This window comes from Legionella worsleiensis, assembly GCF_001467535.1.
Taxonomy (GTDB): Bacteria; Pseudomonadota; Gammaproteobacteria; order Legionellales; family Legionellaceae; genus Legionella; species Legionella worsleiensis.
On the sequence record NZ_LNZC01000020.1, the window covers coordinates 417 to 58,087 of the forward strand.

The following is a 57,671-nucleotide window of genomic DNA, read 5'->3' on the forward strand; positions in this document are numbered from 1 at the left end:
TAATTCACTTGAAGGCGAACCCGGGTTACGGCCTTTCAGGCCTACACCCAGGCTACGCATATGGATGCATCAGCGAGTAACGAGTAGCCTGGGTGCAGGCTCAAAGAGCCGAAACCCGGGTTTTTATCTCATAGTATTCCAATACATACACTCTCTATGTATTAATTCAAGGCGTTTTACGAAACAAAACAATTGAACTTCTAATAGAGCTCAATATGATTTTGAGATGTTAATTCACATGAAGGTGAACCCGGGTTACGGCCTTTCAGGCCTTCACCCAGGCTACGCATATGGATGCATCAGCGAGTAGCCTGGGTGCAGGCTCAAAGAGCCGAAACCCGGGTTTTCATCTCAAATGATATCTTATTTTAATGGCATTAAAACTAGAAATTAGGTTTGGTTTTTGAAAATTAAATATTGGGTTTATTCGTTAAACTATTTTCTTCATCCCGAACTATTCTTTGCGGATGTTTTGTAAAAAAGCCAGGGTACTTTGGTAAAAGTCCTGGAGCAGTCACTAGATTGAGTAGATTTTGATGGTTTAAAAGATGACTACCATTTACATCATTCAAAATACGACATGCGGCGGATGCCATCAATGAAGGAGTGATTTCATTAATAGGTGGAAGATTTTTGGGGTGAACATCAAAACCATGGTAATAGTTATTTATCAGTTTATTATAAGCGCTGGTTATGAAGTTTGGTCCTTTATTAAAAAAGTATCTTACCTGGATTGCTCTTCGATTAATCTGTGCTAGCTGATCCAAATTAAGTCCGCTTTGTATGTTGTTATTATCAAGACGTAACGAGTCAAACTGATCCGATTGAAATGAATCATCTATCATGTGTTCAAAGGATTCCAAGCCATCTGGTTCATGAAGAAATGCATCGATAATTTGTTTTTTACAAGGAGCAATTGCATATTCTCGAAATAGTTCAAAATACAATACTTCCATAAGTTGTCTAACGTACATTTCGTGTTTAGCAATTTGTTTATCACAAAAAGTTGTTGGTTTAACAATGTTCTCTACAAATTGATTGAATTGTTCATATGCCTCATCTGCTGTGCATTGTTCATCCTGAATAAATAGATCGTTATATGATTTGATGCGGCGATTATGATTACTGTCATGATGGTACAATTCCAGAGGTGATAAATAATACGCATCGGCAAAAGTTGCCGGTATTGATACTCCCATAAATCCTATGGGTACCTGCCGTGTTTTTGTAAAGTGTTCAAGCGATAATGGTTCAATTGTGGGGAAATAAATTATTGAGCTATCCAAATTGCAGTTGTATGAACTGAACATTTGGTAGCCATATCGTTTTACATGATAAAAATCCGGTATGTCTGTATACGTAAGTCGTACACAATTATCTATAAATTCCAGTCCTCTTTCAATACCCAGAATAGTTGGTAAGTAAGGGTATGGGGATTTAACCGGTGGAATATGTGGATAATTATCACCAACAGTCTTATAGTTCAGCGTCAAATGAAACAGGGTATTTTGCGTAAGATAATAAAGACTTGATAATGAAGGGTTAGTTTTGACTATTTGTTTTACCTCACTGGAGCATAAGGTTTCTTGAAGTGTTTCCACGGATTCCTTAAATTCCGGAAAACCAGCCAGCGCACCATCACGTTTTATTCTTCTGCGCAATTCGCTGTAGTAGTCCATTGGATTATTCATAATCTGTGTTGCAATGTTCGAATAACCCCTCTTTGCTTGTTCTACCAAGGGTTTGATAACATTTAATCGGGTAAGAAAAGGAAACGCCACAGAGTACTCCATTTAACATAATTGTTATTCATTACCAAACCGTCCCTGTTTTAAAAGAGAGTAAGTATCTGGTTTTGAACTGTTAATAAAATAAACAACATTTTAGTGGGTATAGTAAGTGTTTTACCAAAGACGTTCAATAACAGTAATCTGCTGTTTTATTGCTGATTAAACTTTAGATAGTGGATTTTGCTTGTGTACTCTATGCGTGTTGCCTGTGCTAAATTGACAGGCTCAATGTAAAGATAGAGAATTTATTGAGTGTAATAGCTGCAATAAATGTCTGCGAAATAATCCTGACTTTTCTGCTGGACTTCAGGAAAGTCACTGCTTTCGCAAACTGCGCACGCACGTCGGTCAAATTATTGGTGTAGGATGCGAGTGGTTTCTGGGTATGCCAGAGAAGGTTTTCACAAGGCAAACTGGCATGGTAGCCATCCGGCCGTGCAAGCACGGTCAGACTACGTACAGCTGAATTTCAAATTCTTTTAGCGCAGCGAGTAGCCTGGGTGCAAGCTCAAAGAGCCGAAACCCGGGTTTTCATCTCATAATATTCCATTGCAAACACTCTCTATGAGCTAATTAAATGCGTTTGACCAATCAATTGAACTTCTAATAGAGCTCAATGTGATTTTGAGATGTTAATTCACATGAAGGTGAACCCGGGTTACGGCCTTTCAGGCCTTCACCCAGGCTACGCATATGAATTCATTAGCGAGTAGCGAGTAGCCTGGGTGCAGGCTCAAAGAGCCGAAACCCGGGTTTTCATCTCATAGGATTCCATCGTATACACTCTCTACGAGCTAATTAAATGCGTTTGACCAATCAATTGAAATTCTAATAGAGCTCAATGTGATTTTGAGATGTTAATTCATATGAAGGTGAACCCGGGTTACGGCCTTTCAGGCCTACACCCAGGCTACGCATATGGATTTCATATTCATGCACTCTCCAAATGCGCCTTGAATCCCCTCATACCCCCAATTTACTTGCAATACTCCATTCTGAACATAACGATGAAAACTGGAATATGGCCATTCTTTAGTTGAGAATATATATCCATGTTTAACAGGGTTAAAGTGGATGTAATCGATATGTGCTTATAAGCCTGTTTCATCACGTATTCGATGCTCCCAAAACCGACGTTGCCAAAGTTGATACTCTCCTCATTTATCTTTTGGTATTTTTATTCCTTCCTTAATTAAACTTTTTGTAAAAGACGATTTGATCTGATGCCAGCGTAACCGGGAATTCTGCTCTATGGGCCTAATCCCAAGCTACGCTGGCTAAAAAAACTACTTTTATGGATTATAGTGCCAACTATTTTAAGCAAAAGAGAACTAAGTTGGCACAAAACAGCCTCGACGCACACACCAGACCTTTATCTGCACAATCTGCACACATAAAATTGACGACACACCGTCTCTGATATATTATTGGCAATTAATAAATGCACAAACAAGTTAATTATGCTTATAGACGATACTTTGTACATGCGAATTAGTAGTAATGATCCCACGTTAACCGAATTAAATTTGAGCGGTAAGTGGCAGGGAATTGAAACCGATAAGTTATCCAAAATTGCTGAAGCCCTAAAATATAACCATACGATTACATCCATCAATTTCGATAATGTACCTCTCTATGATGCTGGATTAGCTATCTTAATGAATGCATTATCCAACAACCAGACGATTCAAGTACTCAGTCTTAAACAAATTGGAATGAATTCAAGTTATGCGCGCTCACGCGGCGAAGGACAAGAAAAATTAATAGAATTTCTTAAAAAAAGCACATCGATAAGAGAAATTCATCTGAGCAATAATCACAGCCCAACTTCCCGCAACAAAATCATTCCAGGACTCTTTGCGGAAGCATTAGAACATAACTCTTCACTCGTCACACTGTCACTGGAAAATATCGATATTTCTTGGTCTGGGATCGATGATCACGTATTCGATACAATTCTTACTCGATTAAACATTAATAGAAAAGCTTTAAATATAGAACCCATTACGAGTCTAAGCTTAGAATCGCCACGCCCTATCCAAACTGAAGTGTATAGCGATAATGAACTGCCTGTTATGGTGTCAGATTCAGATGACGAATTTGATGATGCGTTATCAACAGATACAACACCTTCCGCTAAGCCAGCTCCAACTCCTCACACTTATACATCAACTTATCAAAGACATGGTTTGTTTGGTGGATTCGTTGCGACGCTTGTAGAAGGGCTATTCCAAGCTGTTGCAAATGATATACAGAATAATATGTAGTCCTATTTGAGGTTGATTCAGAATATGGAAATTAAAGCACGCTAAGCCGGCTAATACTCATACTCGCAATATTTGATTTAAACAGCAGGCGTAGCCTGGGACTGAGGGATCGGCGCAAATTAAGCATGATTGAGTTTTTCAAACAGGGTTTGAAGACAATTCAAAGATCGAGTTAAAGCCCTTTTTGAAAAATGGATACCACGCCTAACAATTTGACATGCTAAATAATTATTAGATAAGACATCACGATCTTTAATCGAGTTAGCGAGTAGCCTGGGTGTAGGCTCAAAGAGCCGAAACCCGGGTTTTCATCTCATAGTATTCCATTGCAAACACTCTCTACGGGCTAATTAAAAGCGTTTGACCAATCAATCGAAGTTCTAATCGAGCTCAATGTGATTTTGAGATGTTAATTCATATGAAGGTGAACCCGGGTTACGGCCTTACAGGTCTTCACCCAGGCTACGACCATCAACGAGTAGCCTGGGTTTAGGCTCAAAGAGCCGAAACCCGGGTTTTCATCTCATAGGATTCCATTACACACACTCTATGAGTTAATTAAGGGCGAAATAGTCGTACTTTAAAGAATATGCAGTTGCTGTTGGATTGCAAAGGCTTAATCCTTTATAAAGCAGTCAGGATCATTGATGTATTTTTCTTTTAAACGAACATAATGCTGGGCAGAATATTCTATGTGTTCTATTTCACTGCTCGTTAATGCCCTTACGGCCTTTACTGGTGATCCCATGTAGAGATAGCCGCTTTCTAATACTTTTCCAGGCGGTACCAAACTTCCTGCTGCCACGACAACATGCCGCTTAATATGAGCTGCGTCAAGAATAATTGCCCCCATTCCAATCAGACAGTAATCTTCTATGGTACAACCGTGGAGCATGGCATGATGACCTATGGTAACACTGTTTCCGATAATTAAAGGTTTTCCGCCAGAAGTGTAGGGACCATCATGAGTGACGTGGAGTATTGCTCCGTCCTGAATGCTGCATGAATGGCCAATTCTAATGGTGTTCACGTCACCACGAATTACCGCCATGGGCCAAACAGAAACATCATCGCCTAAGGTTACATCGCCGATTATCGCTGATTGGGGATCAATATACACCCGTTGCCCTAAAGAAGGACTTTTATTGTCAAAGCGTCGTATTGTTTTCGTCATTTTTTATACCATAGTTACAAATTCTTCTGCACTGGTAGGATGGATGGCAACAGTATTATCAAAATCTTTTTTACATGCCCCCATTTTGATTGCAACACCAAAACCTTGCAGCATTTCATCTGCATTATACCCTATTACATGCAGACCTATAATTTTTTCTTTTTTTCCCAGAGTGACTAATTTCATTGCAGTAGGTGTTTTGGGATCACTCAAGGCATCATACATGGGATTAAATCGTGTTTTATATATTTTAATTTGCTCTTTACCATACTTGTTAAGTGCCTCTTCCTCGCTGTAGCCTACTGTGCCAACGGGTGGATGGCTGAATACGACGGAACAAATCTGTTGGTAATTAAGTTTTGCTTCTGGTTGACCACCAAACAATCTGTCGGCAAGTTTTCTTCCTGCTGCTATCGCTACAGGAGTAAGTGCAGGGCCATGAGTGACATCACCTATGGCGTAAACGCCTTTTACAGTTGAATTTTGCAAGCTGTCTACGCAGATAAATCCTTGTTTATCTGTTTTGATGTTTAATTTATCAAGGTTTAAATGAGTTGTTCTTGGTGCTCTGCCAACGGCGCAGATAATCACATCAAGTTCCTTAATGACAGAACCACTGTGACAAACGATGCTTTTTTTACCGTCGCTGTGCAGATTAATGCTTTGGGCTTTGTGATTGGGATGTATCTTGATATCTTTTTGCTGCATTATTTCTTGCAACGTAGTACCGAGCATGCTGTCAAATTTACTTAACAACCGGTTACCTCGCATTAAAAGATGCGTTTCACTGCCCAAGGCATTGAGAATGCCGGCCAGTTCAACACCGATATACCCACTACCAATAATGGCTACCTTTTGCGGTTGTTTGGTGAGACTAAAGAAACCGTCTGAATCTATGGCATGTTGAATTCCCTTGATATTCGGTAAGGCAGGTGTTCCGCCTGTTGAAATAATGATATGTTCGGCTTTGTATAAGGAATTATTAACACGAATTTCATGCTGGTTTTCAAAAACGCCTTCACCGTTGATGTGAGTAATGGCGTATTGCTTAAAGCGATTTGCATAATGTTCCCGCAAGCGTTCTATGTATTCGTTGCGTTGTGTTATCAGTTTATACCAATCGAATTTGGGCATGATTGGGCTAAAACCGTAATCATGGGCTTTTAACAATGTTTCAGCGATAGAAGAAGCATTAAACATGACTTTTTTGGGGACGCAGCCTAAATTAACACAGGTTCCGCCTAAATGTGATTTTTCGATTACAGCTACTTTGGCACCGTATTGTGCGGCTCTTACAGCACTGGCAATACCACCGCTACCGCCTCCTAAAACAATCAGATCAAAGGTGTGTTTTTTCATAAAAATTCTTAACGAAAATAAGTTAATAGTAGCAGTAAGTTGATTTACTACCAAACTATTTGTCACGAGCCTGAACTTGCACAAAAAGAGAAAACAGCTCACTATTAACCTATCAATAATTAAAATATTGAATGATTATGTATCTCAAGTTTCTATTCATTCTGATGATAGTGCTCCTTAATGGATGCAGTGGTAATGAACATAAGCAGTTCTCGGGATATGTAGAGGGAGAAAATATTTATCTTGCCTCCCCATTTTATGGTGTTTTAAACTTTTTAAAAGTACAACGTGGACAACACGTGAAGAGAGGAGAGCTTTTATACCGTCTGGATCCTAATCCACAGCAGATGAATATTTCTTCGATAGAAGGTGAATTAGCACAAGCACAAAGCCAACTTGCTGATTTAAAAAAGCCAAGACGTCTCCAGGAAATTGAGGCAATAGAAGCACAAATCCAACAAACCAATGCGCAAATCACTCTGGCAGACATCAGGGTTTCCCGATATCAGAAACTGGTGGATAAACAAGCATCAGACATAGACAGTCTTGATGCTGCTTTGGCCTATTTACAGCAACAAAAAGAATTAAAAGCTCAATATGAAGCAAATTTGGCATTAGCTAAGTTAGGCAGTCGAGAGGATTTGATTAAGGGACAACAAGGCGTAGTGGATTCATTAATGGCCAAACTTCACGTCGCTCAATGGGAATTGGCGCAAAAAACAATTTATGCTCCAGCAGAGGGTATTATTTTTGATACTTATTACTTACAAGGCGAGTACGTTGCCGCTCAGCAACCGGTCTTGTCTTTGTTAACGCCTGAAAACATCCGTATTGAATTTTTTGTGCCTTTGGCTTTTTTAAATCAATTAAGAGTTGGACAACAGATTAGTTTTGCCTGTGAAGGATGCCAAAAACGCAATTCTGCAATAATCAGTTATATTTCACCTGATGCGGAATATCTCCCCCCTCTGGTTTACAGCAGAGATAACAATTCAAAATTAGTTTTCCGGATTAAAGCACATATTACAAATCCCACTTTATTTAAACCAGGTCAACCAGTTATGGTGACTTTGTGATGAATGCGCTCAAGTCCTCTATCATTATTGATGTGCAGGGGTTGCGTAAATGTTTTGGCCAGCGGATTGTAGTGGATAATGTTAATTTAAAGGTAGAACGAGGCGAGGTTTTTGGTTTTTTAGGTCCGAATGGTAGCGGAAAAACAACTACTATCAGGATGTTGTGTGGATTATTGAAAGCAGATGGAGGTCAGGGTACTTGTTTGGGTTTTGATATTTTAACGCAATCCGCTCAGATCAAGGAGCGGGTAGGTTATATGACGCAAAAATTCAGTTTGTATACTGAGTTATCCATTGAGGAAAATCTGAATTTCATTGCCCAGGTTTACGGCGTGACCCATCGAAGAATAAAAGTGACCAAAGCATTGGAACAATTGGGTTTAACTGACAGACGCAAACAACTTACGGGTGAATTATCCGGAGGATGGAAGCAACGCGTGGCGCTTGCAGCCTGTCTTATTCATGAGCCTGATTTGTTGTTGCTTGATGAACCAACTGCGGGAGTTGATCCTGTTGCGCGCCGTGAATTTTGGGATCACATTCATTTTTTAAGTCAGGAGGGGATTACAACTTTTGTGTCTACTCACTATATGGATGAGGCAGAGCGTTGCACCCGTATTGCCTATTTGGCCTATGGTAAATTATTGATTACTGGTACTGTATCTGAAGTCATTGCGGAAACTCATTTAAAAACATGGGAAATCACAGGGCATGTCACGACTGCTTTATTACAACATGCCAAAAAAATACCTGGTGTCGTTCAAGCTGCCTTGTTTGGGAATTTAATTCATGTCTGTGGTTACAATACTGAATTGATAGAGGAAGGTTTAAACCACTTTTGTGCAGAACATGTACTCAAATGGTATGCAATAGAGCCAACTTTGGAAGATGCATTTATCAGTCTGGTAAACAAATCACCGGAGCCTGTCATTGATTAATACTAGCCTGAATCGTTTGTTAGCGGTAATGATGAAAGAGTTTATCCAAATGGCTCGCGATAGAGTGACCCTGGCGATGATAATCGGCATCCCTTTGATGCAGTTAATTTTATTTGGTTTTGCGATTAATACCAATCCACGCAATCTCCCAACAGCGGTTGTCAATTCAGATAATACCTCTTTTAGCAGGCGAATTCTGACCGGTATGGAAAATTCTACTTATTTCAAATTTATCAATACGGTATCTGATGATAAGGAAGCAAGCTGGATGTTGAAAACTGGTAAAGTGCAATTTGTAGTCAGTTTTCCACCTAATTTTACCCGGGATGTTGTCAGAGGTTTGCATCCTCCTTTATTACTTGAAGCGGATGCAACGGATCCTGCGGCTACAGGTCGTGCTGTTTCTGTGTTTAATGAATTAGCAAGTCTCAGCTTGAACGAGGATCTTAAAGGCCCGCTTGCATCATTAAAACCAAAACCATTGCCTTATCAGCCAGAGGTTCATTCTATTTATAATCCTCTGGCCATCACTGCCTTTAATATTGTTCCTGGGCTTTTAGGGGTTGTGTTAACCATGACTATGGTTATCGTGACTGCACTGGTAATCACCAGAGAAAATGAACGGGGCACTATGGAAACACTGCTTTCAACCCCCTTAAAACCTCTGGAAGTGATGGCGGGAAAATTAATTCCTTTTGTGTTGGTCGGTTTTATTCAAGTGATATTAATCTTGTTTATGGCGAAATTACTGTTTTCTATACCAATACAGGGCAGTATTCTGTTGTTATTGCTGTTAAGTTTGCCATTTATTGCGGCCAATTTATCCGTTGGACTTACTTTTTCAACGCTGGCATCCAATCAGCTGCAAGCGATGCAGGGAGCTATGTTTTTTTTCCTACCCTCTATCTTATTGTCTGGATTCATGTTTCCTTTTAGAGGAATGCCTGAGTGGGCACAGTGGGTTGGCAGTGTTTTGCCTTTATCCCATTATCTTATTATTGTTCGGGGGATACTGTTAAAAGGGAATGGATTTGCAGAAGTGTGGCACGAGGTAATCCCTATTATTCTGTTTACTTTTGTGGTTTTATTTATAGGGTTTAAGCGTTATCGAAAAACACTGGATTAACGATACTAAAGCAAAACCCGTATTACATTAGTGCAATACGGGAATAATGTTCAGCTATGATAATGACTTTAAATTTGTTCTAAAAGCTCTTTTCGAGTTTTCTCATCTACAAACGCAGCATTAATGGCCATTTTGGTTATTTCATTCATGGTGTCATCGCTGTACTGATAGGATTCTTGAACACGCTGGTATTCTTGGGCAAGTGTGGTACTCATGAACGGAGGATCGTCCGAGTTGATACTAACCTTAATTCCCGCATCATAAAGCTTGGGAAAGGGGTGACTGCTCATGTCTTTAAATAAGCCTAAAAAGATATTGCTGGTGGGACACACTTCCAAAGCAATCCCTTTGTCTTTGACCATAGCCATAGTTTCGGGAGAGTGAATTGCATTGACGCCATGGCCAATTCGTTTAATGGGTAGGTATTCCATGGCTTCAACCATGCCTCTGGCAGTATCAAATTCTCCGGCATGAACGGTACATTCCAACCCCGCATCCGCAGCGATTTGATAGGCTCGGGTAAATAATTTGGGCGGAAATTTGGCTTCATCGCCACCTAATCCAAATCCTGTGACACAAGGGAAACGGTCAATGCCTGCTTGATGCGCTACTCGTTCGCATGCTTCAACACCAAAATGACGCACGGCAGTGCTTATTATACGGCCAACAATATTAAACTGTTCTTTCGCATCATCAATGGCTTGCTGGATTGCCGCTAGATGTTCTTTTGATGGAATACCACTGGATTGCTCTGCATGATCTGGTGAATACATCATTTCGATATAAATAGCATTTTCCAGGGCGTTGGTTCTGAGATAATCAAAAGTAATGTCATAATAGTCCTGAGGAACTTTTATAACGGCGGCCAATGTATCGTAAACCTTCAGAAAATCGAGAAAATCTTTTGATAAATAACTCACACCATCAGGGGCAATGAGCCCAGAAGGTAACGTTAATCTATTTCTTTTGGCAATTTTTATTGCTAAGTCTGGTGAAATGGTTCCTTCTAAATGCACATGCAATTCCGCTTTTTTTAATTTCATCATCTAGCCTTATTACTTTTGAAGTAGCTTAATGGTAACTTAGTTAAAAAAACGATAAAATACCAGTTATAAATAAAGTTTTTTGGGGAATGACATGACTGAACACGATCTGGATAAGGCTTATGTAAGTCCTTATGATAAATTTTTATACGAGTTCGATGCAACTCACAAGAAATCAGCATCGCAAATAAAAGAAATTCAAAAACACCAGAAAATTGCCCAAATGCGCGATGACAAAGATTATAAAGATAATAAAGGAGAGATTTGGGAAGCGTTTTAATTTCCAATATCCAAGCAATTGCAGAGCCTGTAGTGTACAGGCTCTTGACCTTTCTTTTTAAAACCCCAAAATAGGGGGGTTAATCCGCATTATATAACGCTTCTAAAAGTTCATCGAACGAATTTGAAACACAATAAGTTTCTGGCTCATCTAAATCCTGATATACTAAATGCCAAACTTGAGGGATATTATTAACCCATTTCATGTAATAGACTTGATCAATGCCATCATCAGCAAATGGAAGAGTATTTGGCCCTAAGTATTCGGAAAAATTTTGAATCACCCACCAAATATTCGATGGTTTATTTCTATTCTCATCAACAATATAGAAATCACCTAATTCATATTCAAGCGGAATACCATCTTTTTCATCAATTACATCAAAGTACTTAAAATTGGGTCTACTGCCGTTATAGTTTTTTAGAATATACTTATAATTTTCAGGCAAGGGATGACCACAATGTTTTTCTAGCTCTATAATTTGTTCATCAGATGTCCCTGGACGGAAATCTTTCGAATAAATAGGTGTCATCTCTAGTTTGTTAAAATCAAACATATTTTTTCCTTTATTTTTAAAATCAATTCAGTTTAAATACCTATCTTCAGATAGGTTGTTCCCGTTTTAACGTACGCTCAACTCCCCGCACTGCAGACGGTATCATTACTTTTTAGCCACATTTTATAACTCATAGATAATTCAATATTGTCTGCATGAGAAAATAAACAATTTAACCATATCAATATCACTTATATTGAGTAGCAAATAATTGTACATGTTTTTTAAGCAACAGATAGGCGGGAGAGAATGTTAAAGCAATTTCACTGGAAATTTGCCCTTAAAAACTCTTTATTAATGGATTGGTTTCTTCGTTCAACAAAAAATTAACTAAAAATTCGTCCTCGATCTCCACAGCAATCATTAATTGTTGGGGCTCGCAATCACAAACCGTTTGGCCTGCAATTATCTCATTTTTCTGGTAAAAGTGGAAATAGATAATGGATTGGTTGATGACTATGAATTTGACCATTAGGCAATCTAACTCATTTAAGAAAACTATAAAAAAAATTACTGTATAAAAAATATGCGATTAGTGTATGCCTCAAGGAGTTATAAAGACTTTGTTTATGGGATAAGTTTTCAATAAACCAAGACCCAGTATTTATGCTGCCTTATAAAACTTTTCCCGTAATGGCGGCTTTAGCTGCATATGCAATTGAACCATTAAAATGTTCAGCATTTAAGTTGCTGACAAAACAACCAGAGCTTTTACCCGTTTTTTAGGTTAAAACTCTAAACTGGCTTTTTTAAAACAAGGTTGTTTTATCCAAGAAATGCATGCAACAATTTATAAGAAATGATGGTTAAAATTGATGCCGCAGGTAATGTTAAAACCCAAGACATGAAAATATTGCGGATTACAATAAGATTCAACGCACCGATACCTCTGGCCAGGCCAACACCAAGAACCGCACCCACCAGCGTTTGAGTTGCTGATACCGGAATTCCGGTACTTGTTGCGACAACAACTGTGGTCGCTGCTGATAGGGTAGCCGCAAAGGCACGGCTTGGGGTTAATGCAGTGATTGCGCTACCTACTGTTTCAATTACTTTTCTGCCATACATTAATAATCCAGAAATGACTCCGGTGCAGCCTAAGAGTATGATCCATGAAGGATAATTATTGGCATCAAAAACTTGATTGGCGTTCATGACCAGACTGTACACTATAGTCAATGGACCGACTGCAAGGGCAACATCATTGGAACCATGGGCAAAAACCATAGCGCATGCCGTCATTGCCATTAAAACGGCAAAATATTTTTCAACCTGGACAAAACGTTCTCTGCGTTTAATTTTAGGGCTTTCAGGAATACGTTTAATAAAAATCATTCCCACTATGGTGATGAGGATACTGGTAGCCAAGGTAACGGCTAAATCCTGTTTGAAATTTAAATGAATGTCGAAATGGTTTAAGCCTTTAAATACTGTAATAAAAGACAGAATTGAGCCTATAAGAAAGAGATAAATGGGGATGTACATTTTGGCTTTGGTTAACGGATTGCGCTTAACAAAAATGGTCTGTTGAATACTGATGAACAACGCATAGGCGGTAATTCCTGAAATCATGGGGGAAGTAACCCAGCCAACCGCAATTCGGGTCACCTGGTTCCAGTGGATGGCATCTGGGCCAAGAACTACTGCTCCAAAACCGACCATAGAACCCACTAGAGCATTGGTGATGGAAACAGGCACTCCCAGATAGCTGGCTAAATTCATCCATATGGTACAGGCAAGTAAAACCCCTAACATGCCTTGAATCAGGATTAAAGGTTCATTGGAGAGTTGGCTGGTGTTGATGATCCCGTCTCGCATGGTTTCGGTGACGCCATTTCCACCCAGGAATGCTCCGGCAAATTCGAAGATTATGGCGATGAGCATGGCTTGGCGAACAGTTACTGCTTTTGAGCCCATGGTAGTACTCATCACATTGGCTAAATCGTTGGCGCCAACACCCCACGTCATTAAAAAGCAAAGTACAACAGCTACTAAAAGGAACAATATTGAATAATCCATAGGAATTTACTACCTGGCTATAAGAATTTGAAGTCGACCGCCAACTGTTTGGGCATTGTCGGCTAATTCACCAATCCATTGGACTAATTTATAAAGAAACATAATATCAATTGCTGATAATTCCTTTTCCAGCTCGAAGATACGATGGCGAATATCAGCAAGTTTTTCATCACTGTCGTGTTCTATTTCATCCAGTTTAAGGATCATTTCTTCAACAATTTTTACTTCGCTGCCTCTAAATCCTGTCTCGAGTAGTTCATCAAGCTCGTTTATTGCTTTACAGGCTTGCTTTGAGGCATCCAGACAACGGTGTAAAAAGGGCATAAATGCGGGGATCAAATGCTCAGGAATAGTCATTTGTCTGCTGGTAATTAAACTGGCAATATCCTCGGCCTTATTGGCAATTCTGTCCTGGGCACTAAGCAGTTCGAGTAAATCGGTGCGAGAAACGGGTAAAAAAAGCCCGGTAGGCAAGTGCAGACGTAAATCACGTTTGATTAAATCAGCTTCTTTTTCCAGGGTAATGATTTTTTCTTTAATTTTATTCGCTGCTTTCCAGTCTTTTTTCAATACAGCTTCAAAAAATGGGTACAGCTGTTTTGCGCATTGATGTGCCTTGCGTATGTGCTGTTCAATTGGCCTTATTGGTGATGGCCCAAACATATTAAAAATGCTACCCATGATGTGCATATCCCTGAAGACAGATTGAAGCGATTATACCCAAACTTTTACAGGAACAAAACCATTCATTTATTCTTGGGTAAACAACCTGGATACTTCAATGCTACAATCAATACTAAAGGATGTCTTTTTGTTTTACCGATAGGGAGTATTGCCATTATGAATCGATGGATACTTGTATTCTTTTTGTTTGCCAGTAATGCGTTTTCTCAGCCCATGATAACCAAAGTGATAGAACTGAATTATGTGCAGGCAGATAAAGTTATTCAATTAATACAGCCCCTCATCCAGTCGGAAGATGGAGAAAAAATAAGCGGTTCTGGACAAACATTAATTGTTGCTGTGAGCCCGGAAACGTTGACAAAAATCAGAGATGTTTTGCACAAACTCGATGTTCCCCCAGTGACGTTTAATATCACCATATATCAAGGCGATCCTAATTGGCTTAACCGGCGTAAAAATAATGATGTGATTTACAGTAGTAATTCCCGTTGGCAAGTGCAACGTAGTCAATCTGTTCAGGTTATCAGCGGTGAATCGGCTTTTGTTGCAACGGGTGAAGAAGTTCCTATTGTTAGTGCGGTAGGTGCCGGATTTTTTACTGGAATTGCATACCAACAGCGCCCTGTTCAAAATGGATTATTGGTTCAGCCTGTTTTGCAAGGAAATCAAGTTAAATTATCAGTTAAGCGAGTTAGGGAACAACAAAATGTTGCAGGCGGCCAGCAATTTGATACGCAACAGATTAATACCACCATTATGGCTCCTTTAAATAAATGGGTACCCTTAGGCAGCGCCGAGGGCGCACAGAACACGAATCCCAATTCTGTCTCTTATACTGCGGGCAGGCCTTTTTCTCTTAATTCAACGCTGTACATCAAAGTTTCCATAGTGAATTCCATGCCACCTGGAGAAGTAAAGTAACGCAGATATTTTGCTGATTATTTATTCAGTTTGCATTTTTAGGGCATTGGAATTCTGAATAATTTGGGAACTTACATCCACTTAATTTTGTGATCAAATTCTTCTCATAAAGAAACATAAATTATCTTTTTGGTATATAATTAGATTAAATAGAGGCGATATTTCGGGGGAATCCATGGCAATCATCAACACGTTGGCGAATCATTTGTTGATCGCTATGCCCTCGCTAACTGATCCAAATTTTGAGCGTTCGGTGATTTATTTGTGTGAAAATCACGAGCAAGGCTCAGTGGGTTTAATTATTAACCGCCCTATGGAGTATCCTCTTTCTCTTGTTTTTGAACAACTGCAAATTGAGCCCATTCGTGTGGAACAAAACCGTCTGCCCCTCTTGTTTGGAGGCCCAGTACAGCCCGAAAGAGGTTTTGTGATTCACAAACAAATGGGAGGATGGCGGTCGAGTTTGTTTTTGCAAGATGAAGTGACTGTAACGACCTCAAATGATATCATTCGGGCTATTGCGGTTGATAAAGGCCCCAAAGATGTTTTGGTTACTCTAGGTTATGTTGGTTGGAGCGACAATCAGCTGGAACGAGAAGTAATGAATAATCTTTGGTTAGTGTGCCCTTATAAATCAGAACTTCTCTATGAAGTTCCTTTTGAAGACCGCTGGGAATATGCAGGATTAACCATAGGGGTAAAAATGAATCAACTGAGTTCTAGTGTTGGCCATGCCTAGTGGTGTTTTTTTAGGTTTTGATTTTGGTTACAAACGCATTGGGGTTGCAGTAGGTCAAAGACTAACTTGCAGTGCTTCTCCCGTTTCTACTGTCAGTGCCAAAGCAGGTATACCCGATTGGAACAGTATTCAAAAGCTGATTATCCAATGGAATCCTGATGCGTTAATTGTTGGATTACCGACCTGCATAGACAATACCGAGTTATATACTACTTCTGCGGCAAAGCGATTTGCCAAACAATTACGACAACGTTTTGCCATTCCGGTTCATCTGGTTGATGAAAGGCTTTCTACTGTGGAGGCCAGAGGACAAGTATTTGAACAAGGCGGATACCGAAAACTTAAAAATACAGAAATTGATTGTATTGCTGCGTGCATTATTCTGGAGCAGTGGCTAAATCATCCTGAATAGTACTTTTTTAAAGTGAAGCATCATCACATTGAAAAAGTCCTTCAAATTCCTTGACTGGTTCGTGTAAACTTAAGCTAATCAGGTAATTTTAAAAACACTCAGCACTATATGTTAAAGAGGATTTATGAGTCATTTTATTGAGATTAGTCAATTATCACGCCACCAAATTGAACACCTCATTCAAAGAACCCTTTATTTTAAACAGCAATCAAGTTACCCGGTTTACGCCAAACACACAATAGCCAATTTATTTTACGAAAACAGCACCAGAACTCGAGTAAGTTTTGAGTTAGCAGCCCGCCACTTATCCATGCCTGTGGTGAACATTGATTTGCAAAGTTCCTCCGAAAGTAAAGGTGAAATTGTTGAGGATACGGTGAACACTTTGGCCGCTATGGGAATTCGTTATTTTGTGATACGCCACAAGCAGAATGGCTTGCAACAGTATTTAGCGGATCGTGTTGGAAATTCCATTCATATAATCAATGCCGGCGATGGGACGCATGCTCACCCCAGTCAGGCTTTATTGGATATGGCAACTATTATCGAGCAAAAACCAAAACTTGATCAGTTGAAAATCGCCGTTTTAGGTAATATCAAGCACTCCCGAGTCGCCAATTCCTTGCAAAGCATCTGTCATCAACTAGGTGTTGGAGAGTTGGTGCTGATAGCCCCCAAACTTTGGCAGCCTGATACAGTTCATTATGGATGCGTGACTGATAACATCCGCACCGGTTTGTCTGATGCTGATGTTATTGTTTGTCTCAGAGTTCAGCGTGAGCGCCTGGCTGAGGATGATCATCTGGATTTAGATGCATACAGGAACGCTTTTGCGCTAACCAAAAGCAGTTTGGCTTACGCAAAACCTGATGCTATGGTGATGCACCCAGGGCCCATGAATCGAGGCATAGAAATAGACAGTGAGGTTGCTGATGGCAATCAATCATATATTTTACGTCAGGTTAATAACGGTGTTTATGCGCGTATGGCCATTATTGAATCCTTGATTGTCTAGTGCTTCTATTTGGGGGATTGAAACGTTTGTTTGTAAGATAGAGCTTGCTGCAGGTGACTCAAACCGACTTTTTCATGTTCATTCATGTCGGCTATTGTTCTTGCAACCTTAAGCAGACGATGATAACTGCGAGCAGAGAGTTTTAATTTACTCATCGTTTCGTTTAAAAAAGTATGTTCTTTATCCCCCAGTTGACATAACAGTTCGCATTGCTTGGCGCTTAAGTTAGCATTAATGCACTTTTGTCGTTTCATTTGTATCGCTCGAACTTTAATTACTTTTTCTCTGATGCGTTCACTTTGTTTTTCTTGATTGGCGTTGGGTTTGATTAATTCATGAGCTGGAAGTGCATGTACTGTGATGTGCATGTCTATGCGATCCAGTAAAGGTGCTGAAAGTTTGGTTAGATACCGACTGATTCTATCGGGTGTGCATAAACAGTTTGCTTGTGGATTACCCCATTGTCCGCAAGGACAAGGATTCATAGCAGCGAGTAATTGAAATTTTGCCGGAAATTCGGTTTGAGCTGCCGCTCGAGAAATACAAATATTTCCTGATTCCAATGGTTCTCTCAATGTTTCCAGGACTTGTCGATTAAACTCCGGTAATTCATCGAGAAATAATACGCCATGATGAGCCAGCGAAATTTCTCCCGGTTTGGGTGGATTTCCCCCGCCAACCAAAGACATGGGCGATGCCGTATGGTGTGGTGCCCGAAAAGGCGGCGAGCGCCACTGCGTGAAATCAGGCGATTTTCCTCTTATAGAATTGATTGCTGCGCATTCCAATGCCTGGGTTTCCGATAATTCGGGTAACAAGGTTGAAAATCTTTTGGCCAACATGGTTTTCCCACTTCCGGGAGCACCGCATAACAAAATACTGTGTCCGCCACATGCGGCAATTTCCATAGCATTTTTTGCATGGAACTGTCCTTTGATGTCAGACCAGTCCAGTTCGTGAGTTGATTGGGTATATTGTGGTCTGGGTGGGGGGCTTTGCAAGGGAGTATCATTACAAAGATAACTGCATACTTCCCTTAAATTATTGGCGATAAGAACATCCTGATGTCCAGTTAGTGAAGCTTCTTGTGCATTGGTTGCAGCGATTACTAATAGTTGATTGTCTTGATGTGCGGCAAGTACCGCAGGAATAATAGCTGATACGCCCCTGAGTTCGCCACTTAAAGCCAATTCGCCAATAAACTCATGATTTATTAGTTTTTGTGGTGGAATCTGGCCTGATGCTGCCAGGATTCCCAAAGCAATCGGTAAATCAAAGCCACTACCTGATTTTGGCAAATCCGCAGGTCCCAGATTGACGGTGATTTTACGGCAAGGAAATTCAAATTGACTGTTAATAATGGCGCTTCGTACGCGATCTTTGCTCTCTTTTACGGCTGTTTCAGCAAGCCCGACCATAGTAAAACCAGGTAACCCATTGGAAAGGTGTACTTCTACTGATACTGATTGGGCTAATATACCAATAGTGCTGCGTGTTTTGGTGAATGCGAGATTCATGATGTCTATTCCTGTTGTGTTGGACATTTAGCCGCTTTTATTTCCTGAGCGGCTTTATTAATAAAATTGCCTTAATCTTATCCTGCTGGGTTGAATGTTAACATTCCTGATTTTTATTGTCTTTGACCTTTACCAGTTCATCAACCTGTTTTTGGAGTTGCTCCAGCTTTTCTCTGGTTCGGGCAAGTACCTTGCACTGAACATCAAATTCATCTCGGGTAATTAAATCAAGACGAGTAAATGTGGCCTGCAATACTTCTTTAAATTTTTGTTGGATGTCATTTTCAATATTTTGTAGACTGGTTGGCAAAGTGGCAAAAAGCATTTGAGCCAAATCGTCAAATTGTTTCGTGTCGAACATAGTTACTCCATGTTAAGTAGTGTTGACAGTCTAACAAAACTGTTTCTGAAGAACTATACCCAAGCTCCTGCGTTTGCAAGAACTTATTTTTTTATACATGAGAATGGAACCAATATGAAAATGATCACCGCAATAATCAAGCCCTTTAAGTTGGATGATGTTCATGAGGCATTGATGGAAATAGGCGTACCAGGAATAACAATTTCCGAAACTCGAGGATTTGGTCGTCAAAAAGGGCATACTGAATTGTACCGAGGAGCAGAATACGTTGTCGATTTTCTCCCCAAAATTAAAATCGAATTGGCTGTACCTGAAAATATGGTCGAAATAGCCATAGAAGCAATCTGTAAATCGGCATATACCGGAAAAATAGGTGACGGTAAAATTTTTGTTTATGAGTTGCAGCAGGTGGTTCGGGTTAGAACAGGTGAAGTCGGAAACGATGCCCTTTGAACGGGTGTATTTGGCGCATCTTAACCGAAAGGGTTGGGGGAAAAATGCTCATGTACCTGATGTACACTGCGCTTTTTCCCCCAACCCTTTCAGTTAACCTGCACTCAAATCCAACCGTTCAACGCCTGTGCAAACTAATCTTAACCCTACTCAAGTTAGTACAGATGATTTATTTTGGTACGATTTATTTGACATATACCCACTCGGGGTATATACCTATAGGGGTATAGGAGAAAAAAATGAATCATCACACAACTCATGAAAAAGAATTACATCGTTTAAATCGTGCACTCGGTCAGCTTGAAGGGATTAAGCGCATGATTAATGAGAAGCGTTATTGCATTGACATCATAACGCAAATTCGGGCTGTGCGCAGTGCCCTAAAAACTATAGAGCTCAGTGTCTTAGAGACTCATTTAGAAGGATGTTTGGGCCATATGGCATCTTTAACCGATGACGAAGTACGTAGTCAAAAATTGAATGAAATAATCGAATTGTTGAAAAAATACGAGTAGGTGCATTATGAATCACTATCATCATAAAGGTCATCATAGTTCTGAAACAGAATCTGCTTCATGCAATCATCAACGGCAAACATCACAGGAGATAAAGGGAGCGGAGCCTAATGGTTTTTATATTTGTCCCATGCACCCTGAGGTTCGTCAAAATGAACCAGGTAATTGCCCTATTTGTGGTATGGCTCTGGAGCCTGAAGTAATTCAGATAGTGCAGGAAACCAGTGCAGAATATTTAGATATGAGGCGTCGTTTGGGGATTGCTTTAATTTTGACTTTGCCCTTGTTTTTTTTGGAAATGGCAGGGCATCTTTTCCTGCAAATTATTCCTGCTGGCTTATCTTCCTGGGTGCAATTTTTATTGGCTTCACCAGTAGTTTTATGGTGTGGCTGGCCGTTTTTACAACGGGGTATGGATTCGCTTAAAACACGTCAATTGAATATGTTTACTCTAGTAGCTATGGGTATTGGAGTAGCATGGGGTTATAGTGTGATCGCACTTATTCTACCGGGTATTTTTCCTCTGGCTTTACAAACAGCTCATGGCGGTGTTGCCGTTTATTTTGAGGCCGCTGCTGTTATTACAACCTTGGTTTTATTGGGGCAGGTTTTGGAGCTTAAAGCTCGAGAGCACACAAGCGGAGCGATTAGAGCGCTTTTGAGGCTGGCGCCACAAACTGCTCATCGTATTGGCGCTGAGGGTAATGAAGAAGAAGTATCTCTGGAACAAGTGCAGGTAGGTGACTTATTACGTGTTCGTCCGGGTGAAAAAATACCTGTCGATGGCGTGGTCACTGAAGGGTACAGTTATATAGACGAATCTATGGTGACAGGAGAGTCTATGCCCGTGCGCAAAGAGGTAGGCCAAACGCTTATCGGTGCAACCTTAAACCAAACGGGAAGTTTTGTGATGAAAGCCTTGCATGTAGGAAGTGATACCATGCTTGCCCACATTGTGCAGATGGTCAGCGAAGCCCAGAGAAGCAGGGCTCCAATCGCCAGACTGGCAGATAAAATTTCTGAATGGTTCGTACCCATGGTGATAGGGATTGCCTTAATCGCATTTGTTTTGTGGGTATTATTGGGACCACAGCCCTCCTTTAGTTATGGCTTGATTGCTGCAGTATCTGTTCTTATTATTGCCTGTCCTTGCGCCCTGGGCTTGGCAACGCCCATGTCCATTATGATTGGCGTCGGGCAAGGTGCACAACAAGGGATTTTGATTAAAAATGCTCAGGCTTTGGAACAGATGGAGAAAGTTAATGTATTGCTCATTGATAAAACCGGAACATTAACAGAAGGTCATCCTGTACTCACTCGTATAGTGACTCTTAATTCGATAAATGAGCATAAAATTCTTGCAATAGCGGCTTCTCTTGAGCATCAGAGCGAGCACCCCTTAGCGAAGGCTATTGTTTTTGCCGCACAAGAAAAAAAACTATCCTTTGTTCCTGTCGAAGAGTTTAATGCTGTTACGGGAAAAGGAGTTTTGGGCAGAGTAGCCAGTCAAACAATTGCAATTGGCTCGCTTCTTTTCATGCAGGAAGCTGATATAAAGCTTGATGATGAGCTCGTCAAAATCGCTGATGATGAACGCACCAAAGGTGCATCGGCTGTTTTTGTTGCTGTAGACGGAACCCTTGTTGCGGTCTTGATGATTCAAGATCCCGTGAAACCAAACACACTTAAGGTACTCAATGAGTTGCAGCGAAAAGGGATAGACGTGTACATGCTGACTGGGGACAGTAAAAAAACGGCTGAAAGTGTGGCAAAAACGCTAGGGATAAAACATGTTATTGCCGAAGTAATGCCTGCAGACAAAAGCAGTAAGGTGCGGGAGTTGAAAAATCAAGGATTTGTGGTCGCCATGGCGGGAGATGGAGTAAACGATGCGCCTGCTCTTGCCATGGCAGATATTGGTATTGCAATGGGTACCGGAACTGATGTTGCAATTGAAAGTGCTGGTATTACTTTGTTGCATGGTGATTTGGCAGGGATACTCAAAGCCCGTCATTTATCCGTAATGACTATGCGCAATATTCGTCAAAATTTATTTTTTGCATTTATCTACAATGTGTTAGGAATCCCCTTGGCTGCTGGACTATTGTATCCAATTTCAGGGGTATTATTGAGCCCGGTTATCGCTGCCGCAGCAATGTCACTGAGCTCTGTTTCAGTCATTGCTAATGCTCTACGATTGCGCCGGATTAAACTCAATCTTAATGGTTAAAAAAAAATAGCCTTTATTTTTGTTGATGAAAAAGTATCTCTTGATACGATTAATTCTATTTAGGCTTTGGGCTGGGTGCAGTATTAGAAATCAAGCATTTCGCCAGTATATGGCTTTTGGTGTCACTACTGCGTCCAGTGGGATATCCCAGGGTTCAGGGATCAGAAAATCGACTTTTTGAAATTGATAGGCTACTCCCAGAAACAGGCCGTTTTTTTTATTTTCTAAAGTTCGGTCATAGTAACCAGCTCCCATACCAAGTCTGGTGCAACGGCTATCAAAGGCTACGAGTGGCATGATAATTAAATCCAGTTGCTCTATAGGTATTGCCAGATCATGGTTCACTTCTGGCTCGGGAATGCCGTACTGGTTATTTTTGAAGGGGGTATTGGGGGTGGCCGGTAAAAATGAAAGAGTTGAATTTTTGTTGAGGGCCGGGAAATGACAGAATTTGCCATGCAAAGGCGCATTTTGCCAAAGATTACTCAAATCAATTTCACCGTTAACTGCAAAATATAAGGCAATGCTTTTGGCTTTTCTATACTCATTGAGTGCTTTAATTCGATTACAAATTTGATTGGAGCTTTGGACTCTATAAGAAACGCTTGTTTTTGCACGTACTTGCTTTATGGAGTTACGTAAGGCGATTTTGAATTGGTCAGGCATATGATTAATTTATTATTTTTCTTTGTTGATTATTCGTTGTTTGGCAGCAAAGTTCAAGATATTCATGTCATTTTCGTCATTTTTGCCGTGAAAAAAAATAAAAAAAACTAGGCAAAAAAAAGAAAATAGGGTATATAGCCGTCCTGGCATTTTGTTCCACTTAACTAAGTGATTTAACAAATTCCTGTTAACTCTCTGAAGAGGATGATTATGACTGACTTGTTTGAAGAAGATGAAGAAGAAATAATTGAAGTTGTCGATGATTTTGAAGAGGTAGACGTAGATACTGAATTTACCGAAATACCTGCTAATGGTTTGGATGCTCGCCGGCGTTTGGAAAACATGTTGGAAGAAAAGCGTTTGCGTGACGAGCTTGATGATTTTGTAGATTATTAATTATGGGTTTTTGATGCATACCAGGGTATTAATAGATAAAGGCGATGTTATCCCTGGATTTGGAATAGATGATCGCATTTTTTTGGGTGAGGGCTTGTTCGAGACAATTAAAGTTGACAGTTCCCACCCCTGTTTTGCTGCCTTGCATTGGCAAAGAATGGCTGACTCTGCTCATCAGCTGGGTATCGCCTTCGATCTTTCCCTGGATGACTGGTATGACTGTCTGATTCAGCAAATTAGACGTGACAATTTGTATCATGGTGGTGTAAAAGCCATTTTAAGTGGCGGGTCAGCGCCCCGTGGATTGGTAGAACGCAGTCAGGTCAGTCAATTAATACTGCAAACCTTTAATTATCAAAAAGCGAATCATCCTGTGCGCCTTGTTGCTTCCTCCTGGTTAAGGGATGCGGCCAACCCTATATACAGAATGAAAACTGTAAATTATCTGGAGGCCGTATTGGCAAGGCGCCAGGCAATCACTATGGGTGCGGATGATGCCTTGTTTTTTAATCTGCACCATTGTGCTACGGAAACGACCTGCGCTAATCTGTTTTTGATAAAAAATAATCAGTTGATAACACCACCGCTGGATCATGGAATCCTCCCTGGAATTACACGATCCCGAATCGTGTCATTGTGTGAGGATCAAGGTATTCCCTTTAGGGAACAAGGTGTAACTAAAGCAATGATAAACGAAGCAGATGCTCTTTTTATTGCTAACTCCTTGCACGGAATCAGAGCGGTTTTTTCTGTCGATGAGGTTATTTTTGCGGTTACTCATCCGTTAATTGAGCAGTTAATCGCCTTGCTTTCTTCTGATGAACTTGATAATGCAAAGAAACAAAACAGCTATCCCAGTGAGTAGCATTCCTCCATTGCGGTAAAAATTATTCGGTTGAGCAAGGGCATCCATCCCAGCGTAACCAAAACAGGTATAAATGATTTCTGCTGGAATTAGAAAAACAAAGGTGGTTATCAGATAAACACGAAACGTAATACCGGTGATGCCCATGCCGTAGTTAACCAGGTTAAATGGCACTATGGGAACCAATCGTAAAAAAGCGACAAACAGCCAACCTTTTTCATCCACTCCCTGAATCAGCTTATCCAGTTTTTCTCCTCGTTTTTGGCTAAACCAGTTATACGTTAAGTGCCGTGTAATCAGGAAGGCTAGCGCCGCACCACTGGTTGCTCCGAGTAAGTTGAGTAATAGACCAAATATTGGGCCGAAAATTGCCCCTCCAGCCAGAGTCAATACCATAGTTGGCAAGAGCATAAGGGTAGCCAGGCAGTAAACAAGGACAAACAATACCGGTGCAAGCCAGCCCAGATCATCAATCCAGTGAATGATTTCTATAGAGTGCTGTTGAAATGCAAGGGCACATACAACGAAGAAAACCAAAGCCAAAACGACGCAACTGGTTTTTACCGGGCAGATTTTTTTGTAATTCATCCTTCTACTTTATTACAGCCATGAGATACTCGCAAGCCATTTGGGGTATTAGGAGGGGTAATTGTGATTTAAGCCTCAATCAGAATGGGGATAAAAGCTATTTAAATTGATTTCAATCTTGTACTATACGAGTTGATTTTTTATGGCAGTATATTTTTTGAGAATGAATTATATGGAACATCTGAACTGGAAAGATAAACAACTTCAACGAATAAGACGCTGGATTAAAGCCGTATTAGTCACCTGGTTTCGTGTGGAAGTGAAGGGGCACTATCAACCTGCGCCTAACTCGGTAATCATTGCGAACAGAACCTCTGTTATCGACGTATTATTGCTTTCAGTATTTTTACCAGAGCGATTAACCATAGCACTGCATCCTTTAATGTTTAAAAAATTATGGGTTAAGTTTGTTTTGCTGTTTGCGGAAGTTCTGGTGATCGACCCAGGCAGCGCTCGTGCCACTCGGGTGCTGATTAAAGCGATTCGTTCAGGCAAGCGTTGCGTCATATTTCCGCAAGGTTTATTAGGTCAACAAGAAGAAAGCCTAAGAGTTTATGATGGCCCTGGAGTTGTATTGCAGAAAGCTGGAGCAGAGGTTATCCCTGTTCGGATCCAAGGCGCTGAATACAGTCTGTTTTCAATCAGCAAAAGCAAGCATCGTATCCGTCTCGCTCCTAAGATTACCTTGCATGTCATGCCTTCTCAGTTATTTATTCAACCCAGTCATGAGCCGGTAAATCGCCAGGCTGTCAGCATGCGTTTGTTTCGGTTAATCAGTGATTTGACTTTTGCAAACAGTTTTCAGCCGCAAACTCTGTTTTCTGCTCTCATTGAAGGTGTTGCTGTAGGGGTCAAAAATAAAGCAAAAATTGAAGACAGTAACAGAACTCCTTTGACTTATAGACAATTTATTGCTCGTTGTTTTATTTTAGGAAAACAACTCAAAAAGCAGACCGTCGTCAATGAGCATGTGGGTGTCATGATGCCCACCACCGTTGCAGGTATGGTCACTTTTTTTGCTTTGCAGGCATATAGGCGTATTCCTGCCATGTTGAATTTCAGTATGGGTTTTTATAATTTAATCTCGGCCTGCAATACCGCTGGAATCAAGACCATTTATACTTCCCGGCAATTTATTGCAACAGCCAAGCTGGAATCATTAGTTGAAGAGTTGCAAAGTGCGGGTCTTATTGTTCGTTATTTGGAAGAGTTTAAATCGTCCATAAGTCTTGCAAATAAAATAGCCGGTTTATTAAAGGGAATGGCTCCTGCCTTAACCTATAAACTTCTGGGCGAAACTGTTGCTCCCAATGAGACAGGCGTGGTTTTATTTACCTCAGGATCAGAAGGCGTGCCTAAAGGAGTGGCCTTGAGTCATGCCAATATTTTAGCCAATTGTTGTCAAATGAAATCACGGGTTGATTTTACTTCACGAGATGCCTTTTTTAATGCCTTGCCTATTTTTCATTGTTTTGGCTTAACGGCTGGAAGCATTACGCCCTTGATTACGGGGCTGCAATGCTTTTTCTATCCATCTCCGTTGCATTATAAGGTAATTCCTGGCCTGGTGTATGAAACCGGGGCAACGATTATGTTTGGAACTGATACCTTCTTAACAGGGTATGCCCGAGCTGCAGATCGCTACGATTTCAGTAGTGTACGTTATATTTTTGCCGGTGCTGAGAAGGTAAAACCTGAAACCATCAGGTATTGGTCGGAAACATTTGGAGTCAAAATCTATGAAGGGTATGGTGCAACAGAAGCCTCTCCGGTGATTTCTCTTAATTGCCCCTTGGCATCAAGTCCCGGAAGTGTGGGGATGATTTTGCCTTTTATGGAGAGTCGTATTGTTCCGGTGGATGGAATTGCTGTGGGGGGGCGCTTACAGCTACGTGGTCCTAATATAATGCTGGGATATATGAGTGCCGATAAACCAGGAACAATAATTCCACCTGCTAATGGCTGGCATGATACAGGTGATATTGTCACCATGACGCCTGAGCATTTTATTACGATTTCCGGACGTGCGAAACGCTTTGCCAAAATTGCAGGAGAGATGGTTTCGCTCACCGCAGTTGAGGGTATTGCCGCTTCCATCTGGCCTGAATTATTGCATGCGGCGGTAACGAGAAAATGTTCTAAAAAAGGCGAGCAGATTGTGTTATACACTGAAGCAGAGCATGCCGATAAATTGAATTTCATTAAAAAAATTCATGAGCAGCGTCATTCTGAATTACTGGTACCTCATACCATCTATCCAGGAAGTAAAATACCCATTTTACCCTCTGGTAAAATTGATTATATTTCTTTGGAACGTAGCCTTCAGGAAGAACTGCAACATGAAGAGGAATTGGTTTAAATGAAAATTTTGCTTATTGTTGTTTTATTGATTGCTGGTGCGGTGGGAATACTATATTTATTTCCCCAAATTAATTTCAGGGAAATGCCTGAGGGATTAATGAATGGGAAATTATCGGAAGAAAAACCCAATTGGGTGAGTAGTTTCGTTGCCCCAGATAACATGCACTATATTGCGCCACTGAACGCAGTCAATCTCTCAGACTTATCTCAGTGCATGCAACATAATATTCCTCAAATCACGATAACCCATTTGGATAAAACATATTTACTGGCGTACAGACAAAGCAGAGTGTTTCATTTTGTTGATTGGTTGGTGATTTATTCTGATGGAAATGTAGTTTCCAGCGCAACTATGGGCTATTCTGATTTAGGTAAGAACAGAGAACTGGTTGAACAGATTAGAACCTTATGCCATTGAGTGTTTGGCGTGTCGTTTTTGTGGGGCGAAATGCCGGATTAACTGATCATCCGTTCGGTATTTTTAGTTTATTTTATTCCAATGGCCAATTTGGGGTCGGTAAATGAAACGAATGATTTTTTTGTTGCTTTGTTTACTGCCATTTTTCTTGGTTTTATTGCTCCCGGCAAAGTCTGAACCAACTCTTTTAATTATTGGTGACAGTTTGAGTTATGCCTACGGTATTCGTTCTCAAGACAGTTGGGTGAGTTTGTTGCAAGAACGTCTCAAGAAGAATAATTATCATTATCAAGTGGTGAATTACAGTATTCCCGGGGATGTAACTGAAAACGGATTAAAACGACTTCAATGGGCGCTTGATGAATATAAACCAAAGATTACTGTCATCGAAATGGGAGCCAATGACGGTCTGCAGCACGTTCCTATAAAAACAATTCAGGCTAATTTGTTGAAGATGATAATCCTGGCCAAACAACATAAAAGCAAGGTGCTTTTGTTAGGCATGAGGTTGCCAGTTGAATATCCCTCTTCCTATAGAGCTGCTTTTGCGAATTTATATCCCGTTCTGGCAAACCAACAGAATATTGCATTAGTGCCAGTGTTTTTAAAACACGTGGATTCGAACGCTTATTTAATGCAGGATGACAAGTTGCATCCTAAAAAAGAAGGACAAGCAATTCTATTGGAAACGGTATGGAGTCAATTGAAAAAATTACTTTAAATGCACTGTGGCAGATTAAAATTTAAAATTAAGTCCGCCATAGATGTAATTGAGCTTATACGAGTAATTTGCATTGTTGTACAAGGTATTAAAATTTTGGCTTCCGCCATTGAGTATGAAAAACAGATGTTGTGTCAGTTTCCATTTTGCTTGCACATAGGCGCTGTTTTTTTGAACGTCACCGAGGTTATATGGAATTAATGCGATGTTATCTACGGCATATATTCGTTTGCCTAAAAACAGGCCGGCTTGCAGTACCTGAGGAACAAAGAAATGACTGGGCATGATGTAGTGGGTAAGAGTAATTTCTGTTCCCAGGGTATTGTTTAAATTTTGTGAGCGAATCGGGTTTGAGGAATTGATACTGTATAACCGTAAATAAATCCAGTTCATTTGTTCAAAAAAACTAAAACCTACAGTCGGGGTGACCTGGGTAATAGACAAATTATCATTTCTAATGGCACTGGTTCCGTATTTGCTGTATGCGTAGCCAAAGTCCAGATAATAGGTCTGTTTGTAGTTTAAAAAAGAAACTATTGGTGCAATGATACTGGTATTATCGGTTTCACGGGTCGGATCGTTACCCCAGATTTTATAGGTATCCAGTCTCAGGGTCAAAATACCATCAAGATAATCCGGTGTAAGAGGTGTTCTAATGGAAAAATACCCAATATCCTGATTTAAAGCCGGAATGTCGAATTTATAGTTAAGATTAAGGTGGGTCTCGCCAATAGAAATTCCTAATCGTTCCAGGTATTGAAAATCAACTAAAGCGCCTTCGGTATTTAGATTGTTGCGAATAGGAGAACCTGGATAAGTGACTGCTACGGCTTGAGGTGTGATGTTGGTTGTCCAAAAGTCACCAGCCCAACAGAAATTGGTAAATATACCTAAAAATATACCGACTCTTAATGTTATTTTCATCATGAATTTAAAAAGCGGAACACATCCATTGTTTAATCGTTCATTAGTTACATAGATCCATCCTGTTTACAATCAAGTTAAGACAGTAAGTTAGAAAATAGACATAAAATAATCAGGGTGCTATAGTTAATTTGATTGATTTTTCACGAGGAAAAAAGTTATGAAGCTGTTTACACAACGGAACCAATCTCTTTTGTTTGCATTGGCGATGGGTCTTGGCGTTTTGAATTCTGTTTGTGTTGCTTCTCCTGACAATACTTCGTGGAAAAAATCGTTTAGCCTCGAGCAAAGCAAACAATACCTTGATGCGGCAAAGGTACTCGAGCCTATGTTGAGTTCTTCTCCCAAAAATGAGTTTCTTTTACTTCGATTGGGTTGGTTGTACTATCTACAAACACAATACAATACGTCCTTGTCTTATTACAAAAAAGCCCTGGCGTTAAACTCAGATTCCATAGACGCACGTCTGGGATTAACCTTGCCTCTTTTAGCGCAGCAACGATGGAAGGAATCTGCAATTTATGCCAAGGAAGTCATTCAAATATCCGCTTGGGATTATAATGCGCACGTGCGGCTTATGACATCTCAATCTGCTTTGCTGCAGTGGGAGCTGTTGGAGTCCCACGCTATGGAAATGGCGAAACGATATCCCTCGGATCCAACGGTATTTGTATTTCTGGCACGCTCCCAGGCTTGGCAGGGAAAGAAAAGTTTGGCCATTGTAAATTATAAATTGGTATTGGAACGAGCCCCTGATAATCAAGAAGCACTGGATTACCTAAAAAAACACCAATAGTAATGGTCTAACAGACTGAATTTATTCATGATGTTCTAAATCTTCAAACCAGCGATAATGGATTTTTTACTCATCTTTGCCTGATCTTTTCGGGTGACCTGACGTAATTAATTTTAACTGCCAGTTAAAATTAATTCATAAATTTCAACTATGCTTTATATATTGAGGTATTGTTTGGGGGCGTCATGGTACTGTATAGGCAAGCTGGAAAAATGACCGAGGTAGATGCAGAAACCAATTATTTTCCAAACCCTGATGTTTTAAAACGTCTGATCATTACAGAAAGTGGGTTTGTTTTTGACCCCTTGCGAGGAAAAAACTACCGCATTAACAGTAATGGGCTGGCAATTATCAAATACATTCAGGAAGGCTCTAATTTGGGGCAGATCATTGAAAAATTAAGTGAAGAATATCATGTGACTCGTGAAGTGATTGAGCATGATATCCAGGATTTTTTTACTTCATTGCAACAACAAATCAAATGAAAAAAACGAATCGCTTCACCGTGGCCATTACTGGCATGAATGCTCTCCCAGAAAATCCTGCACCAGGGATTTCTGTTGCCTCTTGCCTTCGCAAATCTTTTGGCAATAAAGTGCGTATTGTTGGTTTGGGTTATGATGCTTTTGATGTGGGTTTGTATGCTGAGGATTTATGCGATGCCGCATACCTGCTGCCTTACCCAAGATTTGGTTCAGAGGCTTTATTTTTGCGCTTACTGGATATTAAAAAAGAAGAACGCATTGATGCTTTGATACCTTGTCTTGACTCCGAATTGTCTGGAATTATTGGCATGTCCGATAGACTTTTGGGAATAGGCATTCACACCTTTTTACCTACGGCAGATCAGTTGATGCGTTGTCATAAAGATCGTTTGCCAGAGCTTGCGAGTAAAATTAACCTTCACTATCCTGAAGTCAAGGCACTTTTTTCGCCTGATTTTTTTAATTTTTGTCATTTTGAAGGATGGACTTATCCTTTGATAGTCAAAGGTCCTTTTTATGATGCCCGAAAGGTCTTTTCTTCCTCTGAAGCGACAGAGGCGTTCAATGATATGGTCAAAGATTGGGGTTATCCAATTTTGGTACAGCGCTTCATTCAGGGTGAAGAATGTAATTTTAGTGCGATTGGTGATGGGCAAGGAGGTATGATAGGTGGTGTTACTATCAAAAAAGTGGCATTAACCAGCAAAAATAAAGCCTGTGTTGGTGTGACTATAGCTGATGAAGCTGTGTTTGATTATGCCCAGAATATGGTTAAAGAACTGCAATGGAAAGGTCCATTTGAACTCGAGTTGATGTGTGATTCAGGCGGTAATTATCATCTGATTGAAATTAATCCTCGTTTTCCCGCCTGGATTTCCATTTCAGAAAAAGCCGGTCAGAATTTACCCGCACGGTTAATCGAAATGATTTTGGGCTTAGAACAACGATCGGTGTTTGATAGTCCAGTAACAGGGACATATTTTATTCGCTATTCCAGTGAGCAAATGGTGACTTTGAATCAGCTTGAACAAATGATCGCCCACGGAACATCTGTGGTCGATACTAAGGAATAATTATGGAAGCACCAAAAAAAACATGGTCTAAACCCGCTATCATCATGCAGCAAGCAGGGGGAATCAACATGTTTAACGGGTACCGTGATGAATTTTGTCAAAGCCATATTGATGGAGTAGCAATACTGCCATTGCTCGAACACTATCATTCCCCTTTATTTATTTTATCGGAACGAAGAATTCGAGAAAATGTGCGTCACCTTATGCGTATTTTTAGAGCTCTTTGGCCTGAGGTAATCCATGCCTGGCCTTACAAAACGAATTACTTGTCTGCGGTATGTCATATTTTTCATCAGGAAGGTTCCTGGGCGGAAGTGGTGTCTGATTTTGAATACGCCAAAGCCAAACTGGCAGGAGTGCCAGGTTCTCATATCATTCTAAACGGTCCGTATAAATCACCAAATCTGCTAAAAGAAGCAATTCAGGATAATGCATACATTAATATTGATCATTTTGATGAATTGCTCATGATAGAACAAATTGCTAAAGACACTTCTGAAGTTGTTCATGTTGGTATAAGGCTTAATTTTAACAACGGCTATACAGAACCTTGGACTCGATTTGGTTTTAATATTGAAAACGGTGAAGCCATGAGAGCCGTTCTTCGTATTGGTACGAGCAAACACCTCGAATTAACCGGACTGCATTGCCATATTGGAACATTTGTTCTCGATACCAGAGCATATGCAGAGCAAGTCCGTATCATGTGTGACTTTATGGAGGCTGCCGAGCGAGCGATAGATTGTCGAATCGGTATTTTAGATATTGGTGGAGGATTTGCCTCTTTTAATGCGCTTAGAGGAATCTATCTCTCTCCTGAACAAATTGTTCCTGGTATTGAACAATACGCTCAAGCCATTATTAACAGTTTGAAGGCGGCAACCGCTCATCGTGAAGCTGCGGGTAAGCCCTTGCCCAGATTAATACTTGAAACCGGAAGAGCGGTTATTGACGATGCAGAATGCCTGATTACTCGGGTTGTTGGGAACAAGCGCCTTCCTGATGGACGACGAGGGTGTATTCTTGATTCTGGGGTTAACCTGATGTTTACCTCTTTTTGGTACAACCACAGGATTAAGCCTTTAAGACCTTTGGCAGGTATTTCTGAGGAAACGGTGCTGTATGGTTCTTTGTGTATGAATCTGGATGTCATTAACAGTTCGGTGCTTTTGCCGCCGCTCAATGTTGGTGAGCCATTAATGATTACGAATACTGGCGCATATAATAACACACAGTGGATGCAGTTTATTCAATATCGACCGTCTATAATAATGATTATGGAACAAGGAAGTGTTGAGATTATACGGGATGCTGAACAATTGGAAACGTTACAATCATTGGAACATGTACCTGCATCACTCAAGGAGTACCTGTCCAAGGATAAAAGCGGAACAACTGACAAGTAGCGTTAACTTTTAATGACTTGAGAATGGACACTGACATGTTACCTAAAAGACTAAGTACTCTTCTAAATTCTGATTCCTTTTATTTATTCAAAACTAATGTAGTGCATCGTATATTTCGTGCCTATTCTACGGTATTTTTTTGTTATTCCCCCTGGATAGGAGCCTGGTTTGCTCTCGTGAGTTGGGGATCTCCAAGAACTGCCTTTTCGGGATTTTTTAGCTTGCTGTGTGCCTGGTTATTTGGTCGGTTATTGTCTATTAATCCGCCTGGGGACCTGCATCTTGTCAATAGTTTGCTGTGCGGCTTGTTCTTGAGCGCTTATTATCCTTTATCAATTCAGTTCTTTCTGGGATTGATTCTCATTATATTGTTTATTACAACCTGCACTAATTGGTTATGTAATTTTTTGTGGAATCTGGGTAAGGTGCCTTTGATGACTTTACCTTTTGTTTTGGGTACCTGGCCTTTAATCATCATTTTTCATGATCAACAATTGGTATCGTTTCCATCGCTGATGTTCATGCAGGCAAACCTGCCTTCATTTTTGTCCTTTCCTTGGTCTGATGTCTTTTTTTCAACTGTGGGCGGATTGATGTTGGTTCCCTATCCACTCACTGGCGCACTGATTTTTGCAGGATTGTTTCTTGCCTCTCGATATCTCGCTTTTTTAGTGATTTCTGGATACATCGTTGGTGCATTGATCTTGATACTTTTTGGTTATGAATTTTTGATAACCCAAACAGGATATAATTTTATGCTTACAGCAATAGCTTTGGGTGGGATATTTATGATTCCAGGTAAGTTTAGCTATTTAGTGGCCTTGTGTGGCAGCGCTCTGGCTGCTTTGTCTGTAGTTGTTCTTTATAAATTATTATTTCCTGTTGAATTGCCTCTTCTAGTCCTGCCCTTTTTATTAAGTACTTATTTCTGGTTGGGTGGTTTAAATTACAGAACCCAAAAAAAGAAAGGTCCTTTAAATTTGGAAGTACCTGTTTCTCCTGAAATTGCCTGGGAGCGGTATCGATTAGAGTCTGAGCGCGGCATTCATTTGGAAAGTGCCTTTATTACCGAATTTTTTCAGGAAGAGTGGCAAGTCGCCTATGATGCAAAATTAAAGAAAGACTATTTTGTCCGTGTTGATGATGCAGCGGAACATATCATTCTAGCTCCAGTCAACGCTCATGTTGTGGAACTGCGTGACAGAGCTAATCAGCAACACCATAAGGCTGCAATAGATGAGTCCTGGGGCAATTTTATACTATTAAGGGATTATGCGGGTCAATACATTTTAATTCCCTACTTAAAAGACGGAAGCCTTAAACCTAACACCGGTGATTGGGTTGTCGTTGGCCAGCCTATTGCTTCTTGTGAAAAATTTGATAGGGAATACCGTTTTTATATTCAAGTTCAAAAAGGGGTGCGTCCCACCAGTGAGCGTGTACCTTATCATTTTTCTAATATGATTTCTTACAAACCCAAAGAACTAAAACAGTTTAGCCTTTATTATTATCCCGTTGCTGGTGATTACATTGTAAGTGCCCAACGAAATAATGAGCTTGCTGAAGCGCTTGATTTACAATCAGGGTTGACTCTTAACTATCGTGTCATATCACCTGATAATTCGGAATCCATTATGATGCTGCAAACAGGTATTACGCCACAAGGACAGACCCGATTGTACGCACAAAAAGACCGTTCTATAGGATATGAGCAGACTCAGCTTACTCTGGCGTTTTATGATTACCAGGGCAAGCGTGATATTTTACTGGATTTATGGGCACTGGCTATGGGATTAACTCCTTTAACAATACAGGCAGAGATTTGGAAGGATGCTCCTGCGCTAGATTTATGGCCCCTAGGTCCAGGTAAGCGGCTGATGTTAGGATTATTGAGACCTTTGGGAGTAGGATGCCATAGCGTTTACACACGAACCTGGAATAACGAATCCCGAGTCTGGATACAAAAGGCGACACATCATGCCGATATTATTCCTGGTATACAATGGATTGCGACTACTACAGCGGTTATTGATCCTGAAAAAGGGGTAATGAAATTAAGTCTGGATGTTTTTGGTTCAACATGGGAAGCAGAACGAATAGTGAAATCAGCTCCCTAAAATCACGGCACTGGTGATTGCTCAATATTTTGAGTGTATATCCGCTAAGATAATGGCTTGATACACTGCGATATTAGCTTGATTAAGGTCCTTGTATCGCATAAAATTAGTTCAGGCTCACAGGGGGCGCCTATACCCACAAAAGAGGATTTCACCCCGTTTAAGACAATCAGCGACGTGTGTTCGTTTGACCTTTTTTTGCCAAATAGTGGGTGCCTGGCAATTAAATAAGGTGTTAAAAATGAATAGTACACGTAAGCCATTTAATCTTGCTGAAGCCAGAATTCAAGCATCCCTTCTTTTGAAATCATTACGCAGTAGCGCTTCTGCCCAGGCCCTAAAACGATTTCGTTTATTTTTGGACGTTGATGATTGTGTTTCTGCAGATGTGTTACTCAAGAAAATAAAACTCAAGCATGCACTTGCTGTTATCGCAATGGAACATGGGTTTAAATCCTGGCTGGATCTTAAGATGCAGCTTTATTTTATTGTTGGTGGTTATCTGAACTTATGGTTTGCGGACTATGCTGAAGCTCGATTGGTGTTGCAAGAAAAGGGAGGATATTTATTACCTTACAAGCATCAATTTTTTATTTGCAGTGCCAACTACATCAAGCACATTGGCTTTGACCCGGATGATCCCGATTGGGAAAAAATTGGTTTTGATTGGGCCAAGCCATCTAACCAAATGGCTTGGCAAAGGCTGTATAAAAAATGGAAAAAATCAGTGAGAATGGCTAATAGTGGTGTGTAATAAAATGATTACCTACAGTCTCCCTCGATTTTTAGTCCGCAGTTAATTCCAGCAGGGGTTTTTATTAAATTTGGGGTAAATTCTTAACAGAATTAAACCCCCAAATTAAGCATTATTTCTTTAGTACGTAGCTGCCCGGGGCATCCATAATTGGAGATAAAGGAAGTTGTTCCCACACTGGCGCTGTTATGGCTTTTCCAGAATGGGTCTTTAGCCATTTAAGCCACTCTTCCCACCATGATCCAGGGTGCTCTACAGATTGATTCAGCCACTCATCGGCACTTGCAGGGCAATGGTTGTTGGTGCGATAGCCGTATTTTTTTGAACTTGGGGGATTAATGATTCCTGCGATGTGTCCCGATCCGCCTAAAACAAAGCGTTTGGGGCCTTTCATGATGTGAAAGCCTGTATAAGTCGTTTTCCAGGGTGCAATATGATCTTTATGGGTGGAAAGGAAAAAAGTTGGAATATCAATGGTGCTTACATCTATGGGGGTGTTGTTAAGTATTATTTTACCTGGTTTTATCAAGTCATTATGTAAATACATCCAGCGTAAATATTGTGAATGCATGGTAGCAGGCATGTTGGTGGAATCGGAATTCCAAAAAAGAATATCAAATGGAACCGGATTTTTACCTCGCAGGTAATTTTTAATGAAAAATGACCAGATTAAGTCGTTTGCTCTTAACGAGTTAAAGCTTGATGCCATAAATTTACCGTCAAGGTATCCTTTGGCATCCATTTCATCTTCCAGTTTTTTGATCTGCTCTTCATCTATAAACACCGATATATCGCCCGGATCGCTAAAATCAATCATTGCCGCAAGAAAGGTGGCACTGCGTATTGAGTTGTTCTGATGTTTTTTGTTGTAAGCCAACAGGGTAGCCAGAAGGGTTCCGCCTATGCAAAAGCCAAGAGTGTTCACTTCTTTGACTTTTAATTGCTTTTGAATGGTCGCAATAGCCGTAATAGGCCCTTCATTTAAATAATCAAAGAAACTTTTTGAGGCAAACTGTTGATCCGGATTGACCCAGGATATAATAAACACAGTTATGCCCTGGGATACCAACCATTTGACTAATGAATTATGCGAACTTAAATCAAGGATATAATACTTGTTGATCCATGGTGGGATAATGAGCAGAGGTATTTGTTTGACTTTAGCTGTTTGAGGCGTGTATTGGATTAATTCCATCATGGCATTGCGAAAGACCACTTTTCCTGGGGTAGTGGCCAGATTTACCCCGATTTTAAAAGCCTCATGGTCCGTCATCTTTATATTTAAGCGAGCGGAGTTGACCTCCAGATCATTGAGCAGATTATGCAGTCCTTGTAACAGATTTTTACCACGGCTTTGAATGGTTTCGGCAATTAATTGTGGATTGGTGTGAAGAAAATTGGCAGGGGAAAGGGCATCTAAATAATTTTTGGCAAAAAAACGAACCTTCTTGGCTAAATTTTTATCCCCATAGTCCATTTGCTCCAATAAGGTATTCATGTGCTGATTGGCAAGAAGGTATTGCTGACTTAATAAATGAAAGAACGGATTATTTATCCAGTCTTCCCCGTTAAATCGGTTATCTTCAACAGGAGTGGTTTTTCCTTGCAGCCATTGATTGAACTGATTTTGAGCGAGGTTAACTGCATCCTTCCAATAATCCAATTGCATTTGCCATACTTTTTCAGGGTTATTCAGTAAGACATTAACCAAATTCTGGAAATTTTCGGTAAGATCTATGTATTGGCTTAACAATGCCGGAATTTGATTGGGCATCTCTTTTAAGTCATTGAGTATTTGCAGGCTTTTTTGGGCAACAGACTGCATTAGATCGTTTATTTCCTTGTCATGAGTCATCCTGTCTCCTGAAGTAAACTGGTTATCTATTTATTCTTAATCCTTTAGGCAAGATTAGCAAGTGTAATCTGTTGGTTATTCCTTGAAATTTATGTCAAAATTTCATTTGTATCAATTTAGGGTAATTATGCGAGAAGCAGCGATTAGTTTTTTCTTAAACGATAATTAGGGAGCATGATGGGTAAAGCTGCGTTCAGGGCGTGCTTGATAATTGGTGTATTACTAGAAATGTTTTTTGGGTCAGTGATTTGTTCCCCCGTTTATGCCTATTCTTCCTATGGTAAAAGTCCTGTTCAGCAGCATACGGCCACAACGCATTCAGATAAAAAGGTTCATGGTGAGCTTATAATTTTGGTTCATGGGTTAATGCGAACGTCCATGAGCATGAGTTTGTTAAAAGCTTTTCTGGAGCATCAGGGGTATACCGTTTACTCTTACAGCTATCCTTCCCCGAGTCATTCCATCCACGAGCACAGCCTTTCTTTGCAAAGTTACATTGATAAATTAGCAAAAAATTATCCGGGCGTAACAATTCATTTCATTACTCACAGTTTAGGCGGCATCATCGTCAGGGAAGCGTTGGCTCAAATCCCGGATGAGCAACGAAAAAATATGGGATTTTTGATCATGTTGGCTCCGCCTAATCAAGGTTCTTCATTAGCCAAATTATCTTTAAAAATACTCCCGGCGATTGCGTACTTTATTAAACCATTGGCTGAATTAAGTTCAGATCCTTCGTCTTATGTGCATCGGGTGCCCATACCTCAAATGAAAATAGGAATAATAGCAGGGCGCTTTGATGCCAAGGTTCCGCCATCATCCGCAAAACTTAATGGTACACCTGAGTTTGTGGTAATCAATTCGACTCATACCTTTATAATGAATGATTTTAAAGCTCAGAAATTGATATTAAATTTTTTAGAACAAGGGAGTTTTAATAAACCGCCTCAGTAAAATCCAATGACTTCGCTGTTAGTGATTAAAGATTATTTAACCAGTAACGATTTGAAGACGAAATTTAAGTTACAGAAACAAGGGTATGTGACGTGCCATCAGTTAGTAACTTATCTTGTGCTGTGGTACCCCTTATATCTTCAATGGCAAATTCTGAAAACCTGAAAACGATAAACTATGATGTTTACGTACAACAGGCTTATTTTCATCAACATGTAACGTAGGAAAACGCTGTAACAAAGATTGCACGCATAACAACATTTCCACCCGCGCTAACTTTGCCCCTAAACAAAAATGTCCCCCAAAACCATAACTAAAATTCTTAGCCTGATTTAATTCTATATCAATTTTATCCGGGTTAGAAAAATATGCCTTATCTCGATTTACGGCATGATTAGAAATAAATATGACATCACCAGGTAGAATGGATTGTTGACCAATATGTGTCTGATTTTTAGTAACTCGAAAAGTAAACGTCACAGCAGGATCAAGCCGCGTGCATTCTTCTAAAATTTTTTCTAACTTCTCAGGTTGCTTCAACGCTAACTCTTTCGCCTCAGGATCCATTAATAACGCATACAAATTATTGCACATTTGATCCGTGGTAGATACTTGACCTGCTACTAACATCATAATCGCCTGCGAAACAATTTCCTCATCTGTTAAACCAAAATGCTCCTGATGAGTTAACAAAACACTTAAAAAATCATCTCCTTGTTCACGCCTCCGTCTTGCGACTAAATTAATAAAATAATCTTTTAATGCTTTGGCACTATCATTCACTTTAATACCATCAGTATCTAAATAGCTGGTAGAACCACCAAAAAACTGCGTCATATTATTAGACCAATGGTAAAACTCCATACGATCTGTTTCTGGAATATTAAAAAAATCTGCTAAAGTTGTGGATGGAATCGTTTCCGCAAAATCAGGTACAAAATCGATGCTGCCTTTCTGAGCTAAAGTAGCTAATCCTTTATCTATAGTTTTTTGAATTAGCGGGGTTAATTGACTAATACTGTGATTACCAAAACCATGATAACAAATACGACGACGCTTGGTGTGTTCTGGTGCATCACTCATTACCATCATTTTACTTACTACATCAAAAAAATCGTTTACTAACACCAAATTCAACTCAGGCATACGTGAAATAAAAAAAGAACTCCGATCACAGGTATAATCATCACTTAAAAGTACTTGTCTGGCATAATCATATTTACTAACTACCCAGAAATTCCCTTTTTCCCACCAAAAAACATCACCTTGTTGTTGAATAAAATGAGTAAATTCAGTTGTAGTAGATTGCTTTTTTAAATCCATCAATGAAGTAACGTGCATAAAAAATCCTTAATTAACTTTAAACTCTGCAACTTGAATACGCCGAATATGTCGGGAACTTCCTGATTTAATGGCAAGACGTCCGTGAATTAAAGCATGATTATCGGCAAACAATAAATCTCCATCCCGCCAAGTATGTTGATAACAATAACGTGGATTGCGAATTAACACTGCCATATCTTCAATAAACTGCTTTTGTTGTACTAAATCCATTTCTGCAACAGTCACCGATACCGGATTAAGCTCAGTAAATACCGGCTCAGCATAACGTAATATAACCTTTCTATTATAGGGGTGCTGGCTGAGCACCGATGCTGTCACGCAACCGCCATAATGTGCGACTTGCTCTGTTTCGTAAGTAATCTTTATTTTAGCCCATACCTTTTTCATCTCATCAGACGCTTCATCATAGATCCTGGTCGTATGAGTAAATAAAGTTTCCCCCCCTGCTTGATAATTTGGAGCTGTAATACAATGAAACAGTAATGCAGCAGGTGATTGCTTAAATGCACCATCCCAATGAAAGGGAACTGCCTCACTGCTGTATAAATAATTTTCAGCATGATCATCTATTTTTAATTCATTAACCAGACCAAAGTTCCAGGCTAATAACTCCCCCATAGCCCGAGCATAATTAATATATGCTTCGCATGTCGTCATAGACTGACCACGAACTAGTACCAAACCATGCTCTAATATTAATTCGACCAAAGCTGATGCAGTAGGAAGGGTTGTTAATTCAACGCCAAAAGGGGATAATAATTTCATGAGGCATCTTCCAATAGTTGATAATGACTTGGCCGACCATTCTGCCAAATTAATTGGGTTGGTATACGCTTAGCCTCGCTATTTTTCATCAACGTTACCCGATCGTGCTGCACCACTACCACATTATGCCATGGTGTTGCCCAACGATGGCTACTCTCTACAAGTTGATAGGCAAGCTTATTACTCGCACAGGTTTGAGGATGAATTGATAAACGAATACTGTTTGGGTATTTACTTTTAATCAGCTCACCCCAAGCATGAGAACGTTGAATCAATTGATAAGTATGTTGATGTGCTCGTTTGCGAATTTGATTTTTCGAGTTGTTTTTAATTAAATAAGCATAATCTTCAACTAAAAAACGATGCAAACCATTAAATAATTTTTTTTCGTTATCATTATTTTTAACGGAGCTTTTAATTTCCTCAATTGACGAAGCATAAAATTGTACCAAGTGTTCTCGCATCTCCGTAAAACTCATATTAGGCCAACAATCGCTTAAATCAAAAAAATCAATACGAGATAATTTCAGTTCGTTGACCAAAGCGTGTAATGCGCCCACATAAGCGGTTACTTCATGGTCAGATACACCAACAATATCATTAAAGACTCGTCCATCAGAACAAATTGTTAATCTTGCGCCTGGGGCATAAACCGCTGCAATCTGCTCTAACAAATCATTAATATTTATTAATGCTAATTGCTCACCAATATCGGGTAAATGGCTTAGAGTTTTTTCCCGATTGGCTGATTTAGCTGGAAAAGCAGGCAGTACAAAATGAATCGCTTGATTATGTGCTAATGCGAAATCTATGGGAGCTGAAATTTTTTCTGCACATTGCATGCATAATTGTTCCTGACATTGATGATACAATGCGTTGCCACGTTTTTCTAAAATAATATTTAAAATAGCTTGTTTCATTATTATCCCCTATTAAGTGTCCCTAACTTTATTCGAGAGTCGCAAGCTCGTATTTATAAACGATAAGAGTGAATTGCATTGTGGTAATCTTGATACTCATTAAGCATTAAAACAATAATGGATTTAATATGGTTGTCATAGGTATTTTTTATGGGTAAAAATCATCACATCCTTGATTACTTACTGCAATAATCTTTTTTTGAATGGTTTTCATATTGTCATGCCCTGACTTTACAGGACTCCTATCTATATGCTAGATGTAAGCCAATTGTATTTGACGTAGGTAATATTTATGCTTCCATCAGCAGCTGAGCTGGAATATTTTATCGAGGTATCCAATACGTTAAATTTCTCGCGTGCATCAGAGAGACTTGGAATTAGCCAACCATCGCTTAGTTTAGCCGTAAGGCGTTTAGAACAATCTGTGGGAACCCAACTTTTTGTCAGACATAAGACCGGTGTTACATTGACGCAGGCAGGAAAACAGTTATTATTGCAAGTGAGACAACTATTACAGCTTTGGGAAAATACAAAATCAGAAGCACTAGCCTCTCATCAAGAAATACAAGGTTCTTTTACCTTAGGGTGTCACTCAACCATTGCTATTTATATGGTTTCAGGATTTTTAGCTGATTTATTTGAAAGCCATCCAAAGTTAGAAATAAATCTAAAACACGATATTTCACGGAAAATAACAGAGCAGGTGGTCAATTTATCTGTTGATATTGGTATTGTCGTGAACCCATTTAAACATCCCGATCTGATTATTCGAAAAGTCTGTGATGATGAAGTTACTTTCTGGGTTGGTGAAGGTGCACGAGACATACAAGACGTTCATTCAAGCAAAGCAATCATATTATGTGAGCCTGATCTCACTCAAACACAAACATTGTTAAAACAAGTAAAAAAAACCGGGATTGTTACGGAACGTATTATGACTATGAATAGCTTGGAAGTAGTAGCAAATTTAACAGCCAATGGATGTGGCATCGGCATACTCCCAACACGGGTTGCGAAATCAATGTATCCTGATAAGCTCAAGCGCATCGCCAATGCACCTGTTTATTCTGACGAGATTTGTTTGATTTATCGAAATGAAAATAGAAATGTACAAGCTATTCAAACCATTACCAGTTTTATCAAGGGTTTTTTGCAATAGTTGAATATGGTTAGCATAATGGAACGATGGGGCTTGGTTAGGATTTGTCCCGTTTTTGTTTTGAACCCAAATTTAGGTGAACAGCATAAAGCGTTGCTGTTCACTTAAAGGGATTTAAAGGATTAACTGCGAGAAGATGGACTGGATTTTGACCTGAAAAATTCATGGGTCATATCCGCTAAAAACTCCTGACCTAATTCTCTTTCCGCAGAGGCTAGATTGTCGCATCCCATTAGACGAACTTTTTCTTGTAAAAAATCAGCCAATTCTTCTTCTGTTGTCCTTGGTGTCGATTGGGAGGATGAGCCAAAGAAACTGCCTGAGTAACCCGATACTCCACTCGAACTTCGTGATGCAGCAGAGGGTTGATTTGACGCCTCAAAGCGGCGCAGCAACTCATTTTTTTGTTCTGGGGTGCGAGTTGCCCAGAAATCACTAGCTATCATGCCTTGTCTCTCATCTCTGAGGGTGGATAAGAACTGCATTAATTCCAAGGTTATTTCAGCATCGGGAGCCGAGGAACTGGCAGCAACTGGAGTTGAGGAACTGGTAGCAACTGGAGTTGAGGAACTGGCAGCAACTGGAGTTGAGGAACTGGCAGCAACTGGAGTTGAGAAGCTGGCGGCAACTGGAGTTGAGGAGCTGGCGGCAACTGCCCGCTGAGCACCAATTCCTGTTTCCTGCCTAGCTTGCCCCTGGGGTGTGGTTACGCTCGCAAATAACTGGTTAAAGACTATTCTTACACTAGATTCGTCGACACCCTCTGTGTGTTCATTGATGTTTTCAAAACATCGTGAATTACGTATTTGTCGTATCACCGTACTGTAGTTTTCCCGGTAATCTGCACCCAGATTAGGAGATAATCTCGCAGTTAGGAAATGACACAGATTAATTTCCTTTTTGCTGGCAATAACTACTGAAGAGGCATCAGGCTTGAAAGGATTCGTTAAATGATCCAACAAAGTGGATTTGTGACGTGATTTATTAAAATGTTCATTAAACAATGGAAAGTTTTGCAGTACACGTTCTATTTTGACTCGATCAAGAGGGCGTTCATTGCTTAACGCTTCAATGAATTTATCCAGATCTTCATAATACATGCCCGATCTTGCCTCATAAACATCATTATCACTTAAACCGGGTATCTCTTGACGAACTCTCGCATCATATACAAGCATCATATCTCTAGCTGCTTGCCCCATTACTTCATCATCTATTCCTCTGGCCTCAAAAATGCGTCTAATACCTGAACGTAATTGGTTTACGTCAAGGGATTGCCCCTTGATCTCTTCATGGGTATAAAACTCTTGACGTAGGCCTAGCGTCCACTCCATAGCTTGCAGAAAGTGGTTGTTACCCCCACACTCCAGAGAATTACTTAACATCACACCATTCTCTTGCAAGAGCGGTTGGAATAAGCCCGAATAAGCGCTGCTAAAACAGCTTCCTTGAACTATAGAAGAACAGCGAATCCCTTTTTGGCTTAGATTTCGTGTTACGTCTTGCAATTGATGCACATTCAGACCGCTTGAGCCATATAAAGGATGACCATGTCCGCCACCAAAGTAGAGGAGATCAAAATGAGTATTTCTATCAATTTGCCTTAATTTCTCGTTAATGTATTCAACATGTTCTGGAGTAATTCGATTATGCTCATCGATGCCATCAAGATGGCAGATAACATGATTACCTGTAGTTGCTTTATATCGGTCGTAAATGTAGTCACGTACTGGCTTTAGCCTTATCAGTTCAGCAGCACGAGATAACCCAGTGCGATCCGTTGTATTTTTTAAGCCCATCAATTCCCGAAAAGCATCTGGCGCAGCGGCTGTTATGTCCACTCCTTCCAATAGCGTAGAGATACCATCGTTAGATAGGGTTGAGACGTTCAATACGAACAGAGCGGATTTAGCACTACTTCTTTCGATAGGTTGTTCTTGATTTGGATCAGCAGGCTCCATCTCAAGCTCTGGCCGTGCATTAAACTGAGGAGGTAGGGTATTTGCATCCATAACAAGTCCATGATCATCCTTAACCATATGACGAAATCCCAATTTTTTATAAAAATTCTGTGCGTTTAGATTGTCGGGCTCAACATTCAACCGTACTAGATAATTTCTATTGGCCGCTTTTGCTGCTTGCTCCTCCAACGACATGACCTCTCGCATGAGTTCGGTGCCTATACCTTTGCGTACTGACTCGGGAGCGACACCCATATTCGTAATGTAGGTATGCCTTGAGCCGGGTGTGGCAAAAATATAACCCAGGATTTGTTCAGGGCTAGTCTCACTCACATAAAGGAAACAGCCGCGTTCATTAAAGTAGCGGTCAAAGTCGCTTTCATACCATCCTCCAAGAGGATCTATTTGACGAAAAATCCGGTCATCCAAGGCAAGAACTCTGGATTTGTCATCTCTGGTTAAAGGACGAATAGGCATGATATAAACTCCGATATAATTTGTTCTAATATAATACATTATTGCTTCTGGTTGTTCAACAAATTGTTTTAGCGGTCATCTTGTCTGAATTATATCATTATGAGTCTTGGATATGTATTTTACAGTTCAGCGGTTTCTATTTAAAATTCAATGTTGTTGGCTTTCAATGAGTAACCTAATCTTCCTCTCATCAGCATGAGCAGGGAGCTTCCTGTTTAATATTAAGATCTAATAGCCTTGGAATTTGTCCTGATTGCCGTGGATATTTTTTCTGATATAGGGTATTATTGCGCTTTTCTCACATATAGAACCAATTTAGTACTATATTTATACTGTAGGGTATGCAGGTATAAAGTCAGATTTGTTATTGCTTCGTTCTGAATTAAGACCTTTTTGGTACTAGATTATTCGCTTTGGGGGTGTTATGCTGCGCCTTAGCAAACTGGCTGATTATGGAACAGTGGTGATGGTGTACCTTGCCAAGCATGCTCAGGGATTGTGCAATGCACGTGATATCGCCTCACATACTCATTTAGCTGTCCCAACGGTCAGCAAAATACTAAAACGCCTGACCAGTGCAGGGTTATTGACTTCGGTGCGTGGGGTAACAGGGGGCTACAGGCTGCAAAGGCCGGCTACTGAAATATCCGTATCAGAAATTATTTATGCCTTGGAAGAACATAGGGGATTTACTGAGTGCAGTTTGCAACCCAATGATTGTTCTTTACAAGGGGTGTGTACCATTCAAGGTAATTGGCGTTTAATAAGTCGTGCTATAGAAACTGCGCTGGATAGTGTCAGTCTGGATGCATTGGCAAAACCAACTCTTCATACACAGGATGTTGATCGAGTCCGGCAATTAGCAAGTGGAGTAAATCGTGGCTAAAAGCAGTGAGCAAATTAATTCTCTGCTCGACAGAGATTATCAACATGGGTTTGTAACTGATATTGAGGTGGATACTTTTCCACCAGGATTAAACGAGGATGTCATACGTCGTTTGTCGGCAATTAAAGGCGAGCCTGATTTTTTACTGGAATGGCGTTTAAAGGCGTTCCGCCATTGGCTTACCATGCCACATCCTGAATGGTCCAGTGTACATTATCCCCCTGTGGATTATCAGGCCATTTCTTACTATTCCGCACCTAAAAGCAAAAAAGATGCGCCTAAAAGTCTTGATGAAGTGGATCCTGAACTGTTAAGAACTTATGAAAAATTGGGTATTCCTCTGCGAGAACAAGAAATGTTGGCCGGAGTTGCTGTAGATGCGGTGTTTGACAGTGTATCTGTTGCAACGACGTTTAAAGCCAAATTGGCTGAAAAAGGGGTGATTTTTTGTCCTTTTTCCGAGGCAGTACACCAGCATCCTGAATTGTTAATGCGCTATCTTGGTTCAGTAGTATCGTACCGGGATAATTTTTATGCTGCCTTGAACTCGGCGGTATTTAGTGATGGCTCCTTTGTGTACATTCCCAAGGGGGTGCGTTGCCCTATGGAATTATCGACCTATTTTCGTATCAATGCGGCTTCAACAGGTCAGTTTGAACGCACATTGATTATTGCTGATGATGACAGCTACGTGTCTTATCTTGAAGGGTGTACGGCACCTATGCGTGATGAAAATCAGTTGCATGCCGCAGTGGTTGAACTGGTTGCTCTGGATGGAGCACAAATTAAATACTCAACCGTACAGAACTGGTATCCAGGTGATAAAGACGGCAAAGGCGGTATTTATAATTTTGTAACCAAACGTGGTGCCTGCAAAGGTAAAAAATCGAAAATTTCCTGGACGCAAATTGAAACAGGATCGGCGATAACCTGGAAATACCCTAGTGTGATTTTGCAAGGCGATGATTCTGTTGGTGAGTTTTATTCGGTAGCGTTGACTAATAATTGTCAACAGGCCGATACGGGAACCAAAATGATTCATTTGGGGAAAAATACCCGTTCGACCATTATTTCAAAAGGAATCAGCGCAGGGCGTGCCCATAATGCGTATCGAGGTTTGGTTCGCATCGCACCAACGGCCACCAATGCGCGAAACTATACTCAGTGTGATTCCATGTTAATGGGAAGTGAGTGCTCAGCGCATACCTTTCCCTACATTGAAGTAAAAAATCCAACGGCTCAGGTAGAGCACGAAGCGACAACGTCAAAAATCAGTGAGGAACAATTATTCTATTGCCAGCAAAGAGGTATAGACACTGAAGATGCGGTTTCTATGATAGTTAATGGCTTTTGCAAGCAGGTATTAAAAGAGTTACCTATGGAATTTGCGGTGGAAGCCACTAAATTATTAGGCATAAGTTTAGAAGGGGCGGTAGGTTAATATGTTAAAAATCAATGAACTCAATGTCGCAGTCAATGCACAATCAATTTTAAAAGGCATCAATTTGCAGGTTAATGCAGGTGAAGTGCATGCCATCATGGGACCTAATGGCTCAGGAAAGAGTACCTTGTCCAAGGTGCTGGCGGGTCATCCTTCTTATCAGGTCACCAGTGGGGAAGTGTCTTATCTGGATAAAGATTTACTGCCTTTATCGCCTGAAGAAAGAGCCCAGGCGGGTGTGTTTTTGTCTTTTCAATATCCAGTCGAAATTCCTGGGGTAACTAACATCAATTTTTTAAAAGCGTCTGTTAACGCTGTTCGTAAAGGGCAAGGCAGACCTACTTTGGATGCTATAGAATTTTTGACCTTTATTCGTGAAAAATGCCAATTGCTGGATATGGATGAGAGTTTTCTGTATCGCAGTATCAACGAAGGATTTTCTGGCGGCGAAAAGAAACGTAATGAAATTCTGCAGATGGCTGCTCTGGAGCCAAAGCTTGCCATCCTTGATGAAACCGACTCGGGTTTGGACATCGATGCATTGCGCATTATCTCGCAGGGTGTTAATGCCATGCGATCAACCGATCGCTCTATCATTCTGGTAACCCACTATCAACGGTTGCTTGATTATATAGAGCCAGATTTTATCCATGTTTTGGTCAATGGACGTATTATCATGTCTGGCGATAAATCGTTAGCGCTTGAACTGGAGAAAAAAGGGTACAGCTGGCTTGAAGAAACGGAGCAGTGATGAACGAGATTTTAAGTTTTTATCAACAGCAGGCCAATGCCGCAAAATCCACTACTCCCTGGCTTGCGCAAATGCAAACCCAAGCTTTGGAACACTTAATGCACCATGGCTTTCCAACTCGACATGATGAGGACTGGAAATATACCGTGCTGGATTCATTCTTGAAACAGCCTTTTGCTGTTCCTGATCACGGCGCAATGATTCATGGCAAGTGGTCTGCTAACTTGCCGGTAAAACAGCAATTGCTCATTCAAGACGGGATGATTATTAATGAGCCTGAATGGGTGAAACACTTACCCAAAGGGGTTATTTTACTCCCTTTAGCCCAAGCGCTAAAAATCCATGAAGATTTGGTGCAAACTTATTTGGGGCGTGCATTAAACCAGGAACATGGCTTTCATTCTTTGAATACGGCACTCATGCATAGCGGGGTATTTTTATACATCCCCAAAGGTGTGTGTATTGAAGAACCAATTGCATTGATTCATGCCCAAAATCAGGATAACCAGGCGGTGCATTTAAGGCATGTGATCATTGCCGAAGCCGACAGCCAGGCCACTGTTTTGGAACAATACCTCGGTGCAGAAGAACGTACTTATCTGACCAATACCATTACTGAGGTAACGGTTGGGAAAGGTGCGAGCTTATCTCATTATAAAATTCAGAACGAAAGTAAAGCAGCTTACCATATGGGGCATATCGCAGCACGTCTTGGTGCACGCAGTCAATTGCTTTGCCACTCTTTGAGTTTGGGAGGAAAATTGGTGCGCAGTGACATCGGTATCTATTTGGAGGAAGAGCAGGCTCATTGCTTGATGAACGGCATTTATGCTCCCGCAGAGGGCCAGCATGTGGATCATCATACCACCGTACATCACCTGGTGCCGCAATGCTCCAGCGAACAAGATTATAAAGGCATACTCACCGGTCGTTCACGAGCCGTATTTAATGGAAAAGTGATTGTTTCCAAAGACGCACAACACACTAATGCCAAACAGCAAAACAAGAATTTGCTGTTATCTGCCAATGCCGAAATTGATACCAAACCGCAATTGGAAATTTTTGCGGATGATGTCTTGTGCTCTCATGGTGCAACTGTTGGACAACTGGACGAAGAATCATTGTTCTATTTGGCCACCAGAGGAATAGGCAGGCAAGAGGCATCCAAATACCTGATTCATGCTTTTGCTCAGGATAATTTGCGGCTTATTCAACATCGTGATTTGGCAGATTGGATGGGGCAATTATTAACACAACAGTTGGGGTACGCAAATGAGTACTAATCCTTCTATAGTGACCTCATTGAATATTGAGGCCATTCGTCATGATTTTCCGGTGCTCAATCAGAAAATCAATGATTATGATCTGGTCTATTTCGATAATGCAGCAACAACCCAAAAACCGCAGGCAGTCATTGATGCAATGAGTCGTTATTACGAACACGACAATTCCAATGTTCATCGTGGGGTGCATGCGCTTAGCGTCAGAGCAACAGAGTTGTATGAACAGGCACGAGCCAAAATAAAGCGTTTTATTAATGCTCGCTCAGCAAAAGAATGTATTTTTGTAAGAGGTACAACCGAGGGCATAAATCTGGTTGCCCAAAGTTTTGTTGCGCCACGCATTCTTCCTGGTGAAGAGATATTAATAACGCACATGGAACATCATTCCAATATCGTTCCCTGGCAGATTGTATGCCAAAAAACAGGAGCAATTCTGCAGGTAGCCCCTATTTCTCTGAATGGCGAAATTGTCCTGGATGAGTTTGCCAAAAAATTAAATAAAAATACCAAATTTGTTGCCATTAATTATGTTTCTAATGCTTTGGGTACGATCAATCCGGTAAAAAAAATGATTGAAATGGCTCATGCCTGTGGCGCTAAAGTCTTATTGGATGGGGCGCAGGCAACCGCCCATTTGCCCATTGATGTTCAAGATCTTGATTGCGATTTCTATGCTTTTTCAGGGCATAAAATGTACGGTCCGACGGGTATAGGCGTACTTTGGGGTAAGGAAGAATTGTTACACGATATGTCCCCCTATCAAGGCGGGGGTGAAATGATTCACTGGGTGAGCTTCGAGGGTACTGAATATGCCCCCATCCCACATAAATTTGAAGCAGGAACCCCAAATATTTCGGGTGCTATTGGTTTGGGTGCTGCCATAGATTATTTAGGGGCATTGGATTTGCAGCGTGTTGCGGAATACGAAGCGCAATTGTTGCGTTATGCCACAACTGCTGTTGAATCAGTAAAAGGATTTAACATCATAGGCACTAGCGAACACAAAGTTCCGGTGATTTCATTTGTCCACGGCAGCATTCATGCCCATGATATAGGCACCATACTGGATAGTGAAGGCATAGCCATTCGTAGTGGGCACCACTGTGCCATGCCGTTAATGGATTTTTTTGGAGTTGCAGCGACTTCAAGGATTTCCTTATCTTTTTATAATACGCAGCAGGAAATTGACCGATGCGTTGAGGCGCTGCAAAAAGTGAAAGAGGTATTTGCATGAGTATGGATTTGCGCGAGCTTTATCAGGAAATCATCATCGATCATAATCGTAACCCACGCAATCATCATGCTATGGCTGAAGCTACAGCTCAGGCTAATGGCTTTAATCCTTTGTGTGGTGATAAGTTAACGGTATACGCCAAAATTGTTGATCAGGTCATAACTGATTTAAGCTTTGTCGGGTGCGGTTGTGCGATTTCACAAGCCTCCGCCTCTTTGATGACTGATTCATTAAAGGGTAAAACCGTAAACGAAGCTCATGATTTGTTCCATCGTTTTCATAACATGCTTACTCTGGATGAAGCAGAGCAATTCAGCGCTACGGATAAATTAACGGTGCTTGCCGGTGTCAAGGCATTTCCTGCCCGGGTTAAGTGCGCTACTTTAGCCTGGCATACTTTAGAAGCAGCGCTAAATAAAGACACCAGTATTGTAAAAACTGAATAATCGGTTTCGGGTGGACTATTGGGGTTGCGTTTATTCCATAAAGGAAAGCAGATAGGGGTTGGGCATGTTTGGCTTTAAGAAAAAACAGGATAATGAAGCAATTAAAGAATTAGTTATTCTGGCATTAAAAGGTGTTTTTGATCCTGAAATTCCAGTCAATATTTATGACTTGGGATTGATTTACGATGTAGCCATCAATGATGAAGGTCATGTCGATGTTAAAATGACGCTGACCACTCCAGGTTGTCCTGTTGCACAAACTTTTCCGGGTACGGTTGAGCAGGCTGTAAATCAGGTTGAAGGGGTGAGTGATTGTACTGTTGAGTTGGTTTGGGAACCACCCTGGTCTCAGGAGCGCATGACCGAAGCGGCACGATTGGAGTTGGGGATTTTTTATTAATGACAGCAGAGTCTTTATGGCGGCCCTCAGCATCTATTGACGTGTTGCGCCAACGAGCGGCTTTTTTAGCTAAAATACGCCAGTTTTTTGTGGGCAGACACTATCTGGAAGTGGAAACACCAATCATGGCGCAATTTGGTGTTACTGATGCCTACCTCTCAAACATTAAAGCAACTTTTAGGGGAGAAACTTATTGTTTGCAAACTTCCCCTGAATACCACATGAAGCGTTTGTTGGCGGCTGGCAGTGGGCCTATTTTCCAGTTGGCACGAGTTTTTCGCGATGATGAATTGGGGCGCTGGCATAATCCTGAATTTACTTTATTGGAATGGTATCAGTTGGGTATTGATCATCATGCCTTAATGGCGGAAATGGATTTGCTGCTGCAACATGTGCTTAAGACCAAGCCAATGATCAAAAAAACCTATCAAGAAGCATTTTTAGACAGTTGTGGACTGGATCCGTTTAATGCATCAATAGAACACTTTAAAAATATATTGGTACAAAACCAACTGGATTCGGTTTTGTCTCCTCAAGAGCAAGATAGAGATCAGTATTTATTTTTGTTGATGAGTCATGTTGTTGAGCCTTTTCTGGCGCAAGAACACGCTCCTGTCGCAGTTTATGACTTTCCCACATCCCAAGCGGCGCTGGCTAAAATTAACAACGGTGTTGCCGAGCGTTTTGAGGTGTATTATCAGGGTGTGGAATTGGCTAATGGTTTTCATGAACTGACAGACGTTGATGCCCAGGCAAAGCGATTTGCCCAGGATCTCGAATTGAGAGCGCTTCACGGTTTACCGGAGGTTCAAGCCGATGAGTTCTTATTACAGGCTTTGGCGCATGGTTTGCCTCCATGCAGCGGCGTTGCTTTGGGTGTAGACCGATTGTTTGCCTTGGCACTAGGACAGCCCAGAATAACAGACATTCTGTCTTTTGATTTTTCAAGAGCCTGAGCTGTTTTGCTGAAAAAGTCACAATAAACTGACTTTACGCATGCACCCCTATGCATTTGTATTTTACCGGGGTATACAAATCCCGGTTGCGAACAGCTAAGCCTTTTTTTTAAAAATAACTCCCCATCCTGAGCGCAGCGAGGGATCTCCCTGTAGTGGTACACTCTCTAACATATTGGAATTTAAAGTGTATTCCCTGTCGGGATTAAACCACTTCAATTTCAACAGGCGCAAGTCCTTTGATACCGAGTTTTTGCGCTGCACCATAGGATAAATCGATTATCCGGTTTGATACAAAGGGTCCTCTGTCGTTAATTCTAACCACAATAGATTTACCATTATTCAGATTTTTTACCCGTACTCGGGTTGAAATGGGTAAGGTAGGATGTGCCGCCGTCATGGCGTATTTGTTGAACCGTTCTCCATTGGCTGTTTTTTTGTGTTTGGGATTTGTTCCATACCAGGACGCCGTTCCCTTCGCTTTGTAATTTTTGGCAGACTTCATCACATGATATGTTTTCCCTTTGATTTTATAATGGTAGGATTCATTGGTTTGCTGATGCGTACAGGCTGCCAGCAGCATAGGGAATAACATGGCAATAAGGCGTTTGGTCATCATCGATAGTGTGTAATTATTCATAATATTATATTCTCATTCCTCTATAGAGTTTCAGTTTTAGCGAAATGAGCCATTGTCAACGGCTTAATTCGAGGCTCGCTTTGTGCATTAAGTGGACGCAGCGCCGCCTTTTTTGCTAATAAAGATGCCAATAATAACACATTTTTATCATAAATTCAGGCGGGGTAGAAAAACGTCGCTTCATGTTTGTTATAAAACAAATTTAAAACACGTCCGTTTGGGATTTCTTGAAATGGTCTGATCGACGCTAAATCGTTTTTACCTTGGAGCTTAATCGTAAAAATTAATTGTTTTGCTTTGCCGGATTCTATCCATTTTTTTATGAGCGTATACGCTCGGTCAGGATAACACGCTACATCCGAAAGGACCCAATCATAGGGTTTATCCAAAGCATGAGGTTCCAGGGCAAAAGCGCTTTGTTGCAAGAAATGCACCCCGGGCAGCCTCGCTATTTTTTCATCCAGCTTAGCCTTATCAACGGCGGTTACGGTGGCACTGAGTGACTGCATGACGTAAGTCCAGCCACCTGGTGATGCCCCCAAATCCAACGCAGTATCTCCAGCTTTGGGATAGACTCCCAATAAAAACAACGCCTCCCATAATTTCAAATAGGCTCTATTTGGCGGATTGATTTTATCTTCTATAAAAAAACACGCCCCTTGTGGCCATTTTTTTAAGCGTTTGGCACTATAAACCAGAGTATTGTGATCCAGGAGACAAAAAACACCAAGTTCTGGCAATTCTATCTCGGGTCCAAAATGACGATCAAGTAAGGGGTATTTACGCAACTGGCTTTCAATCAGCCGGGATCTTCTGATGTGGCTTACCGGATGCAGATACCAGAATTTACCGGCTTGGCGCAGAATGTTAACTGCTTCAGAAATAGACTGAAATGTAATACGCACTGGCTCAAGCCAGATATCCTGAGCAAAGCAAACATTGGTTTTTTTGAGAGGAGAAAAGACCAAATCACCGACCAATTGGGTTTTAACGCCCAATTCTTCGCAAAGCGCAGTACGAAATTCAGGTTTGGTGACATAAACAGCAGCGAGATTATTCATGGTTTTTGCAAGAATTTAAAACATGCAAAGTATACACTATGCGGACAGGATTAAAAGCGCTCTAATGTTATTGCACCAACCGCCCGACCTAAGCTTACTTGCAAAATAATTTAACAACATTATAATGCGCATTATTTTAACGATTTGATGCAGAAAAGACAATGATGACAGAAGCCGAGATAGAAGCCGAACTGAAACGCACTGGCTGGAATTTTATTGGTCAGGGAACATTCAGTCAGGTCTACCTGTCGCAGAACGAATTGACCATTAATGGACAAACCTGTCACTGGGTAATAAAAAAACCACGGATAAGCTCCTCTCTTTCTGCGCCGGGGCGGGTGGTAAGAAAATGGAATGAAACCAATCGAGAGCGCCCGGCCTTTGTATCAAAACATGGCTGGATTGCGCCTTATATGGGAGATGTTGAGGCTACAGATGAGCAAATAGCTGCTGCATTAATCGAGATATATCAGCGAACAGGTCACATTATTGCCGATGCCTGTTCCCCAAAAAACTTCCTGTATCATAACGGTGCTGTTTATTGTGTTGATTTTGATAATGCATTTAACAGACTCTCAATAGAGTCCAGGAAAATTTCGTTTTTTACGAATCATCATTACACGCTATATTTCAAGGGGGTGGAGAAGCAGGGATTTCCCATATCCATTGCGGTCATTAGAGCTTTGGGCTATCTGGAAATGCAGTATTCTTCGGAAACCATCCGCACCCAAATGATTGAAAAGGGTTTTTTAACCCTACGAATTCTCCAAATCATTGCCAACTATCACCAGTGCAGATCGGTAGTGCCTGAGCTAATCTCGCACCTCCCTGTTTTGGCTCGTATTGAACAGCTTGATCCGGGTAATCGTATTCCAAACCGATTGATAGACCCTTCTTTTGTTACGAACATAGCTGATGGTATAACTGACGATACAACGCTCGAGTTATTGGAAGAGTGGCTTATCACATACATGATGGTTGCTCCCCAATTAAAGAACCGGGCAAATTTACCTCCCTTACTCGATTTATACGGCTGCTCCAACGAAGAGCGCCCCTTGTGGCTTGTTAAAAACGAAGATGTGTATGCTATCCGGCTTCTGTTCAAATACGACAGAAGCGGCATTCCTCAACACTTCTGTGGTATCACCTTGTTACACCATGCAGCAGCATTGGGAAAATGCGCCAGTTTACGGGAGTTAATTGATTTAGGCGTAGATCTCTACGCCAGAACAGCATTTCTTAATCGGCCAGAAGAGGAACAAGAGTCTGCCCTTGAATTTGCGATCAAGTCAGGGCATGGGCAGGCTGCGAAAATGCTGATAGATGCGGGATATCAATCTGAAGAGCGTACACACGAGTTGCTGGAAATGAGTAAAAGAAATCCACAGAATGGACTCACACTTTTTATCTTGACGGCACAGGAAAATATGCCTGAGTTGTTGGAACGCTTGCTTCAGGTAAACCCCGACTTCATTAATAAAACCGATGCGTCTGGCTGTACGGCTTTAATCCATGCCGTAATGAGAGGACACTTGAATATTGTACACTATCTGGTTGGACAAAATGCCTGCACTACCGTAAAGACCGCATTTTCGTCATCCGAAAAAGGGCATGACTTTCTGAATGAATTTACATTAGCTGACTGGGCGCTTTATTATGGCCATCAACATGTCTTTGAGTTGTTCTCTTTTATGCGTTCGATCATCATCGAAAATGATTACATTAAACCAGCGAATTTGGATGATGCGTTTTTAAGAAGCGACCTGGCAAAAATCCAATGGCTAATTCCTCAGGGCTCACCACTGTTGAAAAAAATAATTAATGCAATGGGTACCCCCCTGCATCTGGCCATAATGCACAAACAGGAGGCCATCGCCTGTTATCTGGTTAAAGCCGGTTCAGATCTTGCAATCAACTCAACTCAACTCACAGAGCAACTCCTCCAAACCAGAATGCCTGGCTGACGGCTCTGCACCATGACGCTAAAGATGTGATACGCACCTGTCTGGAGCACGCTAATGATTCGTTGATAAAACTCGACCCTACTGGAGCGATCATGCAAGCAGCAAGACTTGGTTTACTGGAATCCGTTAAACTTATTATTGCCTCTAAGCCCCAGCTGATTAACTGGACTGACCAGCAAAACCGCACCCCGCTGTCCTGTGCAATTATCAATGGGCATATTAATATTGTTCGATTCCTGATCGAAAGCGGTGCCCAACTGGATGTTTGCCTTAGAATTTTTGATGATGCGTATATTCCCGAAACACCGTTTAATAACTGTTCGCCCCTCGATTTGGCACGCAGATTAGGCAATCCCGACATGATAGCGTTATTGGAGAATGCAAAAGCCCAACCGGCAAAGACTGCGAGTGACCGTGTCTCGCCTCTGCATTTTTTTGCTGGTTCGTCGTCGGCATCGAGCAGCTCACAAGAGCACTCTTCTTTGAGACAGGATTCATCGAGTTCATGGACAGATTGGTAGCCGCACTATGAATATTCTTGGGGGAGTTTCTTTAAGGGTCTGTATTGTTCGCTAATTCTTCGTTTAACCGCAGCTTTTCTTGGGGGCAGCAAACAGGAAAGTGCTACAGAGGTTAAATAAGGCAATCCTATTAAAACGAGTATGTGTTTTAGTGTTCCAGAAACGATAGCATCCATGAAACTGGATAGAATCAGCAGGTATTGAACCATACGGTTTTTGATGAAATCAGGGATCAACAGTTGGGTCATTTTTTTTATCCATTATGCGCTGGTTTTGCCTCGAGCTCCTGAATTTTACCCTTTAATATTCTGGTGAATTCAGGCGGGTAGGGGCTGTTATCTATTGGCTTTGGGGTTAATTACAAATCCATTTACTCTCCGCAATGATGGAGTACACTTCATTGTCGCCTATGACTATATGGTCGAGTAAACGTGCATCGACTAACTCTAAGGCGTCACGAATCCGTTCGGTTACAGCAAGATCCTGGTGGCTGGCATCAGAAACGCCTGAGGGATGATTGTGCGCCAGAATCAAGGCTGCGGCATTGAGTTGCAGAACCCGCTCTATTATGGGTCTTGGGTGTACCGAGGCTGCGTTAATGGTTCCTG

The 57,671-nt window shown here is 40.8% G+C and carries 57 protein-coding genes (1 of these 57 only partly in view); 36 read left to right on the forward strand and 21 right to left on the reverse strand.

What is annotated here, in order from left to right:
- Nucleotides 1-196, forward strand: a 196-nt coding sequence (locus tag Lwor_RS14110) for a hypothetical protein (protein WP_238584640.1), incomplete at its 5' end; no start/stop codon positions are given.
- Between the two features lie 214 nt (nt 197-410).
- Here the strand turns inward: Lwor_RS14110 and Lwor_RS08165 are convergent.
- Entirely contained in the window at nt 411-1,781 is a 1,371-nt protein-coding gene (locus tag Lwor_RS08165) for a hypothetical protein (protein ID WP_058493398.1), read from the reverse strand.
- A gap of 1,469 nt (nt 1,782-3,250) precedes the next feature.
- On the opposite strand from Lwor_RS08165, the gene Lwor_RS08170 reads away from it, so the two are divergent.
- Nucleotides 3,251-4,057 carry a leucine-rich repeat domain-containing protein gene (locus tag Lwor_RS08170; RefSeq protein ID WP_058493399.1) on the forward strand — a complete coding sequence of 269 codons (807 nt, stop codon included), beginning with the start codon at nt 3,251-3,253 and terminating at the stop codon, nt 4,055-4,057.
- A 616-nt stretch (nt 4,058-4,673) separates the two neighbouring features.
- Here the strand turns inward: Lwor_RS08170 and Lwor_RS08175 are convergent.
- Nucleotides 4,674-5,231 (reverse strand): gamma carbonic anhydrase family protein, encoded by a 558-nt coding sequence (locus Lwor_RS08175; RefSeq protein WP_058493400.1) that lies wholly within the window; start codon nt 5,229-5,231, stop codon nt 4,674-4,676.
- 3 nt (nt 5,232-5,234) lie between these two features.
- Nucleotides 5,235-6,590: a glutathione-disulfide reductase gene (gorA, locus tag Lwor_RS08180; RefSeq protein ID WP_058493401.1), complete on the reverse strand. Its 1,356-nt coding sequence runs from the start codon at nt 6,588-6,590 to the stop codon at nt 5,235-5,237.
- A gap of 137 nt (nt 6,591-6,727) precedes the next feature.
- Between gorA and Lwor_RS08185 the strand changes: the two genes are divergently transcribed.
- The 3 genes from Lwor_RS08185 to Lwor_RS08195 are packed head-to-tail and all read left to right on the forward strand — an operon-like array spanning nt 6,728 to nt 9,730.
- A complete protein-coding gene (locus Lwor_RS08185; RefSeq protein ID WP_058493402.1) occupies nt 6,728-7,666 on the forward strand; it encodes an HlyD family secretion protein in 939 nt (312 codons plus the stop codon).
- Nucleotides 7,666-8,604, forward strand: coding sequence for an ABC transporter ATP-binding protein (locus Lwor_RS08190; RefSeq protein WP_058493403.1), 939 nt, complete (start codon nt 7,666-7,668; stop codon nt 8,602-8,604). The genes Lwor_RS08185 and Lwor_RS08190 overlap by 1 nt, the downstream gene beginning before the upstream one ends.
- Nucleotides 8,597-9,730 carry an ABC transporter permease gene (locus tag Lwor_RS08195; RefSeq protein ID WP_202967153.1) on the forward strand — a complete coding sequence of 378 codons (1,134 nt, stop codon included), beginning with the start codon at nt 8,597-8,599 and terminating at the stop codon, nt 9,728-9,730. Before Lwor_RS08190 ends, Lwor_RS08195 begins: the two co-directional genes overlap by 8 nt.
- 68 nt (nt 9,731-9,798) lie before the next feature.
- Here the strand turns inward: Lwor_RS08195 and Lwor_RS08200 are convergent, their stop codons facing one another.
- Nucleotides 9,799-10,773 (reverse strand): adenosine deaminase, encoded by a 975-nt coding sequence (locus tag Lwor_RS08200; protein WP_058493404.1) that lies wholly within the window; start codon nt 10,771-10,773, stop codon nt 9,799-9,801.
- A gap of 94 nt (nt 10,774-10,867) precedes the next feature.
- Between Lwor_RS08200 and Lwor_RS08205 the strand changes: the two genes are divergently transcribed.
- Nucleotides 10,868-11,053: a CBU_0585 family protein gene (locus tag Lwor_RS08205; protein WP_058493405.1), complete on the forward strand. Its 186-nt coding sequence runs from the start codon at nt 10,868-10,870 to the stop codon at nt 11,051-11,053.
- A 79-nt stretch (nt 11,054-11,132) separates the two neighbouring features.
- On the opposite strand, the gene Lwor_RS08210 is transcribed toward Lwor_RS08205, so the two are convergent.
- The 3 genes from Lwor_RS08210 to Lwor_RS08225 all read right to left on the reverse strand — a co-directional run bounded on the left by Lwor_RS08210 (nt 11,133) and on the right by Lwor_RS08225 (nt 14,309).
- Nucleotides 11,133-11,609, reverse strand: a complete 477-nt coding sequence (locus Lwor_RS08210; protein WP_058493406.1) for an SMI1/KNR4 family protein — start codon at nt 11,607-11,609, stop codon at nt 11,133-11,135.
- 765 nt (nt 11,610-12,374) lie between these two features.
- The gene (locus tag Lwor_RS08220; protein ID WP_058493408.1) at nt 12,375-13,628 is read right to left on the reverse strand and encodes an inorganic phosphate transporter; all 1,254 of its coding nucleotides are present in this window, start codon (nt 13,626-13,628) and stop codon (nt 12,375-12,377) included.
- Between the two features lie 9 nt (nt 13,629-13,637).
- Complete coding sequence (locus Lwor_RS08225; protein ID WP_058493409.1) at nt 13,638-14,309, reverse strand: TIGR00153 family protein; 672 nt, start codon at nt 14,307-14,309, stop codon at nt 13,638-13,640.
- 156 nt (nt 14,310-14,465) lie between these two features.
- Between Lwor_RS08225 and Lwor_RS08230 the strand changes: the two genes are divergently transcribed.
- The 4 genes from Lwor_RS08230 (at nt 14,466) to Lwor_RS08245 (ending at nt 17,399) form a co-directional block, all read left to right on the forward strand.
- A complete protein-coding gene (locus tag Lwor_RS08230) occupies nt 14,466-15,233 on the forward strand; it encodes a secretin N-terminal domain-containing protein (protein ID WP_058493494.1) in 768 nt (255 codons plus the stop codon).
- Nucleotides 15,234-15,408: 175 nt separating this feature from the next.
- Complete coding sequence (locus Lwor_RS08235; protein ID WP_058493410.1) at nt 15,409-15,972, forward strand: YqgE/AlgH family protein; 564 nt, start codon at nt 15,409-15,411, stop codon at nt 15,970-15,972.
- Nucleotides 15,965-16,384 carry a Holliday junction resolvase RuvX gene (gene ruvX / locus Lwor_RS08240; RefSeq protein WP_058493411.1) on the forward strand — a complete coding sequence of 140 codons (420 nt, stop codon included), beginning with the start codon at nt 15,965-15,967 and terminating at the stop codon, nt 16,382-16,384. The genes Lwor_RS08235 and ruvX overlap by 8 nt, the downstream gene beginning before the upstream one ends.
- Before the next feature lie 124 nt (nt 16,385-16,508).
- Complete coding sequence (locus Lwor_RS08245; RefSeq protein WP_058493412.1) at nt 16,509-17,399, forward strand: aspartate carbamoyltransferase catalytic subunit; 891 nt, start codon at nt 16,509-16,511, stop codon at nt 17,397-17,399.
- Between the two features lie 5 nt (nt 17,400-17,404).
- Here Lwor_RS08245 and Lwor_RS08250 read toward each other — a convergent pair whose 3' ends face one another.
- Both Lwor_RS08250 and Lwor_RS08255 read right to left on the reverse strand, forming a co-directional pair.
- Nucleotides 17,405-18,916 carry a YifB family Mg chelatase-like AAA ATPase gene (locus Lwor_RS08250; protein WP_058493413.1) on the reverse strand — a complete coding sequence of 504 codons (1,512 nt, stop codon included), beginning with the start codon at nt 18,914-18,916 and terminating at the stop codon, nt 17,405-17,407.
- A 97-nt stretch (nt 18,917-19,013) separates the two neighbouring features.
- Nucleotides 19,014-19,277: an accessory factor UbiK family protein gene (locus tag Lwor_RS08255; RefSeq protein WP_058493414.1), complete on the reverse strand. Its 264-nt coding sequence runs from the start codon at nt 19,275-19,277 to the stop codon at nt 19,014-19,016.
- A gap of 114 nt (nt 19,278-19,391) precedes the next feature.
- Between Lwor_RS08255 and Lwor_RS08260 the strand changes: the two genes are divergently transcribed.
- The 3 genes from Lwor_RS08260 to Lwor_RS08270 all read left to right on the forward strand — a co-directional run bounded on the left by Lwor_RS08260 (nt 19,392) and on the right by Lwor_RS08270 (nt 22,475).
- The gene (locus Lwor_RS08260) at nt 19,392-19,730 is read left to right on the forward strand and encodes a P-II family nitrogen regulator (protein WP_058493495.1); all 339 of its coding nucleotides are present in this window, start codon (nt 19,392-19,394) and stop codon (nt 19,728-19,730) included.
- Between the two features lie 239 nt (nt 19,731-19,969).
- The gene (locus Lwor_RS08265; RefSeq protein WP_058493415.1) at nt 19,970-20,245 is read left to right on the forward strand and encodes a metal-sensitive transcriptional regulator; all 276 of its coding nucleotides are present in this window, start codon (nt 19,970-19,972) and stop codon (nt 20,243-20,245) included.
- Nucleotides 20,246-20,252: 7 nt separating this feature from the next.
- Nucleotides 20,253-22,475 carry a copper-transporting P-type ATPase gene (locus Lwor_RS08270; RefSeq protein WP_058493416.1) on the forward strand — a complete coding sequence of 741 codons (2,223 nt, stop codon included), beginning with the start codon at nt 20,253-20,255 and terminating at the stop codon, nt 22,473-22,475.
- Between the two features lie 90 nt (nt 22,476-22,565).
- Here Lwor_RS08270 and Lwor_RS08275 read toward each other — a convergent pair whose 3' ends face one another.
- Nucleotides 22,566-23,141, reverse strand: a complete 576-nt coding sequence (locus tag Lwor_RS08275; protein ID WP_058493417.1) for a 5-formyltetrahydrofolate cyclo-ligase — start codon at nt 23,139-23,141, stop codon at nt 22,566-22,568.
- Between the two features lie 210 nt (nt 23,142-23,351).
- On the opposite strand from Lwor_RS08275, the gene Lwor_RS08280 reads away from it, so the two are divergent.
- Together Lwor_RS08280 and Lwor_RS08285 are read left to right on the forward strand one after the other, a co-directional pair.
- Nucleotides 23,352-23,537, forward strand: a complete 186-nt coding sequence (locus Lwor_RS08280) for a PA3496 family putative envelope integrity protein (RefSeq protein WP_058493418.1) — start codon at nt 23,352-23,354, stop codon at nt 23,535-23,537.
- Nucleotides 23,538-23,550: 13 nt separating this feature from the next.
- Nucleotides 23,551-24,402, forward strand: coding sequence for an aminotransferase class IV (locus Lwor_RS08285; protein ID WP_115091014.1), 852 nt, complete (start codon nt 23,551-23,553; stop codon nt 24,400-24,402).
- Here the strand turns inward: Lwor_RS08285 and Lwor_RS08290 are convergent.
- Nucleotides 24,334-24,990: a TVP38/TMEM64 family protein gene (locus Lwor_RS08290; RefSeq protein WP_058493420.1), complete on the reverse strand. Its 657-nt coding sequence runs from the start codon at nt 24,988-24,990 to the stop codon at nt 24,334-24,336. The two genes, Lwor_RS08285 and Lwor_RS08290, sit on opposite strands and share 69 nt — an antisense overlap.
- Before the next feature lie 172 nt (nt 24,991-25,162).
- Here Lwor_RS08290 and Lwor_RS08295 point away from each other — a divergent pair, with 172 nt between their 5' ends.
- From Lwor_RS08295 to Lwor_RS08305, 3 genes are all read left to right on the forward strand, one after another.
- Nucleotides 25,163-27,349, forward strand: a complete 2,187-nt coding sequence (locus tag Lwor_RS08295; protein ID WP_058493421.1) for an AMP-binding protein — start codon at nt 25,163-25,165, stop codon at nt 27,347-27,349.
- Nucleotides 27,350-27,769, forward strand: a complete 420-nt coding sequence (locus Lwor_RS08300; RefSeq protein ID WP_058493422.1) for a DUF1499 domain-containing protein — start codon at nt 27,350-27,352, stop codon at nt 27,767-27,769. It begins immediately after the preceding gene.
- Between the two features lie 103 nt (nt 27,770-27,872).
- On the forward strand, nt 27,873-28,490 hold the full coding sequence (locus tag Lwor_RS08305) for an arylesterase (protein ID WP_058493423.1): 618 nt from the start codon (nt 27,873-27,875) through the stop codon (nt 28,488-28,490).
- 15 nt (nt 28,491-28,505) lie between these two features.
- Here Lwor_RS08305 and Lwor_RS08310 read toward each other — a convergent pair whose 3' ends face one another.
- Complete coding sequence (locus Lwor_RS08310; RefSeq protein ID WP_147279865.1) at nt 28,506-29,417, reverse strand: hypothetical protein; 912 nt, start codon at nt 29,415-29,417, stop codon at nt 28,506-28,508.
- A 157-nt stretch (nt 29,418-29,574) separates the two neighbouring features.
- On the opposite strand from Lwor_RS08310, the gene Lwor_RS08315 reads away from it, so the two are divergent.
- The 6 genes from Lwor_RS08315 to Lwor_RS08340 all read left to right on the forward strand — a co-directional run bounded on the left by Lwor_RS08315 (nt 29,575) and on the right by Lwor_RS08340 (nt 36,045).
- On the forward strand, nt 29,575-30,210 hold the full coding sequence (locus Lwor_RS08315; protein WP_058493425.1) for a tetratricopeptide repeat protein: 636 nt from the start codon (nt 29,575-29,577) through the stop codon (nt 30,208-30,210).
- Between the two features lie 185 nt (nt 30,211-30,395).
- On the forward strand, nt 30,396-30,695 hold the full coding sequence (locus Lwor_RS08320; protein WP_058493426.1) for a PqqD family protein: 300 nt from the start codon (nt 30,396-30,398) through the stop codon (nt 30,693-30,695).
- Nucleotides 30,692-31,768, forward strand: coding sequence for an ATP-grasp domain-containing protein (locus Lwor_RS08325; RefSeq protein ID WP_058493427.1), 1,077 nt, complete (start codon nt 30,692-30,694; stop codon nt 31,766-31,768). The genes Lwor_RS08320 and Lwor_RS08325 overlap by 4 nt, the downstream gene beginning before the upstream one ends.
- A 2-nt stretch (nt 31,769-31,770) precedes the next feature.
- The gene (locus Lwor_RS08330) at nt 31,771-33,174 is read left to right on the forward strand and encodes an alanine racemase (RefSeq protein WP_058493428.1); all 1,404 of its coding nucleotides are present in this window, start codon (nt 31,771-31,773) and stop codon (nt 33,172-33,174) included.
- A gap of 35 nt (nt 33,175-33,209) precedes the next feature.
- Entirely contained in the window at nt 33,210-35,291 is a 2,082-nt protein-coding gene (locus Lwor_RS08335) for an urea transporter (protein ID WP_162262299.1), read from the forward strand.
- Nucleotides 35,292-35,532: 241 nt separating this feature from the next.
- A complete protein-coding gene (locus Lwor_RS08340) occupies nt 35,533-36,045 on the forward strand; it encodes a hypothetical protein (RefSeq protein ID WP_058493430.1) in 513 nt (170 codons plus the stop codon).
- Between the two features lie 112 nt (nt 36,046-36,157).
- Here Lwor_RS08340 and Lwor_RS08345 read toward each other — a convergent pair whose 3' ends face one another.
- Complete coding sequence (locus tag Lwor_RS08345) at nt 36,158-37,900, reverse strand: PHA/PHB synthase family protein (RefSeq protein ID WP_058493431.1); 1,743 nt, start codon at nt 37,898-37,900, stop codon at nt 36,158-36,160.
- Between the two features lie 177 nt (nt 37,901-38,077).
- On the opposite strand from Lwor_RS08345, the gene Lwor_RS08350 reads away from it, so the two are divergent.
- Entirely contained in the window at nt 38,078-38,854 is a 777-nt protein-coding gene (locus Lwor_RS08350; RefSeq protein ID WP_058493432.1) for an esterase/lipase family protein, read from the forward strand.
- A gap of 132 nt (nt 38,855-38,986) precedes the next feature.
- Here the strand turns inward: Lwor_RS08350 and Lwor_RS08355 are convergent, their stop codons facing one another.
- The 3 genes from Lwor_RS08355 to Lwor_RS08365 are packed head-to-tail and all read right to left on the reverse strand — an operon-like array spanning nt 38,987 to nt 41,883.
- Entirely contained in the window at nt 38,987-40,195 is a 1,209-nt protein-coding gene (locus Lwor_RS08355; RefSeq protein ID WP_058493433.1) for a cytochrome P450, read from the reverse strand.
- Between the two features lie 9 nt (nt 40,196-40,204).
- Entirely contained in the window at nt 40,205-40,963 is a 759-nt protein-coding gene (locus Lwor_RS08360; RefSeq protein WP_058493434.1) for a TauD/TfdA dioxygenase family protein, read from the reverse strand.
- Nucleotides 40,960-41,883 (reverse strand): isocyanide synthase family protein, encoded by a 924-nt coding sequence (locus Lwor_RS08365; RefSeq protein WP_058493435.1) that lies wholly within the window; start codon nt 41,881-41,883, stop codon nt 40,960-40,962. Before Lwor_RS08365 ends, Lwor_RS08360 begins: the two co-directional genes overlap by 4 nt.
- Before the next feature lie 292 nt (nt 41,884-42,175).
- On the opposite strand from Lwor_RS08365, the gene Lwor_RS08370 reads away from it, so the two are divergent.
- On the forward strand, nt 42,176-43,042 hold the full coding sequence (locus tag Lwor_RS08370; RefSeq protein WP_058493436.1) for a LysR family transcriptional regulator: 867 nt from the start codon (nt 42,176-42,178) through the stop codon (nt 43,040-43,042).
- 122 nt (nt 43,043-43,164) lie between these two features.
- Here the strand turns inward: Lwor_RS08370 and Lwor_RS08375 are convergent, their stop codons facing one another.
- Complete coding sequence (locus tag Lwor_RS08375) at nt 43,165-45,480, reverse strand: GNAT family N-acetyltransferase (protein WP_058493437.1); 2,316 nt, start codon at nt 45,478-45,480, stop codon at nt 43,165-43,167.
- 424 nt (nt 45,481-45,904) lie between these two features.
- On the opposite strand from Lwor_RS08375, the gene Lwor_RS08380 reads away from it, so the two are divergent.
- From Lwor_RS08380 to epmA, 8 genes are all read left to right on the forward strand, one after another.
- Nucleotides 45,905-46,366: an SUF system Fe-S cluster assembly regulator gene (locus tag Lwor_RS08380; protein WP_058493438.1), complete on the forward strand. Its 462-nt coding sequence runs from the start codon at nt 45,905-45,907 to the stop codon at nt 46,364-46,366.
- On the forward strand, nt 46,359-47,807 hold the full coding sequence (gene sufB / locus Lwor_RS08385) for a Fe-S cluster assembly protein SufB (protein WP_058493439.1): 1,449 nt from the start codon (nt 46,359-46,361) through the stop codon (nt 47,805-47,807). The genes Lwor_RS08380 and sufB overlap by 8 nt, the downstream gene beginning before the upstream one ends.
- A gap of 1 nt (nt 47,808) precedes the next feature.
- Nucleotides 47,809-48,558 carry a Fe-S cluster assembly ATPase SufC gene (sufC, locus tag Lwor_RS08390; protein WP_058493440.1) on the forward strand — a complete coding sequence of 250 codons (750 nt, stop codon included), beginning with the start codon at nt 47,809-47,811 and terminating at the stop codon, nt 48,556-48,558.
- Nucleotides 48,558-49,841 carry a Fe-S cluster assembly protein SufD gene (sufD, locus tag Lwor_RS08395; protein WP_058493441.1) on the forward strand — a complete coding sequence of 428 codons (1,284 nt, stop codon included), beginning with the start codon at nt 48,558-48,560 and terminating at the stop codon, nt 49,839-49,841. The genes sufC and sufD overlap by 1 nt, the downstream gene beginning before the upstream one ends.
- The gene (locus Lwor_RS08400; RefSeq protein ID WP_115091016.1) at nt 49,831-51,075 is read left to right on the forward strand and encodes an aminotransferase class V-fold PLP-dependent enzyme; all 1,245 of its coding nucleotides are present in this window, start codon (nt 49,831-49,833) and stop codon (nt 51,073-51,075) included. The genes sufD and Lwor_RS08400 overlap by 11 nt, the downstream gene beginning before the upstream one ends.
- Complete coding sequence (sufU, locus tag Lwor_RS08405; protein ID WP_058493442.1) at nt 51,072-51,521, forward strand: Fe-S cluster assembly sulfur transfer protein SufU; 450 nt, start codon at nt 51,072-51,074, stop codon at nt 51,519-51,521. Before Lwor_RS08400 ends, sufU begins: the two co-directional genes overlap by 4 nt.
- A 64-nt stretch (nt 51,522-51,585) precedes the next feature.
- Nucleotides 51,586-51,921, forward strand: coding sequence for an SUF system Fe-S cluster assembly protein (locus Lwor_RS08410; RefSeq protein WP_058493443.1), 336 nt, complete (start codon nt 51,586-51,588; stop codon nt 51,919-51,921).
- Nucleotides 51,921-52,877 carry an elongation factor P--(R)-beta-lysine ligase gene (epmA, locus tag Lwor_RS08415; RefSeq protein WP_058493444.1) on the forward strand — a complete coding sequence of 319 codons (957 nt, stop codon included), beginning with the start codon at nt 51,921-51,923 and terminating at the stop codon, nt 52,875-52,877. The genes Lwor_RS08410 and epmA overlap by 1 nt, the downstream gene beginning before the upstream one ends.
- A 205-nt stretch (nt 52,878-53,082) precedes the next feature.
- Here epmA and Lwor_RS08420 read toward each other — a convergent pair whose 3' ends face one another.
- Nucleotides 53,083-53,517, reverse strand: coding sequence for a septal ring lytic transglycosylase RlpA family protein (locus Lwor_RS08420; protein WP_058493445.1), 435 nt, complete (start codon nt 53,515-53,517; stop codon nt 53,083-53,085).
- A 155-nt stretch (nt 53,518-53,672) separates the two neighbouring features.
- Nucleotides 53,673-54,578, reverse strand: a complete 906-nt coding sequence (locus tag Lwor_RS08425) for an SAM-dependent methyltransferase (RefSeq protein WP_058493446.1) — start codon at nt 54,576-54,578, stop codon at nt 53,673-53,675.
- A gap of 161 nt (nt 54,579-54,739) precedes the next feature.
- On the opposite strand from Lwor_RS08425, the gene Lwor_RS08430 reads away from it, so the two are divergent.
- Together Lwor_RS08430 and Lwor_RS08435 are read left to right on the forward strand one after the other, a co-directional pair.
- Nucleotides 54,740-56,542 carry an ankyrin repeat domain-containing protein gene (locus Lwor_RS08430; RefSeq protein ID WP_083501597.1) on the forward strand — a complete coding sequence of 601 codons (1,803 nt, stop codon included), beginning with the start codon at nt 54,740-54,742 and terminating at the stop codon, nt 56,540-56,542.
- A 26-nt stretch (nt 56,543-56,568) separates the two neighbouring features.
- Nucleotides 56,569-57,063 carry an ankyrin repeat domain-containing protein gene (locus Lwor_RS08435; RefSeq protein ID WP_162262300.1) on the forward strand — a complete coding sequence of 165 codons (495 nt, stop codon included), beginning with the start codon at nt 56,569-56,571 and terminating at the stop codon, nt 57,061-57,063.
- Between the two features lie 5 nt (nt 57,064-57,068).
- Here the strand turns inward: Lwor_RS08435 and Lwor_RS08440 are convergent, their stop codons facing one another.
- Complete coding sequence (locus Lwor_RS08440) at nt 57,069-57,311, reverse strand: hypothetical protein (RefSeq protein WP_058493449.1); 243 nt, start codon at nt 57,309-57,311, stop codon at nt 57,069-57,071.
- 106 nt (nt 57,312-57,417) lie between these two features.
- Nucleotides 57,418-57,671, reverse strand: the final stretch of a protein-coding gene (gene radC / locus Lwor_RS08445; RefSeq protein WP_058493450.1) for a RadC family protein. Its footprint extends 430 nt past the window's final position; only the last 254 of its 684 coding nucleotides appear in the window; its start codon lies beyond the right edge, outside the window; its stop codon occupies nt 57,418-57,420.

Coding starts and splice junctions, on each gene's coding strand:
- Lwor_RS08170 (WP_058493399.1), top strand. CDS start 3,251: ATGCTTATAGACGATACTTTGTACATGCGAATTAGTAGTAATGATCCC.
- Lwor_RS08175 (WP_058493400.1), bottom strand. CDS start 5,231: ATGACGAAAACAATACGACGCTTTGACAATAAAAGTCCTTCTTTAGGG.
- gorA (WP_058493401.1), bottom strand. CDS start 6,590: ATGAAAAAACACACCTTTGATCTGATTGTTTTAGGAGGCGGTAGCGGT.
- Lwor_RS08185 (WP_058493402.1), top strand. CDS start 6,728: ATGTATCTCAAGTTTCTATTCATTCTGATGATAGTGCTCCTTAATGGA.
- Lwor_RS08190 (WP_058493403.1), top strand. CDS start 7,666: ATGAATGCGCTCAAGTCCTCTATCATTATTGATGTGCAGGGGTTGCGT.
- Lwor_RS08200 (WP_058493404.1), bottom strand. CDS start 10,773: ATGAAATTAAAAAAAGCGGAATTGCATGTGCATTTAGAAGGAACCATT.
- Lwor_RS08205 (WP_058493405.1), top strand. CDS start 10,868: ATGACTGAACACGATCTGGATAAGGCTTATGTAAGTCCTTATGATAAA.
- Lwor_RS08210 (WP_058493406.1), bottom strand. CDS start 11,609: ATGTTTGATTTTAACAAACTAGAGATGACACCTATTTATTCGAAAGAT.
- Lwor_RS08220 (WP_058493408.1), bottom strand. CDS start 13,628: ATGGATTATTCAATATTGTTCCTTTTAGTAGCTGTTGTACTTTGCTTT.
- Lwor_RS08225 (WP_058493409.1), bottom strand. CDS start 14,309: ATGGGTAGCATTTTTAATATGTTTGGGCCATCACCAATAAGGCCAATT.
- Lwor_RS08235 (WP_058493410.1), top strand. CDS start 15,409: ATGGCAATCATCAACACGTTGGCGAATCATTTGTTGATCGCTATGCCC.
- ruvX (WP_058493411.1), top strand. CDS start 15,965: ATGCCTAGTGGTGTTTTTTTAGGTTTTGATTTTGGTTACAAACGCATT.
- Lwor_RS08245 (WP_058493412.1), top strand. CDS start 16,509: ATGAGTCATTTTATTGAGATTAGTCAATTATCACGCCACCAAATTGAA.
- Lwor_RS08250 (WP_058493413.1), bottom strand. CDS start 18,916: ATGAATCTCGCATTCACCAAAACACGCAGCACTATTGGTATATTAGCC.
- Lwor_RS08255 (WP_058493414.1), bottom strand. CDS start 19,277: ATGTTCGACACGAAACAATTTGACGATTTGGCTCAAATGCTTTTTGCC.
- Lwor_RS08260 (WP_058493495.1), top strand. CDS start 19,392: ATGAAAATGATCACCGCAATAATCAAGCCCTTTAAGTTGGATGATGTT.
- Lwor_RS08265 (WP_058493415.1), top strand. CDS start 19,970: ATGAATCATCACACAACTCATGAAAAAGAATTACATCGTTTAAATCGT.
- Lwor_RS08270 (WP_058493416.1), top strand. CDS start 20,253: ATGAATCACTATCATCATAAAGGTCATCATAGTTCTGAAACAGAATCT.
- Lwor_RS08275 (WP_058493417.1), bottom strand. CDS start 23,141: ATGCCTGACCAATTCAAAATCGCCTTACGTAACTCCATAAAGCAAGTA.
- Lwor_RS08280 (WP_058493418.1), top strand. CDS start 23,352: ATGACTGACTTGTTTGAAGAAGATGAAGAAGAAATAATTGAAGTTGTC.
- Lwor_RS08285 (WP_115091014.1), top strand. CDS start 23,551: ATGCATACCAGGGTATTAATAGATAAAGGCGATGTTATCCCTGGATTT.
- Lwor_RS08290 (WP_058493420.1), bottom strand. CDS start 24,990: ATGAATTACAAAAAAATCTGCCCGGTAAAAACCAGTTGCGTCGTTTTG.
- Lwor_RS08295 (WP_058493421.1), top strand. CDS start 25,163: ATGGAACATCTGAACTGGAAAGATAAACAACTTCAACGAATAAGACGC.
- Lwor_RS08300 (WP_058493422.1), top strand. CDS start 27,350: ATGAAAATTTTGCTTATTGTTGTTTTATTGATTGCTGGTGCGGTGGGA.
- Lwor_RS08305 (WP_058493423.1), top strand. CDS start 27,873: ATGAAACGAATGATTTTTTTGTTGCTTTGTTTACTGCCATTTTTCTTG.
- Lwor_RS08310 (WP_147279865.1), bottom strand. CDS start 29,417: ATGATGAAAATAACATTAAGAGTCGGTATATTTTTAGGTATATTTACC.
- Lwor_RS08315 (WP_058493425.1), top strand. CDS start 29,575: ATGAAGCTGTTTACACAACGGAACCAATCTCTTTTGTTTGCATTGGCG.
- Lwor_RS08320 (WP_058493426.1), top strand. CDS start 30,396: ATGGTACTGTATAGGCAAGCTGGAAAAATGACCGAGGTAGATGCAGAA.
- Lwor_RS08325 (WP_058493427.1), top strand. CDS start 30,692: ATGAAAAAAACGAATCGCTTCACCGTGGCCATTACTGGCATGAATGCT.
- Lwor_RS08330 (WP_058493428.1), top strand. CDS start 31,771: ATGGAAGCACCAAAAAAAACATGGTCTAAACCCGCTATCATCATGCAG.
- Lwor_RS08335 (WP_162262299.1), top strand. CDS start 33,210: ATGTTACCTAAAAGACTAAGTACTCTTCTAAATTCTGATTCCTTTTAT.
- Lwor_RS08340 (WP_058493430.1), top strand. CDS start 35,533: ATGAATAGTACACGTAAGCCATTTAATCTTGCTGAAGCCAGAATTCAA.
- Lwor_RS08345 (WP_058493431.1), bottom strand. CDS start 37,900: ATGACTCATGACAAGGAAATAAACGATCTAATGCAGTCTGTTGCCCAA.
- Lwor_RS08350 (WP_058493432.1), top strand. CDS start 38,078: ATGGGTAAAGCTGCGTTCAGGGCGTGCTTGATAATTGGTGTATTACTA.
- Lwor_RS08355 (WP_058493433.1), bottom strand. CDS start 40,195: ATGCACGTTACTTCATTGATGGATTTAAAAAAGCAATCTACTACAACT.
- Lwor_RS08360 (WP_058493434.1), bottom strand. CDS start 40,963: ATGAAATTATTATCCCCTTTTGGCGTTGAATTAACAACCCTTCCTACT.
- Lwor_RS08365 (WP_058493435.1), bottom strand. CDS start 41,883: ATGAAACAAGCTATTTTAAATATTATTTTAGAAAAACGTGGCAACGCA.
- Lwor_RS08370 (WP_058493436.1), top strand. CDS start 42,176: ATGCTTCCATCAGCAGCTGAGCTGGAATATTTTATCGAGGTATCCAAT.
- Lwor_RS08375 (WP_058493437.1), bottom strand. CDS start 45,480: ATGCCTATTCGTCCTTTAACCAGAGATGACAAATCCAGAGTTCTTGCC.
- Lwor_RS08380 (WP_058493438.1), top strand. CDS start 45,905: ATGCTGCGCCTTAGCAAACTGGCTGATTATGGAACAGTGGTGATGGTG.
- sufC (WP_058493440.1), top strand. CDS start 47,809: ATGTTAAAAATCAATGAACTCAATGTCGCAGTCAATGCACAATCAATT.
- sufD (WP_058493441.1), top strand. CDS start 48,558: ATGAACGAGATTTTAAGTTTTTATCAACAGCAGGCCAATGCCGCAAAA.
- Lwor_RS08400 (WP_115091016.1), top strand. CDS start 49,831: ATGAGTACTAATCCTTCTATAGTGACCTCATTGAATATTGAGGCCATT.
- sufU (WP_058493442.1), top strand. CDS start 51,072: ATGAGTATGGATTTGCGCGAGCTTTATCAGGAAATCATCATCGATCAT.
- Lwor_RS08410 (WP_058493443.1), top strand. CDS start 51,586: ATGTTTGGCTTTAAGAAAAAACAGGATAATGAAGCAATTAAAGAATTA.
- epmA (WP_058493444.1), top strand. CDS start 51,921: ATGACAGCAGAGTCTTTATGGCGGCCCTCAGCATCTATTGACGTGTTG.
- Lwor_RS08420 (WP_058493445.1), bottom strand. CDS start 53,517: ATGAATAATTACACACTATCGATGATGACCAAACGCCTTATTGCCATG.
- Lwor_RS08425 (WP_058493446.1), bottom strand. CDS start 54,578: ATGAATAATCTCGCTGCTGTTTATGTCACCAAACCTGAATTTCGTACT.
- Lwor_RS08430 (WP_083501597.1), top strand. CDS start 54,740: ATGATGACAGAAGCCGAGATAGAAGCCGAACTGAAACGCACTGGCTGG.
- Lwor_RS08440 (WP_058493449.1), bottom strand. CDS start 57,311: ATGACCCAACTGTTGATCCCTGATTTCATCAAAAACCGTATGGTTCAA.